57 protein-coding genes (2 of these 57 only partly in view) are annotated in these 56,387 nt (G+C 52.6%); 36 read left to right on the top strand and 21 right to left on the bottom strand.

The features are described from left to right. The 4 genes from smc to M0220_RS04005 form a co-directional block, all read left to right on the top strand. Window positions 1–2,296 carry the 3' portion of a chromosome segregation protein SMC gene (gene smc, locus M0220_RS04020; RefSeq protein ID WP_264018759.1) on the top strand. 1,196 nt of this gene lie to the left of the window's left edge, so the window shows 2,296 of its 3,492 coding nt (coding positions 1,197–3,492); its start codon lies off the left edge, out of view; the stop codon is at window positions 2,294–2,296. A 685-nt stretch (window positions 2,297–2,981) separates the two neighbouring features. Next, window positions 2,982–4,958, top strand: a complete 1,977-nt coding sequence (locus tag M0220_RS04015; RefSeq protein WP_264018758.1) for a cell division protein ZipA — start codon at window positions 2,982–2,984, stop codon at window positions 4,956–4,958. Window positions 4,959–5,045: 87 nt separating this feature from the next. After that, entirely contained in the window at window positions 5,046–7,109 is a 2,064-nt protein-coding gene (ligA, locus tag M0220_RS04010) for an NAD-dependent DNA ligase LigA (RefSeq protein ID WP_264018757.1), read from the top strand. A gap of 10 nt (window positions 7,110–7,119) precedes the next feature. Continuing rightward, window positions 7,120–7,392 carry a YheU family protein gene (locus tag M0220_RS04005; protein ID WP_030069715.1) on the top strand — a complete coding sequence of 91 codons (273 nt, stop codon included), beginning with the start codon at window positions 7,120–7,122 and terminating at the stop codon, window positions 7,390–7,392. Here M0220_RS04005 and mnmC read toward each other — a convergent pair. Further along, window positions 7,386–9,398: a bifunctional tRNA (5-methylaminomethyl-2-thiouridine)(34)-methyltransferase MnmD/FAD-dependent 5-carboxymethylaminomethyl-2-thiouridine(34) oxidoreductase MnmC gene (gene mnmC / locus M0220_RS04000; protein WP_264018756.1), complete on the bottom strand. Its 2,013-nt coding sequence runs from the start codon at window positions 9,396–9,398 to the stop codon at window positions 7,386–7,388. The two genes, M0220_RS04005 and mnmC, sit on opposite strands and share 7 nt — an antisense overlap. 170 nt (window positions 9,399–9,568) lie before the next feature. Next, window positions 9,569–9,868: a YciI family protein gene (locus M0220_RS03995; protein ID WP_030069719.1), complete on the bottom strand. Its 300-nt coding sequence runs from the start codon at window positions 9,866–9,868 to the stop codon at window positions 9,569–9,571. Between the two features lie 178 nt (window positions 9,869–10,046). On the opposite strand from M0220_RS03995, the gene M0220_RS03990 reads away from it, so the two are divergent. Both M0220_RS03990 and M0220_RS03985 read left to right on the top strand, forming a co-directional pair. Further along, window positions 10,047–10,994 (top strand): PHP domain-containing protein, encoded by a 948-nt coding sequence (locus M0220_RS03990; RefSeq protein ID WP_264018755.1) that lies wholly within the window; start codon window positions 10,047–10,049, stop codon window positions 10,992–10,994. A 63-nt stretch (window positions 10,995–11,057) separates the two neighbouring features. After that, window positions 11,058–11,681, top strand: coding sequence for an L-threonylcarbamoyladenylate synthase (locus M0220_RS03985; protein WP_030069723.1), 624 nt, complete (start codon window positions 11,058–11,060; stop codon window positions 11,679–11,681). A gap of 147 nt (window positions 11,682–11,828) precedes the next feature. On the opposite strand, the gene M0220_RS03980 is transcribed toward M0220_RS03985, so the two are convergent. Both M0220_RS03980 and M0220_RS03975 read right to left on the bottom strand, forming a co-directional pair. Beyond that, window positions 11,829–12,725 (bottom strand): ion transporter, encoded by an 897-nt coding sequence (locus tag M0220_RS03980; protein ID WP_030069725.1) that lies wholly within the window; start codon window positions 12,723–12,725, stop codon window positions 11,829–11,831. A 29-nt stretch (window positions 12,726–12,754) separates the two neighbouring features. Continuing rightward, on the bottom strand, window positions 12,755–13,663 hold the full coding sequence (locus tag M0220_RS03975) for a CYTH domain-containing protein (RefSeq protein ID WP_264018754.1): 909 nt from the start codon (window positions 13,661–13,663) through the stop codon (window positions 12,755–12,757). A 136-nt stretch (window positions 13,664–13,799) separates the two neighbouring features. Between M0220_RS03975 and M0220_RS03970 the strand changes: the two genes are divergently transcribed. The 3 genes from M0220_RS03970 to argA all read left to right on the top strand — a co-directional run bounded on the left by M0220_RS03970 (window position 13,800) and on the right by argA (window position 17,255). Next, the gene (locus M0220_RS03970) at window positions 13,800–14,480 is read left to right on the top strand and encodes a TIGR00153 family protein (protein ID WP_030069729.1); all 681 of its coding nucleotides are present in this window, start codon (window positions 13,800–13,802) and stop codon (window positions 14,478–14,480) included. A gap of 9 nt (window positions 14,481–14,489) precedes the next feature. Next, a complete protein-coding gene (locus M0220_RS03965) occupies window positions 14,490–15,755 on the top strand; it encodes an inorganic phosphate transporter (protein WP_264018753.1) in 1,266 nt (421 codons plus the stop codon). A gap of 183 nt (window positions 15,756–15,938) precedes the next feature. Then, window positions 15,939–17,255: an amino-acid N-acetyltransferase gene (gene argA, locus M0220_RS03960; RefSeq protein ID WP_030069732.1), complete on the top strand. Its 1,317-nt coding sequence runs from the start codon at window positions 15,939–15,941 to the stop codon at window positions 17,253–17,255. Window positions 17,256–17,388: 133 nt separating this feature from the next. Here the strand turns inward: argA and M0220_RS03955 are convergent, their stop codons facing one another. Next, the gene (locus M0220_RS03955; protein WP_264018752.1) at window positions 17,389–18,243 is read right to left on the bottom strand and encodes an SDR family oxidoreductase; all 855 of its coding nucleotides are present in this window, start codon (window positions 18,241–18,243) and stop codon (window positions 17,389–17,391) included. 504 nt (window positions 18,244–18,747) lie between these two features. Between M0220_RS03955 and M0220_RS03950 the strand changes: the two genes are divergently transcribed. From M0220_RS03950 to M0220_RS03935, 4 genes are all read left to right on the top strand, one after another. Continuing rightward, the gene (locus M0220_RS03950; protein ID WP_198023685.1) at window positions 18,748–18,885 is read left to right on the top strand and encodes a hypothetical protein; all 138 of its coding nucleotides are present in this window, start codon (window positions 18,748–18,750) and stop codon (window positions 18,883–18,885) included. 255 nt (window positions 18,886–19,140) lie between these two features. After that, window positions 19,141–19,629 carry a hypothetical protein gene (locus tag M0220_RS03945; protein WP_264018751.1) on the top strand — a complete coding sequence of 163 codons (489 nt, stop codon included), beginning with the start codon at window positions 19,141–19,143 and terminating at the stop codon, window positions 19,627–19,629. A gap of 41 nt (window positions 19,630–19,670) precedes the next feature. Beyond that, complete coding sequence (locus M0220_RS03940) at window positions 19,671–20,099, top strand: phage holin family protein (protein ID WP_264018750.1); 429 nt, start codon at window positions 19,671–19,673, stop codon at window positions 20,097–20,099. Beyond that, the gene (locus M0220_RS03935; protein WP_264018749.1) at window positions 20,096–21,247 is read left to right on the top strand and encodes a DUF3618 domain-containing protein; all 1,152 of its coding nucleotides are present in this window, start codon (window positions 20,096–20,098) and stop codon (window positions 21,245–21,247) included. The genes M0220_RS03940 and M0220_RS03935 overlap by 4 nt, the downstream gene beginning before the upstream one ends. 43 nt (window positions 21,248–21,290) lie before the next feature. On the opposite strand, the gene xseA is transcribed toward M0220_RS03935, so the two are convergent. After that, window positions 21,291–22,634 carry an exodeoxyribonuclease VII large subunit gene (gene xseA, locus M0220_RS03930; protein ID WP_264018748.1) on the bottom strand — a complete coding sequence of 448 codons (1,344 nt, stop codon included), beginning with the start codon at window positions 22,632–22,634 and terminating at the stop codon, window positions 21,291–21,293. 250 nt (window positions 22,635–22,884) lie between these two features. On the opposite strand from xseA, the gene M0220_RS03925 reads away from it, so the two are divergent. The 6 genes from M0220_RS03925 (at window position 22,885) to traJ (ending at window position 28,624) form a co-directional block, all read left to right on the top strand. After that, window positions 22,885–24,084 carry a Na/Pi symporter gene (locus M0220_RS03925; RefSeq protein WP_030069744.1) on the top strand — a complete coding sequence of 400 codons (1,200 nt, stop codon included), beginning with the start codon at window positions 22,885–22,887 and terminating at the stop codon, window positions 24,082–24,084. Between the two features lie 24 nt (window positions 24,085–24,108). Beyond that, window positions 24,109–24,795 carry a PhoU domain-containing protein gene (locus tag M0220_RS03920; RefSeq protein WP_030069746.1) on the top strand — a complete coding sequence of 229 codons (687 nt, stop codon included), beginning with the start codon at window positions 24,109–24,111 and terminating at the stop codon, window positions 24,793–24,795. A 154-nt stretch (window positions 24,796–24,949) separates the two neighbouring features. Next, window positions 24,950–26,419 carry an IMP dehydrogenase gene (guaB, locus tag M0220_RS03915; RefSeq protein ID WP_030069748.1) on the top strand — a complete coding sequence of 490 codons (1,470 nt, stop codon included), beginning with the start codon at window positions 24,950–24,952 and terminating at the stop codon, window positions 26,417–26,419. A gap of 97 nt (window positions 26,420–26,516) precedes the next feature. Next, window positions 26,517–28,094, top strand: coding sequence for a glutamine-hydrolyzing GMP synthase (gene guaA / locus M0220_RS03910; protein WP_264018747.1), 1,578 nt, complete (start codon window positions 26,517–26,519; stop codon window positions 28,092–28,094). A 61-nt stretch (window positions 28,095–28,155) separates the two neighbouring features. Further along, window positions 28,156–28,209: a hypothetical protein gene (locus M0220_RS17395; RefSeq protein WP_404813853.1), complete on the top strand. Its 54-nt coding sequence runs from the start codon at window positions 28,156–28,158 to the stop codon at window positions 28,207–28,209. A gap of 91 nt (window positions 28,210–28,300) precedes the next feature. After that, window positions 28,301–28,624: a conjugal transfer transcriptional regulator TraJ gene (gene traJ, locus M0220_RS03905; RefSeq protein ID WP_449768895.1), complete on the top strand. Its 324-nt coding sequence runs from the start codon at window positions 28,301–28,303 to the stop codon at window positions 28,622–28,624. Window positions 28,625–28,679: 55 nt separating this feature from the next. Here the strand turns inward: traJ and M0220_RS03900 are convergent, their stop codons facing one another. From M0220_RS03900 to M0220_RS03885, 4 genes are all read right to left on the bottom strand, one after another. Then, the gene (locus M0220_RS03900; RefSeq protein ID WP_264018746.1) at window positions 28,680–30,374 is read right to left on the bottom strand and encodes an LA2681 family HEPN domain-containing protein; all 1,695 of its coding nucleotides are present in this window, start codon (window positions 30,372–30,374) and stop codon (window positions 28,680–28,682) included. A gap of 295 nt (window positions 30,375–30,669) precedes the next feature. Continuing rightward, on the bottom strand, window positions 30,670–30,834 hold the full coding sequence (locus M0220_RS03895) for a hypothetical protein (protein ID WP_264018745.1): 165 nt from the start codon (window positions 30,832–30,834) through the stop codon (window positions 30,670–30,672). A gap of 189 nt (window positions 30,835–31,023) precedes the next feature. Continuing rightward, window positions 31,024–31,323, bottom strand: a complete 300-nt coding sequence (locus tag M0220_RS03890; RefSeq protein ID WP_264018744.1) for a type II toxin-antitoxin system RelE/ParE family toxin — start codon at window positions 31,321–31,323, stop codon at window positions 31,024–31,026. Then, the gene (locus M0220_RS03885) at window positions 31,323–31,571 is read right to left on the bottom strand and encodes a type II toxin-antitoxin system ParD family antitoxin (protein ID WP_264018743.1); all 249 of its coding nucleotides are present in this window, start codon (window positions 31,569–31,571) and stop codon (window positions 31,323–31,325) included. The genes M0220_RS03890 and M0220_RS03885 overlap by 1 nt, the downstream gene beginning before the upstream one ends. Before the next feature lie 267 nt (window positions 31,572–31,838). Here M0220_RS03885 and M0220_RS03880 point away from each other — a divergent pair, with 267 nt between their 5' ends. Both M0220_RS03880 and M0220_RS03875 read left to right on the top strand, forming a co-directional pair. Then, window positions 31,839–32,180: a virulence RhuM family protein gene (locus M0220_RS03880; RefSeq protein ID WP_264018742.1), complete on the top strand. Its 342-nt coding sequence runs from the start codon at window positions 31,839–31,841 to the stop codon at window positions 32,178–32,180. A 66-nt stretch (window positions 32,181–32,246) separates the two neighbouring features. Then, window positions 32,247–32,723, top strand: a complete 477-nt coding sequence (locus tag M0220_RS03875; RefSeq protein WP_030069799.1) for an NYN domain-containing protein — start codon at window positions 32,247–32,249, stop codon at window positions 32,721–32,723. Between the two features lie 25 nt (window positions 32,724–32,748). Here the strand turns inward: M0220_RS03875 and M0220_RS03870 are convergent, their stop codons facing one another. After that, a complete protein-coding gene (locus M0220_RS03870; RefSeq protein ID WP_030069802.1) occupies window positions 32,749–33,045 on the bottom strand; it encodes a DUF1330 domain-containing protein in 297 nt (98 codons plus the stop codon). A 221-nt stretch (window positions 33,046–33,266) separates the two neighbouring features. On the opposite strand from M0220_RS03870, the gene M0220_RS03865 reads away from it, so the two are divergent. After that, window positions 33,267–34,466, top strand: a complete 1,200-nt coding sequence (locus M0220_RS03865) for a multidrug effflux MFS transporter (protein ID WP_264018741.1) — start codon at window positions 33,267–33,269, stop codon at window positions 34,464–34,466. Window positions 34,467–34,544: 78 nt separating this feature from the next. Beyond that, window positions 34,545–35,336 (top strand): PhzF family phenazine biosynthesis protein, encoded by a 792-nt coding sequence (locus M0220_RS03860; protein WP_264018740.1) that lies wholly within the window; start codon window positions 34,545–34,547, stop codon window positions 35,334–35,336. Window positions 35,337–35,366: 30 nt separating this feature from the next. Here the strand turns inward: M0220_RS03860 and M0220_RS03855 are convergent, their stop codons facing one another. Beyond that, on the bottom strand, window positions 35,367–35,894 hold the full coding sequence (locus M0220_RS03855) for a hypothetical protein (protein ID WP_030069808.1): 528 nt from the start codon (window positions 35,892–35,894) through the stop codon (window positions 35,367–35,369). An 88-nt stretch (window positions 35,895–35,982) separates the two neighbouring features. Then, on the bottom strand, window positions 35,983–36,426 hold the full coding sequence (locus M0220_RS03850) for a MerR family transcriptional regulator (protein WP_030069810.1): 444 nt from the start codon (window positions 36,424–36,426) through the stop codon (window positions 35,983–35,985). Window positions 36,427–36,499: 73 nt separating this feature from the next. Between M0220_RS03850 and M0220_RS03845 the strand changes: the two genes are divergently transcribed. After that, on the top strand, window positions 36,500–37,180 hold the full coding sequence (locus M0220_RS03845) for a permease (protein ID WP_264018739.1): 681 nt from the start codon (window positions 36,500–36,502) through the stop codon (window positions 37,178–37,180). A 165-nt stretch (window positions 37,181–37,345) separates the two neighbouring features. On the opposite strand, the gene M0220_RS03840 is transcribed toward M0220_RS03845, so the two are convergent. Beyond that, window positions 37,346–37,789, bottom strand: coding sequence for a MerR family transcriptional regulator (locus M0220_RS03840; protein WP_030069810.1), 444 nt, complete (start codon window positions 37,787–37,789; stop codon window positions 37,346–37,348). Between the two features lie 73 nt (window positions 37,790–37,862). On the opposite strand from M0220_RS03840, the gene M0220_RS03835 reads away from it, so the two are divergent. Together M0220_RS03835 and M0220_RS03830 are read left to right on the top strand one after the other, a co-directional pair. Further along, entirely contained in the window at window positions 37,863–38,891 is a 1,029-nt protein-coding gene (locus M0220_RS03835; RefSeq protein ID WP_264018738.1) for an SO_0444 family Cu/Zn efflux transporter, read from the top strand. A 96-nt stretch (window positions 38,892–38,987) separates the two neighbouring features. After that, the gene (locus tag M0220_RS03830; RefSeq protein ID WP_264018737.1) at window positions 38,988–39,677 is read left to right on the top strand and encodes a potassium channel family protein; all 690 of its coding nucleotides are present in this window, start codon (window positions 38,988–38,990) and stop codon (window positions 39,675–39,677) included. 82 nt (window positions 39,678–39,759) lie between these two features. Here M0220_RS03830 and M0220_RS03825 read toward each other — a convergent pair whose 3' ends face one another. From M0220_RS03825 to M0220_RS03805, 5 genes are all read right to left on the bottom strand, one after another. Then, window positions 39,760–40,500, bottom strand: a complete 741-nt coding sequence (locus M0220_RS03825) for a hypothetical protein (protein ID WP_030069817.1) — start codon at window positions 40,498–40,500, stop codon at window positions 39,760–39,762. Between the two features lie 106 nt (window positions 40,501–40,606). Next, window positions 40,607–41,224 (bottom strand): protein-methionine-sulfoxide reductase heme-binding subunit MsrQ, encoded by a 618-nt coding sequence (gene msrQ, locus M0220_RS03820; protein WP_030069818.1) that lies wholly within the window; start codon window positions 41,222–41,224, stop codon window positions 40,607–40,609. Next, window positions 41,224–42,240 (bottom strand): protein-methionine-sulfoxide reductase catalytic subunit MsrP, encoded by a 1,017-nt coding sequence (gene msrP / locus M0220_RS03815; protein WP_264018736.1) that lies wholly within the window; start codon window positions 42,238–42,240, stop codon window positions 41,224–41,226. The genes msrQ and msrP overlap by 1 nt, the downstream gene beginning before the upstream one ends. A gap of 93 nt (window positions 42,241–42,333) precedes the next feature. Continuing rightward, window positions 42,334–43,824, bottom strand: coding sequence for a sensor histidine kinase (locus M0220_RS03810; RefSeq protein WP_264018735.1), 1,491 nt, complete (start codon window positions 43,822–43,824; stop codon window positions 42,334–42,336). A gap of 3 nt (window positions 43,825–43,827) precedes the next feature. Next, window positions 43,828–44,529: a response regulator transcription factor gene (locus M0220_RS03805; RefSeq protein WP_264018734.1), complete on the bottom strand. Its 702-nt coding sequence runs from the start codon at window positions 44,527–44,529 to the stop codon at window positions 43,828–43,830. Window positions 44,530–44,784: 255 nt separating this feature from the next. Between M0220_RS03805 and M0220_RS03800 the strand changes: the two genes are divergently transcribed. From M0220_RS03800 to M0220_RS03770, 7 genes are read left to right on the top strand one after another with little or no spacing between them, the layout of a single operon-like run. Further along, entirely contained in the window at window positions 44,785–45,759 is a 975-nt protein-coding gene (locus M0220_RS03800; RefSeq protein WP_264018733.1) for a DUF2157 domain-containing protein, read from the top strand. After that, on the top strand, window positions 45,756–46,646 hold the full coding sequence (locus tag M0220_RS03795; RefSeq protein WP_264018732.1) for a DUF4401 domain-containing protein: 891 nt from the start codon (window positions 45,756–45,758) through the stop codon (window positions 46,644–46,646). Before M0220_RS03800 ends, M0220_RS03795 begins: the two co-directional genes overlap by 4 nt. Beyond that, a complete protein-coding gene (locus M0220_RS03790) occupies window positions 46,622–46,864 on the top strand; it encodes a DUF4401 domain-containing protein (protein WP_264018731.1) in 243 nt (80 codons plus the stop codon). Before M0220_RS03795 ends, M0220_RS03790 begins: the two co-directional genes overlap by 25 nt. Further along, window positions 46,854–47,135 (top strand): GDYXXLXY domain-containing protein, encoded by a 282-nt coding sequence (locus M0220_RS03785; protein ID WP_264018729.1) that lies wholly within the window; start codon window positions 46,854–46,856, stop codon window positions 47,133–47,135. The genes M0220_RS03790 and M0220_RS03785 overlap by 11 nt, the downstream gene beginning before the upstream one ends. Then, window positions 47,090–47,923, top strand: coding sequence for a DUF4401 domain-containing protein (locus tag M0220_RS03780; RefSeq protein ID WP_264018730.1), 834 nt, complete (start codon window positions 47,090–47,092; stop codon window positions 47,921–47,923). Before M0220_RS03785 ends, M0220_RS03780 begins: the two co-directional genes overlap by 46 nt. Further along, entirely contained in the window at window positions 47,913–48,194 is a 282-nt protein-coding gene (locus M0220_RS03775; RefSeq protein WP_264018729.1) for a GDYXXLXY domain-containing protein, read from the top strand. The genes M0220_RS03780 and M0220_RS03775 overlap by 11 nt, the downstream gene beginning before the upstream one ends. Before the next feature lie 5 nt (window positions 48,195–48,199). Further along, complete coding sequence (locus tag M0220_RS03770) at window positions 48,200–48,457, top strand: GDYXXLXY domain-containing protein (protein WP_264018728.1); 258 nt, start codon at window positions 48,200–48,202, stop codon at window positions 48,455–48,457. 70 nt (window positions 48,458–48,527) lie between these two features. Here M0220_RS03770 and M0220_RS03765 read toward each other — a convergent pair whose 3' ends face one another. Beyond that, a complete protein-coding gene (locus tag M0220_RS03765) occupies window positions 48,528–49,409 on the bottom strand; it encodes a pirin family protein (protein ID WP_030069833.1) in 882 nt (293 codons plus the stop codon). A 265-nt stretch (window positions 49,410–49,674) separates the two neighbouring features. On the opposite strand from M0220_RS03765, the gene M0220_RS03760 reads away from it, so the two are divergent. Continuing rightward, on the top strand, window positions 49,675–51,405 hold the full coding sequence (locus M0220_RS03760; RefSeq protein ID WP_030069835.1) for a mechanosensitive ion channel family protein: 1,731 nt from the start codon (window positions 49,675–49,677) through the stop codon (window positions 51,403–51,405). 55 nt (window positions 51,406–51,460) lie between these two features. Here the strand turns inward: M0220_RS03760 and M0220_RS03755 are convergent, their stop codons facing one another. Further along, entirely contained in the window at window positions 51,461–54,649 is a 3,189-nt protein-coding gene (locus M0220_RS03755) for an acyl-[ACP]--phospholipid O-acyltransferase (protein ID WP_264018727.1), read from the bottom strand. A gap of 134 nt (window positions 54,650–54,783) precedes the next feature. On the opposite strand from M0220_RS03755, the gene M0220_RS03750 reads away from it, so the two are divergent. Continuing rightward, window positions 54,784–55,542 (top strand): helix-turn-helix domain-containing protein, encoded by a 759-nt coding sequence (locus M0220_RS03750; RefSeq protein WP_264018726.1) that lies wholly within the window; start codon window positions 54,784–54,786, stop codon window positions 55,540–55,542. 57 nt (window positions 55,543–55,599) lie between these two features. After that, window positions 55,600–56,387, top strand: the 5' portion of a protein-coding gene (locus M0220_RS03745; protein ID WP_264018725.1) for a putative RNA methyltransferase. It continues 73 nt past the right edge of the window; only the first 788 of its 861 coding nucleotides appear in the window; the start codon lies at window positions 55,600–55,602; its stop codon lies off the right edge, out of view.

Here is a 56,387-nt window from a genome sequence, read left to right as displayed (position 1 = left end):
CCGTAGCCAAGACCAGTTGCGCGATTTAGAGCAACGCATAGCGCGTATGCAGGCAGAAAATCAGCGTCGACGCCAGCAGCGCGGTGAATTAGCAGATATCACTGACCTTCGCAACGAACACGCTGAATGCCAAGCCCTGCGTGAAGAAGCCGAACAGCGCGCTAAAGCGTTTCAAACCGAGCGAGACCAATGGCAGCATCGCTATAGCGATGCCAAAGCCGCTTATCAGCAGGCCACCCATGCTCGTGATCAACAGCGTGCCGTGCTCAGCCAACATCAAGGCGAACTCGCGTCATTAAAGGCGTTAATTGATGCCGCCCTGACAGATCACGACCCTGATCTAGGCGTTGCGTTAGCGGCGCACGGCTTAGCTGATGCGCCACGGCTTGGCGAGGCGATCAGTGTGGCATCTGGCTGGGAGCGAGTAATCTCCTGGTTGCTTGCGCCATGGCTAAACGCCCGCTTAGTACCTGAGAATCAATTAACTGCACTACCTAACGCTCTTGCTACCGACTGGTGCTTAATTGATCAAACTGAGCGGCCTATTTCATCAACACAGCGCTTGAATTCACTGGTGACGGGAGCAGGTGCATTAAGCGAATGGTTAGCAAGTATTCACTTCGTAGAAATGAGCGAAGATGCTGAGGCGCTGTTAGCTAATTTAGCGCTCGGAGAGAGTGTTGTCAGCCGAGAAGGTGTATGGCGTGGGCGGGGCTGGCTGCATCAACAGGCCAATGGTGACGGCGTTGATGCATTGTTGGTTACACGCCGTCGTTTTGATGAATTAGACGCCCGCCTTACACAGGATGAAGACGCGTTAACGTTGCTGGATGAGCAGTGTGAGGCTGCCAGTGAAGCCATTGAAGCGCTAGAGCAAGCCCGCGAACAGCAGGCCGAGCAAGAGCGAGCCCACGCGGCTTCGCTTCAACAGCTGGCGGTAAAAGAGCAGCGACTAGCTCAACGCTTGGAGCATTTAGAGAGTCGTGCCACTGAGCTGGATGATGAGCTCGCCCAGCTACAAGAGGATGAGGCGGAGTTAACACTCACCTTAGAAGAACAGCGTGCCCGTTGGCATACCGCCATGGAGCAGTTGGAAGCCGCTGCCGAAGCCCGTGAAACTAGCGCCGAACATCGCAACTACCAGCGAGAGCAGCGCGACCGGCTAAATCAACAGCACGCTCCTATGAAGGTGCGGCAACAGTCGTTAGCGCTAGAGAGAGAGCGGTTAAAGGCTGAACGGGATAGCCTACGTGCCCAGCAAAATCGCAGTAGCGATAGTGAAGAACGTCTATCGCTACGTATTGCTGAGTTAGAAGAAGCACGGGAAATGCTAGTAGAACCAGACGAATTGGCTGCTGAAGAGTTAGAAGAGTTGCTACACCAGCGCGAGCAGCAGGAGCGGCGTCTTAATGATACCCGTCAGCAGGCTCAGACATTAGCTGAGCAGCTGCGCAACGACGAGCTGGCTCGCCAGCAGCATGAGCGCAACTTAGAACAGAGTCGTGAGCAGTTGCAGCAGCGTCGAATGGATGTTCAAGCGCTGGCGCTTAAAGCGGCTACCCAGGATGAGCAATTGGCAGAGCTAGGCCATGATCCTAATGTGTTGGCCGAGCACTTGCCTAGCGATGCCAGCGAAACTGCTTGGCAAGAGCGATTGGAAAACACGTCAGATAAGATTCGCCGTTTAGGCGCCATTAACCTTGCGGCGATCGAAGAGTACGACCAACAGGCGGAGCGGCGTAATTATTTGGAAGCGCAGCATGCTGAGCTTACGGAAGCATTAGAAACCTTAGAGCGGGCGATTAAGCGTATTGACCAGGAAACGCGAGTGCGCTTCCGTGAAACCTTCGAACAAGTTAATACCGGTTTGCAAACGCTTTTCCCTCGGGTATTTGGCGGGGGAGCAGCCTGGTTAACGCTAACCGGGGATGATTTGCTGGAAACCGGTGTAGCCATTATGGCAAGGCCGCCAGGCAAGAAAAATAGCACCATCCACCTGCTGTCGGGCGGTGAAAAGGCGCTAACGGCACTGTCGTTGGTTTTCGCCATTTTTCAGCTCAACCCTGCACCTTTTTGTATGTTGGATGAGGTAGACGCACCGCTAGACGATGCTAACGTTGGCCGCTACGCCAAACTTGTTAAAGAAATGTCGGAAAGCGTTCAGTTTATCTATATCACCCATAACAAAATTGCTATGGAAGCAGCCGAGCGCTTAATGGGGGTTACTATGCAGGAGCCTGGTGTGTCGAGGCTTGTGTCAGTGGGTATAGATGAGGCTGCAGCACTAGTTGATTAAGCGCAGGTCTTGAATGAAGCTTGCTTCTGCTCCTGTTTTTGAAACCTATCCTTGAAAACGGGTGTAGTAACCGCTCCTCTTACAAAATATGAACTTATATTACCTTTAGCCCATGGCTTGTTAAGAATTAAAAGCAATATGCTATAGTCTATTGGTTATTAAATGCTTTTATGATGTTCCACGCTTTTTAGAAATCGATCTTTAGAAATCGTGTTTTAGGAAGCATCATGAAGAGAGTTGTCAGCAGAAATGTTTCGTTTTATTGCGGAAAGTTAAAAAAATAGCCTGCTCTGTATCTGTCGCCTTCATACGCGTAGGTTAAGGGAGGCGTATGCATCGAAAGCACGTGTTAAAAAGTGCACGCAATAAGAAGAATAGCCCTCAGCGAAACGTAAATGAAAAAGTGCACGCAATAAGAAGAATAGCCCTCAGCGAAACGTAAATGATGGCATGATAATGCAGATATCGGGACAAATTAGCGTTAAAATGGCACTTTTTACAGGTAATCCAGTCCAAAATTACGCTTGAAGCCAACCAAACGGCATGAATGCGTGAAAATCCACAAAAAGTGGCCCCTTTTGTAGCAACCGCGCTATGCTTGATAGTAGTTAGCTAACATTGGACATGTTACGCCGTCAGGCATCGCACTTTTGCAACCGGTATATTGACCCATGGAATGCTCGACATGGAACTAAGAGAGTGGTTAATCATTCTAGGACTGGCACTGGTATCGCTAATTGTGGTTGATGGTGTGCGCAGGCTCCAGCGCCAACGTCGTGTGCCCCGTCTGGATCAAGCAGTCAACGATTTACCAGCAGCTAAGATCGAAGAATTTAATGATGAGATCAAAGAAGCTGAAATAAACTGGGAGCTGCCCAACGGCGGAGCCCGAGTTATTAAGCCTGCTGATTATAGTAATCTTGGTCAAAAACCCAAGCTAGAGCGCCAGGAGCATCCAGGGCCATCCAGGGTGCTGTCTGATTTCCGCCGTTCTTTTTCAAATTCTGCCAGCTCAGCTAAGTCAAAAGCTAATGCACATTTCTCTTGGTCTCGTAAAAACGAGCCGCGCAAAAATGAGCCTCTCAAACACGAGCAGCCGTCTACTGTCGGGCACTCCACGTCGGCGAAACATTCATCTGTTCAGTTAGATAACGCTTCGGTCGAGCACACGCTGGGCTTGTCTGCTGTTGCTGAACCTGAACGCCGGGAGCCGAGCGTATTTATGGCCGACGAAACCCCTAATGTTAATGCCGAGCCTCAGAAAGCACACACATCAGCTTTCACGGACGCTTCTAATTCTGATAGCTCTGGCTCGGGTATCTCTAGCGCCGATAATGTCTCTAGCGCTGATAATAGTGAAACGCAGCCAACATCTGAACGGGCCGAGAATTCGCCGCTGGATGCCGGTGACCAAGTGGCTAATGCTGAGAAAAAACAGGCAGCATCCCCACAAGAAACAGTAACTACTGATCCTCAAATGTCTGAAGAGACGGTGTCAGAGGAAGTAAACAACTCCTCGATGAGTTCGATGAGTGCTGAAGAAACAGCAGTAAAAACCGCGCCAACGGCGGAGCTAAGCGAAGAGCAAGCAGAGCCAACGCTAAGAGTCGAACCGGAAGATGCAGCACATCATGCGTCTGGCGTGCCTAAGCGACGCCAGCTCCGTTCAGACACTGCCGGTGAAGAGAGAGAGTTAGACGATGATGAGGTTGATGAATACCGCTTAGTCGACTTCGAAGGCATTGGACGCTCCTTTAAACGTCGCTTAATTGAGCGCCGTAAAGAAAAAGCGCGTAAGAAAGCCGAAAAAGCTAAACGTGCGGAAGCTCTCGCTAAGCAAAAAGCTGAACGCAAAGCGCTTGAAGCTGAACGTAAGGCGCTTGAAGCGCAACAGCGTCGTGAAGCCAAAGAAGCGGCAGACGCCGAAAAAGCCCGTATTGCCCAAGAGCAAGCAGAAGCGCGAGAGGCGGCTGCGATCGCTGCCGCTGCGGAACGTGAAGCGGCACAACATAGTGAACCGACAGTCTCTACTCGCGACGTTTACGACGATAGTTACGATGATAGTTACCACGATGGTGATAACTATGAAGTTGGCTACGACGATGACGCACCTGAAATAGGGTATCGGGATAATGTTGTTCGTACGCATCCCACATTAGAAAAAGCGTTACGTCACGATGTTAATAGCGAGCGAGCCCGAGATACGCTAACTGACGCTGCTGAAATGGTCGTAATTAGTGTGCTTTCGCGGGAACCTGAAGGGTTTGATGGCGGAAAGCTGCTTGAGCTAATCATGGCCTGTGGCCTTCGTTATAGCCGTGAAATGGGGGTTTTCCATCGTTTTGAAACTGAAAGTTTCGACAGCGAACTACAGTTTTCAATGGTGAATGTCCTTAAACCAGGTACGTTCCCGATTGAAGAAATGGATGAGTTTGTAACCCCTGGTATTACGTTCCTGATGCCACTGCCGGGTGCTGAAGATAGCTCAGCAGCGTTTGAAGCCATGGTTGAAACGGCGATGGTGGTCGTACGCCATATGGGTGGCGAGCTTAAAGATGAGAACCGTAGCGTAATGACGGCACAAACCATTGAATTCGCAAGACAGCGTGTTCATGAGTTTGAGCGTCGTCATCGTCTGCATCGTCAACTTCAAGCGCGTTAAGCAGCACATTACGTTAACACCCGCCTTCCCTAAGAAGGCGGGTGTTTTTGTTACTAAACACCTGTTTTTGTATGCCGGAACAATTGAATGAGTCAGCCTGAAACCATACTGCTAGAAGAGATTAGTCAGCTGCGCGCTGACCTGGATGATGCAAACTACCGCTACTACGTGTTGGACGAGCCAAAGCTGACCGATGCAGACTATGACCGCAAGCTGCAGCGGTTGAAGCAGCTGGAATCTGAATACCCTGAGGTAGTGTCACCTGATTCCCCTACTCAGCGGGTAGGGGCCGCGCCAGCAGAAGGGTTTCCTGAAGTTGCTCATGCGATTCCGATGCTGTCGTTAGATAACGCTTTTAGCCGTGACGACATTACGGCGTTTGCCGAGCGTGTTGCTGAACGCTTGGAGTGTGAGGCTGGGGAGATTGAATTTAGCTGTGAGCCGAAGCTCGACGGTGCTGCAGTCTCGCTAGTGTACGAGCAGGGCGTACTGGTTAGTGGCGCGACCCGTGGCGATGGCCGTACGGGGGAAGGTATTACATCGAATTTGCGAACCTTACGGTCTGTTCCGTTAAAGCTAATGGGTGACAGCATTCCAGCGCTGTTAGAAGTACGTGGCGAAGTCATTATGCGCCACGCGGGTTTTGAAGCGCTCAATGATCGAGCCAGGGAAGAAGGCAGCAAAGTATTCGCTAACCCGCGTAATGCGGCGGCTGGCAGCCTACGTCAGCTTGATCCGCGAATTACCGCAACTCGCCCATTAGAGTTTCATGCTTATCAAGTTGCCCGCATCGATATGATGCATTTGGGTGACGGCGCGCTTAGCAATGACGCAATGACAACCCATAGCCAGCAAATGGAAAAGCTCAAAGCGTGGGGCTTTCGCGCAAGCGCCGAACTTCGGACTGTCAATGGCCCTGAGTTGGTAGCCGATTACTGCGAGCGGCTGGGTGAAAAGCGCGACCAGTTGGGTTACGACATTGATGGCGTCGTGATTAAAGTAAACGACCTACGCCAGCAGCGAGAACTTGGCTTTGTCGCGCGCGCGCCACGCTGGGCGGTAGCGTTTAAGTTTCCTGCCCAGGAAGAAGTCACAACGCTAAACGATGTGGAATTTCAGGTAGGCCGTACCGGTGCAATTACCCCGGTTGCTAGGCTAGCGCCGGTCACTGTTGCCGGTGTGACGGTATCGAACGCTACGCTGCATAATGCCGATGAGATCACTCGCTTAGGTGTGATGATTGGCGATACGGTGGCCATCCGGCGTGCAGGTGACGTGATTCCGCAGGTGGTGCGGGTAGATATCGAAAAGCGTCCGGCCGAGGCGCGAGAAATTATTTTTCCCGACCACTGTCCGGTGTGCGGTTCAGATATTGAACGGCTGGCAGGTGAGGCGGTCGCTCGCTGCTCGGGTGGGCTTTATTGTGCCGCACAGCGCAAAGAGGCCCTGAAGCATTTCGCCAGTCGTAAAGCGTTAGATGTGGATGGATTGGGTGAAAAGCTGATTGAACAGCTGGTGGACCTGGACTGGGTGAAAACACCGGCGGACTTATTTCACCTATCCGCTGAGCAGCTTCAGGAGTTGCCACGCATGGGTGAAAAGTCCTCGGCCAACTTAGTAAATGCCTTGGATAAGGCCAAGCACACCACGCTGGCACGCTTCATTTACGCCTTGGGTATTCGGGAAGTAGGCGAAGCCACAGCGGCAAACTTAGCCAGCCACTTTGGTACTCTGCAGACCCTGCAAGAAGCTGATCAAACAGCGCTGGAAGCGGTTAATGATGTTGGCCCGATTGTCGCCGCTCATGTTCACACCTTTTTTCGTCAGCCCCATAACCTAGAAACGCTGAAAGCCTTACTTGATGCAGGTATCACTTGGCAGGAGAGTGAAGTAACGCAAGGCCCAACGCCCTTAGCAGGTCAAACCTGGGTGCTCACTGGTACGATGGACAGTATGACCCGCGATGAAGGAAAAGCGCGGTTACAAGCACTAGGCGCTAAAGTGGCAGGCAGTGTTTCCAAGAAAACCACCTGTCTTGTGGCAGGCGAGGCCGCAGGCAGTAAGTTAACCAAAGCAGAGCAACTGGGCGTTGAAGTGATCGATGAAGCCACCTTTATCGAGCGTCTAGCTGCCTGGGAGCAGAGTGAATGAGCCGTTTTATATGAGCCGTTTTATAGAAGTGCCCGCGCGACTACTACCGCCGGAAACGCTGGATGCGTTGCTTGAAGCATTTGTGACTCGTCAGGGGTATGACACCACTGATACTGGCGCAGGTATGAATGGCTGGGTAGCCGAGCTTAAACAGCAGCTTGAGCGTCACGAGTTGATTATTGCTCACGACCTAGAATTGGAAATGACCGAAGTGATGACCCTCGCCCAGTGGCGCTCCTTTGGGCGAGATCTTGCCGACGATGAGGAAGAGGGCGATTACTGAGCGCGTATTAGTGCACTGATAATTCGTCTTCCTGGATGTAAATGGTCCACTAACGTTAGCTCTAGCGGCATAGGGTCATCACATAGTCGTGAGGCAATGACTTCGGCGCAGAGCGGAGCACTGGAAAGTCCCCGAGAGCCGTGAGCGGTCGATATCCACAGCCCTGAATGGTGCTCACCTTGGGTATCAGGCACGTTAGAAGCATCTTTTTGCAGCGCCACGTAATCCTGTTGCCATGCGTCGGCATGGGGTACTGGCCCGGCGTAGGGGCTTTTGTCAGGGCTGGCTGCCCTTACTGCAGCACGACCTGCTAGCGTGTCAGGGCTCAGCGCCACGCCCGCAGTCTCAAGTGTTGCGACCCATTCAGGCAGTGTTTGGCGTAATTCATCAATATTGCGCTGATGATCTGCTGTTGTAACGTCGCTTGTGGCGTTATTAGGCATAAAGCTGGCCCCAAACGTCAGCACGCCTTCCACTGGCGGCGACACATAGCCGCCCGCGCATACCACACGTTGCGGGCCTTGAACTCCCTCAGGAAGCTTCATTTCGCTTACCTGGCCGCGAACTTGTTGTAACGGAAGCGCTGCCGTTTGTTCAAAGCGGTTAGCTAACGACGCATTGGCCACCACAACGTGATCAGCGGTCAGCGTTTCACCGCTGGCCAATTCAACCTGCCATGCGCTGTCGTGGGGCTGTAGATTGGCTACTTCCTCGTGGTGCAAGGTGATATTCGCATGCTGTAGCAGGTGTTTGCAGAGTAGTTTGGGGCGCACCCAGCCTGCCTGGGGATAAAACAGTCCATGACCCGCAGTGATGGGAAGACCCACCAGCTCACTAAGTGTCTCGCTTTGCGCAGATACCACCGCTTCTGGCAGTGGGTGGCGTGCCATAAAGCGCTGCTGGCGAGTAGCCTCCTTGTCACTTAACGCCAGTTGTACCACGCCACACGGCTGCCACAGCGGCGTTTCCTGTGGTGAGGTGAACGCCTGCTGGCTAAGCCAGCGCTGGCTGTAGAGAAGCCCTGATAAATAGAACCGACTCTGGTGATTCGTTTCCGCTGCTAGCTTTACATACAGCGCTCCCTGGCGATTACCGGAGCCACCTGCGCCAGGAGCATCGCGTTCAATGACCGTTACCTTAATCCCGCGCTTGGCCAACGCCGCTGCTACGCTGCAACCGGCCATGCCCGCCCCAATAACGACCACATGGTTAGCAGGCTTGACCGTAGGTGGCATAAACCAAGGCGTTGATTGGCGGCGAGTGTCTTTAGGCGGTGTGTCGATATAGCCTGCTAACATTTCCCGCTTCCGCCCAAATCCAGGCACCTTTTGCCAGCTAAACCCCGCTGCTTTTAATCCTCGTTTAACGACACCTGCGCAGGTAAATGTGGCAAAGGTGGCCCCAGGGCGAGAGCGCGCGGCCATAGCGTCGAATAGTTCAGGCTGCCACATTGCTGGGTTTTTAGCAGGCGCGAAGCCATCTAAAAACCAGGCGTCGACTTGGCCGTCTAGCAGGTTCAACCGTTCGGTTGTATCGCCAAAGTGCAGGTCGAGGGTTACTCGGTCGCTGAGATGAAGACGATGAATACCGCTGACTGGTTCTGGCCACTGGGCGCACAGCACCTGTGCGTAGTGCGCCAAAGAAGGCCAGGCGCTTAACGCGCGCTCAAGAGACGTCCGATCAAGAGGGAATTTCTCGGTGGATAACAAATGCAGACGCGCAGTACTCTGTGCGTGCTGTTCAAAACAGTCCCATGCGCACAGCATATTAAGCCCGGTGCCAAAGCCTGTTTCGCCAATCACAAACGCGCGGTGGTGTTGCCAATTCGCAAAGCGCTCGGGGAGGTGATTCGCCCCCAGGAAAACGTGCTCGGTTTCAGCCCGGCCATCTTCCCTAGAAAAATACACATCGTCGAAAGCGTCTGAATGGGGCGACGTCTCGTCCCAAGTGAGTGAAGGGGCGCTTAATGCCAAGAGCGGAGGCAGGTCAGTGGAGCGTTGGGTCACGCGGATATCCCATGGTGTGAAAATGAGTGATATAAATTGGTTAAAAAATGATCAACTTGTTGATGCGGGCATTATCTCTGGCCTAGAGAAAAGCGTCCGCCGAGTTTTCACAGAGTTTTCCACAGGCTCTGTGAAAAAGAAGGCGGACTCTTCACACTCGCCTCAATCGGTCAAGGCATAACTTTTTTAAACGGCTTAACAATTACCTTGGCATAGACCCCTGCAATGATGTATGGATCCGCGTCTGCCCATGCTTGCGCGGCATCAAGGCTTTCAAATTCGGCAACGACCAAGCTGCCGCTAAAGCCCGCATCGCCTGGGTTATCGGTATCTATAGCCGGGTGAGGCCCTGCCAGAACCAAGCGGCCTTCATCACGCAGCTTTTCCAGACGAGCAAGGTGATCCGGGCGTGCCGCCAATCGGCGCTCCAAGCTGTTGGATACATCTTCACTGATAATAGCGTAAAGCATGGGGATAACTCCTTGAGTGCTGGGGCGGTTGTCCAGTGTCGAATTGACCGCGCTCTTGTAAGCGCGCACCATGGCGAGCGCCTGTAGACCGTGAAAGGGAAACAGGATGCCTGTTTGTTCACACCATTTTTATTCACACCTTCCTATTCTGACAAACTCGCCACATGGCGTCATGCTTATGCCCTTACTTCCTGCGAACTATCTTCCTGCAAACGCTCTGCCTCCGGTGTTTGATGTCGACCAGCGATACTCGGTGGATTTACACATGCACTCTAACGCGTCAGACGGCGCGCTAACCCCTACTGAGCTAGTAAAGCTATGTGCTGAGCGTGGCCTTACCCACATGTCGCTGACTGATCATGACACTATGGACGGTGTTGACGAGGCAAGCGCTGCGGCACAGCAGGCAGGCTTATGCTTGATACCTGGCTGCGAGTTATCTACGCGTTGGCAAGGGATCAATATTCACGTTGTGGCGCTTATGCCCGGCGGCTTGCAAGGGCCTCTGGTAGAGGGGCTTAAGCAGCAGCGCGAAGCACGTATCCAACGCGCTGAGGTGATCGCTGAGCGATTAGAAAAAATGGGCTTACCAAACGCGCTAGAAAAGGCACGCGCCCAGGCAGGCAGCGACCGCCCCTTAGGCAGACCCGATTTTGCCCGCGCGCTGGTCGCCGAAGGTGTGGTTGCTGACTGGGCTGGCGCGTTTAAGCGCTATTTAGGCAGTGGTAAAAAAGGCGACGTAAAAGCCCACTGGCCAGAAATCAGTGAAGCAGTGGCTTGGGTGGTTGCCTCTGGCGGCGTGGCGGTGCTGGCGCACCCGTTGCGCTATGGGCTTACCCGGCGCAAGCGAGGTTTGCTGATGGATGCCTTTCAAGCTGCAGGCGGGCAAAGCGCTGAGCTGGTGAGCGGACAGCAAAACCCTGATAGCACCCGTGATCTGGCTCGGCAATTGGTCGAACGCAACTTATACGCCTCTATGGGCAGCGATTTTCATTTTCCTGGCAGCCATGCCGCCCCCGGCAGTATGAGTGTCATACCACGCACTGCTGCGCCGCCAATTTGGCAGCATTCGCGCTTAATTCATTTACGCGATGCACCCAGTGGCATGTTAAGCCCTGGGTCTTAAAGCGCATATCGGCTAACCTTGAAACTAAATGGACAACGATGTGCCCACGGGCAGGAGCAAGTGATGAGTCAATATTTTCAGATTCACCCCGAAAACCCACAGAAACGCTTGATTGATCAAGCCATCGATATCATCCGCAAAGGTGGAGTGGTCGCGTACCCAACGGATTCAGGCTATGCGCTGGGCTGTCACTTGGGTGAAAAAAAGGCCATTGAAAAGATCAAGTGGCTGCGCTCGTTAGACGATAAACACAACTTCACACTGATGTGTTCGGATCTTTCCGAGATTGGCACTTACGCTAAAGTGGATAACGCCGTGTTTAGGTTGCTCAAGGCTCACACCCCAGGGCCTTATACCTTTATTTTAGATGCCACCACCGAAGTGCCGCGGCTGTTACTGCACCCGAAGCGCCGTTCTATTGGCGTACGCGTGCCCGACCACCGCATTACCCATGCGTTGCTTGCTGCGCTGGGTGAGCCACTGATGAGCGTGACGTTGATTCCAGTAGGCGATACCTTGCCAATGAGCGACCCTGAAGAGATCCGCGACCGCTTTGGGGCACATCTTGATGCCATTATCGATGGCGGAGCCTGTCACCTTGATCCCACCAGTGTAATTGATCTACGCGAACTGCCACCCAAAATCATACGGGAAGGGCGTGGCGATATTTCGCCGTTTGAGTCTTAACGCTGTTTAGAACCCCGGTCATGAAAGTGGCTTCAACATGCATAAAGAAATCGCTTTAGCCAGTTAATAGACGTTTTCTAGCTAAAGCGATGTTTGCTTCGTGTAAGTGCTTTGTTGTTTGTAAGCGCTTTGCAGCTTGTAAGTGCTTTACTGTTTTAGGCTTTCGTCGTCTTCCCCCGTTTTCGCTGATTTCTTGCGTGGGTCTTCTGTTTCTTCATCCAGCCATGTGCCACAGCGTAGACAATAGCGGGCGCGTTTTTCATGGTGGTCGTGGCCACAGCCGGGGCAAGCTTCTTCTGAGTAGCGGTCTTCGCGGATAGAGCGGATAACCTGGGCGGAAAATACTCCGGTCGGCACTGCGATAATCGAGTACCCGAGCAGCATCAAGATCACCGTGATGGTCTTGCCGACTGAGGTGGCAGGCACAATGTCGCCATAGCCTACCGTGGTCATGCTGACGATTGCCCAGTACATTGACATCGGTATGCTGGTAAAGCCTGCTTCCGGCGACTCGATGGTGTACATCAGCGCCGCAAATAGCATCACCACCATCATGATACTGCTAAAAAACAACAAAATTTGGCGTAGGCTGCGTTTGAGTGCACTGATGAGCAGATGTGCTTCCCCAACAAACTCCATTAAACGCAGAATACGAAAGATGCGTAAGACACGCAGAATACGAACAATGACGAGCCCGTGAGCGCCGGGTACAAGCAGTACGAGCCAAGTAGGCAAAATGGCTAGCAGGTCAACAATGCCGTAAAAGCTTTTCAAGTATAAGAAAGGGCGCTCTAGGCAGTAAATCCTCACCGCTAGTTCAATCGTAAATAGCAGCGTAAATACCCACTCTACATAGAGAAAAATGTGTCCGTAACGCTCGGAATAACTGTCTACGCTGTCTAGCAAAATGACAGCTACGCTCATTAAGATGGCGATAATTAGCGCAATATCAAAGGCTTTGGCCCCCGGCGTATCGGACTCAAAAATAATATGAAAAAGTCGCGTGCGAAGTCCTTCTGCACCGGGAGTTAATTGAAAACTCATCGCGTCATCCTGAAGTGGGCTAAATGTTTCTAGCGTAGCGTGGTTTGATAGGCGAAGCGATGCGCCAACGTTAACGCAGCAACGCCGTAAGCGGGCGTTGGTTGCCCATTGTCATTCAGTGCCGTGGTCAGGGTATGAGCATCGCTGCGGGCGTTTTCATTCAGCTGTGGGTGGGCGGCCAGCGTGGCTAGCGCCTGTTGTGTGATGGTTAGATGCTGTGCAAGCCCACTGTCGTGATAGGCATCCAGCGCCATCGTGGCCCTGTGCAGCCACTGAGCCGGTGTGTCAGCCTCAGGTAGTAACCACTGCTGCGCGCCTAACGCATTTCCACGCGCCGCTTTGCTGGTATCCGAAGGACGCAGCGGCACACTTTCTGCAAGCACCAAGGCCAGCGACCAAAGCGCCTCTGGATCCCCCGCTTTTAATTCCAGCTCAACCTCACAAATAGTGGCTTGAGCGCCACCGCTGACAATCTCCCCTTCGTCTAGCACTAGCTCGATGTGGCTGTCTAGCCAGTCGATTTGCCAGCTGCGCCGAGTAAAGTCGGTGCGCAGCGCAGGGCGTAGCGCTGATATCGCTGTGCTTAATGAACCTTCAAAAGGCGGCAGGGCAGCCAAACCACGTTGGTCAAGCTGCGCACCAGGGACTTGCCACTCCCACTCTTGTCGGGTGGAAAGGCCACCGCCACCTTTACCAGCGGTTTTTACCGTTTGTAGCACGCGATCATCTATTTGGCGTAGGCGCACAGCAATTCGTGCTTTTGCCATATCCCCTGCTGGTGTATCGAAATAGGTGTTCGCAAGGTGCTGCTGTTGGGGTGATGTGGCTAGCACGTAGTGACTCAGCAACGCGTTCCGCTGGGCGGGGGCAAGGGCAAGTTTAAGCTCGATTTCTGTTGGTTCAGAAATAGGCGATGAAAAAGCAGTTGAATTTTTCATGACATTAGCCACCTTTTTATCGTGACGTTTCAGTTAAATTTTGATGACATTATGAACTTTTCATGACGGCGGCTGGCGCACTCTTTATACTGGCGCCCGCCATTTCCAGGCTCCCCGAAAACAGGCTAAAGGCTATATGGTTACCCCCAATCCTTTTTCTGCGATGTTTGGCCGCTCGCCATTCCAGCCATTGCTGGCCCACATCGTCAAGGCCAATGAATGTGCCGACCAATTGTTGCCGTTTTTTGAAGCATCGCTTGCTGGCGACTGGGACACTGCATCTGAACTGCGTGAAAACGTCACTCGCTTAGAGCATGACGCCGACACGCTAAAAACAGAGCTACGGCTTAATCTGCCTAACACGATGTTCCTTCCCGTCTCGCGTTCTGATTTGCTCGACCTTATCAGTGTGCAAGACAAGATCGCCAATAAGGTGCGCGACATTACTGGCATTATGCTTGGCCGTAAAATGCGCGTGCCCGATGAGCTGGCTGACCCCATGCGCGATTATATGCGAACCAGCGTAGCTTGCGTGGCTCAGGCGCGTCAGGCGTTAGAAGAGCTGAAAGACCTACTTGAGTCCGGTTTTGGGCGCAATGTGTCTGATGTCATGCAAAAGATGATCCGCGAGCTGCACACCCTTGAACACCAAGCTGACGATCAACAGATCACCATTCGGCGACAGTTGTTTGCGCTTGAGAATCAGCTTCCACCGGTCGACGTGATCTTTCTTTACAAGATTATCGATTGGGTTGGTGAGCTATCCGATCGCGCCGAACGCGTGGGCAGCCGCCTACAGATTTTGACCGCCCGCTAAGGAAATTCCATGCAGATTATTGTCCAGAACAGTGAAATCTTCATTATCCTGGCCTGTGTGTTTGGCTTTTTTATGGCTTGGGGCGTTGGTGCTAACGATGTAGCCAATGCGATGGGGACTTCGGTAGGGTCGAAGGCTATCACCATCAAACAAGCCATTATTATTGCGGTTGTCTTTGAGTTTTTAGGTGCTTGGTTAGCGGGTGGCGAAGTGACCGCAACCATTCGAGGCGGGATGCTTGACCCCGTATTGTTAGCAGATAACCCTCAGCTATTGGTTTACGGCATGCTTTCCGCGCTGCTGGCAGCTGCTATCTGGCTAATGATTGCATCGGCGCGTGGCTGGCCAGTGTCTACTACCCACTCTATCGTAGGCGCTATTGTTGGTTTTGGCGCGGTAGGCCTTGGTGTAGAAGCGGTTGCCTGGGGCAAGGTAGGTCAAATTGCATCTAGCTGGCTTATTTCACCGCTGCTTGCAGGTACGATCGGCTTTGTACTGTTTAAGTCGGTGCATCATCTTATTTTTGAAAATAAAGACCCCTTCAGCGCTGCAAAGCGTTATGTACCAGGGTATATCTTTTTGGTCGGCTTTATCGTTGCGATGGTCACCCTGACTAAGGGCTTAAAGCACATTGGTTTGGACCTAAGCTTTGGTCAAAGCCTGCTGCTTTCTGTTGTCATTGGTATCATCATTATGGCGCTCGGTGTGATGATGGAACGCCGTGTTAAATACGTACAGAACACCAGCGATCACTTTGGCTACGCCAACGTTGAACGGGTGTTCGGCGTACTAATGATCTTTACGGCCTGTGCGATGGCGTTCGCCCATGGTTCTAACGATGTTGCCAACGCTGTAGGCCCACTGGCAGCAGTCATTAGCGTTGTGCGTAGTGAAGGCGTTATTGATAGCGCGGCGCTTGTGCCTTGGTGGGTGCTGGTGCTGGGTGGCGGCGGCATTGTGGTCGGCCTTGTTACTTACGGCCATAAAGTGATTGCCACCGTAGGTACTGGCATTACTGAGCTTACGCCAAGCCGTGGCTTTGCCGCTACACTGGCTGCCGCGACTACGGTAGTACTGGCATCGGGTACTGGCTTGCCGATTTCAACCACCCATACGCTGGTAGGGGCGATCTTGGGTGTGGGGCTAGCACGCGGTATGGCGGCACTTAATCTGCGTGTTATCGGTACGATTGCGATGTCATGGTTGATCACTTTGCCTGCAGGCGCTGGCTTGGCTATCCTGTTCTTCTTTATGTTTAAAGGCATGTTTGGTTAATGCGGAAGTAAATCCGCCATAGTACGCCCTTGCTCGATGCTAGTTTAGGTCGATAACGCAGCGGCACCTTCACGCAAATTAGCCTGTTTCCGGGTTGATTTGCACAAGAAGGTGCCGCTGTTTTTTGCGCTCTGTTAAAGTAAACGCGGATATTTTCATTTACCTGCTGCCGGAGAGCGGCCCTTGGACACACGCTTCCCTTTTGTTGATTGGTTTCGTAACGCTTCCCCTTACATTAATGCCCACCGGGGACGAACCTTTGTCATCTTAATTGAGGGCGAAGCCATGGCGTCTGGCCGAGGAGAGCAGCTGATACAGGACTTAGCGCTGCTACACACCTTGGGCGTGCGGTTAGTCGTGGTGTTTGGTATTCGACCGCAGGTACACGAAGCGTTGACGACTGCTGGTGTCGAGCCAACACGGGTGGATGGTCGCTGGGTAGCTGACCGAGCGGTGATGGCTCATGTGGAACAGGTGGCAGCACATCAGCGGCTATGGTTAGAAGCACGGCTTTCTTTAGGCCTGCCTAGTACGCCGCTGCACGGGGTGGAGCTAAGCGTAATTTCTGGCAACTTGGTGACCGCCAAGCCCCTTGGTGTACGTGAAGGCGTCGATTTTGACCACAGCGGTGAAGTGCGTCGTGTGCGCGCGAGTGCCATTGAAGGGCTGCTGGAAAAAGGCTCTCTGGTGTTGCTGCCACCGCTTGGCTTTTCCAGTACGGGTGAAGTGTTTGATTTAGATGCCTCAGAAGTGGCGCAACATGCTGCTGTCGCGTTGAAAGCGGATAAGCTCATTCTATTAGGCGAATCAGAAGGGCTTGAAGACGAGCAGGGCGCACTATTACGCCAGCTTTCTCCGGCAGAAGCCGAACCGCGACTGCAACAGGCGTTGCCGGGTAGTGAGCTGGCCCGCCACTTGAACGCCGCCTGCACCGCGGCCCGAGAAGGGGTGGCGCGCACCCACCTGCTTTCTTGGCGTAACCACGATGCCCTGTTAGGGGAGTTATTCACTCGCGACGGCGTTGGGACCATGATCACCCAGCACCGCTACGAGCAGCTGCGCCCGGCCACATTAAACGATGTCGCTGGTTTGCTAGAGCTGCTGGAGCCGCTTGAGCGACGGGGCATGTTGGTAGCTCGTTCGCGGGAGCGGTTAGAGCACGAAATTGACGATTACATGGTCATTGAACGTGACGGCATGGTGATTGGCTGTGCCGCGCTGCATGTTTTCCCTGACACCACGGTGGGGGAAATGGCCTGTGTCGCCGTGCACGGCAACTATCGCGGCGGTGAGCGCGGCGAGCGCTTGGTGGAAGCATTAGAGCGACGCGCCCGCCAGCGTGGGCTGACCGAAATGTTTGTACTGACGACGCACACGGCCCATTGGTTTGTCGAACATGGTTTCCACTCGGCAAGCTTAGATGACCTACCGCCGTTAAAACGTGAAGCCTATAACCACGCCCGAAAATCCAAGGTGCTGGTCAAGACGCTAACGCGATAGAAAAATGCGGATAGTAGTGTAGTTGTCGCACATGGTTATTACTTAAGTAGAAAACTGAGGATTAAGTAGAAAGCTGAGGATTAAGTAGAAAGCTAAGAAGGGCGGCTTGGCCGCCCTTTTGATAACTAATGTCTCAGGTATTCAAAATAACGCCGCCGTTTAAGTGCAGCGTTTGACCGCTCATATAAGACGACTCTTCACTGGCAAGATACACATACGCTGGGCCAATTTCACTCGGTTGGCCGGGGCGCTTCATAGGCACTTGCCCGCCAAAATTGGCGACCTTCTCTTCATCAAAGCTGGCGGGAATTAGCGGTGTCCAGATAGGCCCAGGAGCCACGGCATTAACTCGAATACCTCTATCCATTAACGACATCGCCATGGACCGCACAAATCCCTGAATGGCGCCCTTCGTGGCGGTGTAATCAATCAGCGTGTCGTTGCCTTTAAAAGCGTTGATTGAGGAGGTGGAGATAATGGTATCGCCATTGTTTAGGTGAGGCAGCGCCGCTTTAGTGAGGTAAAAATGACTGAACACGTTGGTTTGAAACGTGCGCAGTAGCTGGTCATCAGGAATATCCGTGACATCGTTCCAGTCATACTGCTCAGCGGCGTTATGAACCACCACATTGAACTTGCCAAATGCTTGTAGGGTGCGTTCAACAATGTCGCGACAAAAAGCCGGTTCTGCCACATCACCTTGCAGTACCAGGCAGCGTCGTCCTTCTGCTTCTACTAAGCGTTTGGTGTCTTCGGCATCTTTAGGTTCTTTAAGGTGCACGATAACACTATCAGCACCTTCACGGGCGTAATGCACCGCTACAGCTCTACCAATACCGCTGTCGCCACCAGTAATAATGGCAATTTTATCTAACAACTTATCGGCACCGCGATAGCTTTCGCGAATATACTCCGGCGTTGGTTGCATCGCATGTTCATCGCCAGGCTGTTGATTCTGATGCTGCGGGGGTTGCTGTTGATCGCTCATGTGCGTCCACTCCTTTGTTGGCACAGATGGGTTGGTATTGCTTTTAAAGCTAGCCTATTAAAAAGCTGCGAAATTGAAAGAGCATAAGGGAGTACTTCTATGTATTTACATTTGCGTGTTTACATTTTTAAGAGTTTGATGGCTCACCTATAAGGGCTTAATCACACCATTACTAACGTAGACCAATGACGCAAGGATGGGCAAATGATAGCCAAGAGGTTAGGTAATTAGGTGGTTGGATCGCTAGATAAAAATGCGGATAGTAAACGTTAATAAACTCAGTTTAAATTTTAAATCAGGCATTGTTAATGATGCGCTGCTGTTACAAGTGGCTGTTTTGACGGTTTTATAAACTGAGGCGTGGCGAGATCGGTTGGGGAGAGTAGTACTGGGCTGTGGCAAGTAAACGACAAGCGACTATAGTGTATAAACCTATTCACATCCCTTGGCACGCAAGGCTGTAGGGCGACTACCAAGCAGGGCTGCCAAGTAGTAGGAGGTAATATGCAACAACCTGATAAAGACGATCAGAAGAAAGATCAGCGCGACGATCACCACGATGATGCCAACCCAATGCCCGACACGCACCATGTCAATCCTGATGGCGATGATAAGCCGTCTCCCAAGAAGTCTACTTCCTAATCGATTGTTTTTACCTATAAAAAGGGTGCTACTAACAAGTGGCACCCTTTTTTATAGGGATAGGTTGTTAATTAATGCCTGTATTTTTAAAAAGTTTTTATTTTAATTTAAGTTGCAGGGTTGGTTGATATTTGTTTGGTTTTTCAGGTTTATTTGATAATCCGACTGCTTTAAATTGAAAGCTAAAGGTAGCCCGCTATAGTTTTGGAGGATAGATCATTTTCGAAGAGAGTAAACGACACGGAGGATGTCATTATGACCGAACAAGGAAAGCACCACCCTTCACATGATTACGATTCGCTTAAACAAAAAGGCCAAGAGAGCGCTGCAGAGATAAAAGATGCCGCAGAGCAACAGGCAGAAAACGCGTTTGCTCAACAGCGCGAGAGCGCAGCTGAACAAACCAAAATAGTAAGTGCTGTGTTCCAGAAGGCTGCGGACGAATTTGATCGCCAGAAACAGCCATTTTGCTCACAGCAGACAAGAAGGCTTGCCCAAAAAGTAGACCGCTTTTCGCAAACGATGCGCGACAAGGATCTGCATGGGCTATGTAAAGAAGCAGAAAACTACGGAAGAAAAGAGCCAGCCCTATTTATCGGTGGCGCTATTGCCGCGGGTTTTTTGGTCACGCGTTTTCTGCGCAGCTCTTCAACCCATTCTGATACAGCTAATTCACATGCTGCTAATAACGGCTCTCAGCATCAAGTCGGCGAACACAATGCTGTGCAGTCAAACCGCGTTTAACGCAGAGCCATAGGCTAAAAATTGTATGCGGGAGATACAGAATGGATTCAGATAGCAAAACGACCGGTTCAGTCGGTTCGCTACTCTCAACGCTACTCAATGAGATAACCGCTTTAGTGCGTGGCGAAGCGGAACTAGCCAAAGCCGAAATGTCCGAAAAGACCCATCAAGCCATGGCGGGTGTTGCGGCAATAGCACTCGCTGGTGCAGTGCTACTTGGTGGTTTTTTAACCCTGCTGGCGGCGGTAGTGCTGCTTTTAAATGAGGTACTGCCTCCGGAAACCAGCCCGTGGATTTCTGCCGTTATTGTAGGTGCTGTTGTTACGCTGATCGGTGCATTAATGCTGAAGGCGGGGCTAAGCAAGGTGAGTGCCCAAGGGCTAATGCCTAATCGCACCATTAATAGTCTGCGTAATGATAAAGCGCTTTCTAAAGAACATCAGCGTCACGTCAAGGAGGAGGTGAAATGAGCGACCATAATCAGCATCGACATCCCGATGATATTGAAAAAGATATTCATCAATCGCGCGAACGGCTTGATTCTACGCTGCATAAAATTGAAGAGCGATTTTCGCCCGATCAACTGCTACACACCACTTATGACTATCTCCGCCAAGGCGGTGCCAACGAGTTTTTTTCCAACCTGGGAACGACCATTAAGCAAAACCCTGTGCCGGTACTGCTCACCGGAGCTGGGCTTGGCTGGTTAATGTTGCGCCAAAGTAACCCACAGGCTGAAACACCGCGCTACGCAACTAATGTTCATGCTACCTCGGAGTCTTTAGGGCAGCCTGCTGCAGTGGCTCAACACTCGTATTCTTCTCAGCCCCCTTATTCTCAGAATCCTTACCCTCAAGGCCCTGAGACTAATCAGGGAGTGGGACACAATCATAATAATGGTGAGCAGGATAATGGCAGCCGACTGCAGCAGGCGAAAGAGAGCGCCCAGCATATCGGCCATAGTGCTAAAGGCGCAGCGCACCATCTAAGCGAAAAAGCCCAACAGAAGGGAGGTCGTATGCACGATTCCATCTCTCATGCCCAACAAGGGGCTCATGAACGTTTTGACCATATAAAGGAGCGTGCCCATCAAGCTAGCAACACCTCATCGGACTTTATTCAAGAGCACCCGGTGGTAGTGGCAGCGCTAGGGTTTGCACTGGGGGCAGCGTTGGCAGGCATTTGCCCATCCACCCGTAAAGAAGATGAATACTTAGGTAAGTATCGCGACCAAGTGGTGAAAAAAGCAGCTGATGCAGGCGAAGAGCAAGTGGATAACGCCCAGCAAGCGATTCATGAAAAAACCGAATCAATAAAGCAGCCTGCCGAAAAGCAAGAGTCGCCATATAGCACGCCTACTGCTGATGAAAGTGCTTCAACCATCAGTGCCTCAAGTACAGGTGCTTTAAATAGCAGTCCTTCAACGGCGAACCCTTCAACGACGAACCCTTCAACGACAGATGTTACTAGTGGACATACGCCTAGCAAACCTTCTGTGAATGAAGGCGTGGCTACCAATAGGCCAAAGGTGCCAAGCACGCAGCCGGGGCTAGCAGGTTCTAATACGCCTTCTGGGAATACCCAAGGTAATGACACTAACCTACCACCGCGGCCATAACGAAACGCCGCAGACGCGGTAAGCGTGCTGGTTAGAAGCGGCGCTACTTTTTGTAGCGCCGTTTTACTTCCACGTTTAGCCTGCCTTCACCCAGCCGTAGCGAGAGCTTCTGGCCTGGCACGGTGTCTTCTGCCCGACGGATAACATGGCCCTTTTCATCCTGGGCAATGGCATAGCCGCGCCCCAATACTGCAAGCGGGCTGATGGCATTTAGCTCACGGGCAGCACTACTCAAGCGTGCCTGACGTACTTCCAACGCCCGCTGCATAGCGCTGGCTAAACGGCGCTGTAGCTGGCTAATACGCTCTTGCTCTGCGCGGTGCAGGCGTGCCATGTCTTGGCTGGCTAAGCGCTTGCTTAACTGCGTGACCCGCGTTTGCTGCTGCTGAACGCTTTGCTGCATTGCGCGCTGCAGCCGTTGATAAAGGGCGGTAACGTGTTGTCGCTGGCGGTCAAGCTGCTCGCCAGGGTGGCGAAGCCGGGCGCGCAAGGTATCCAGCCGTTGGCTATCGCGTTCTAAGCGTGCCTGCATGGCACGACGTAAGCGGTTTTCTAGCTGTGACAATTGCTGCTTTAGCGCTTGCTGGTCAGGCACTAAACGCTCAGCCGCCGCTGACGGGGTAGGGGCACGCATATCCGCAGCGAAATCCGCTAGGGTGACATCCACTTCGTGACCCACCGCTGACATCACCGGCAAGCGTGAGTGAAAAATCGCCCGTGCCAGATGCTCGTTATTAAATGCCCACAAATCCTCTAAGCTACCGCCGCCACGGGTAATTAGCACCACGTCCTGGTCAGGGTCTAAGCGTGCCTGTCGGTTTAATAACCCCAGTGCAGAAATCATTGCAGGGGCGGCCTCGGCACCTTGTACGGGCACCGGAATCAACGTGACATCAGCCAGAGGCCAGCGCGCTGCCAGCACCGCCAATACATCGCGAATGGCCGCGCCGCTGGCAGAGCTTAAAATCAAAATCTTGCGGGGTGGAAAGGGCAGTGAACGAGCATTGGCAAACATGCCTTCGCTTTCCAATTGCACTTTTAGGCGCTCATATGCCGCCAGTAGCTCCCCTAAGCCTGCCGCCTGCACGGCCTCGGCAATCAGCTGATAGTCGCCGCGCGGTTCGAACAGCGAGACGCGCCCGCGTAGTTTTACCTGATCGCCATCGCGCATGGGTGCGGCAACAAACCTTGCCCGCTGGCGAAATAGCGCACAGCGAATTTGCGCGCGGTCATCCTTCAACGTGAAGTAAATATGCCCAGAGGCCGGGCGGGAAACGTTCGAAAGCTCGCCTTCCACCCATACCTCACCCATGTTTCGCTCTAGCGCTTTGCGGGCCTTGAGATTGAGTTCGCTGACTGAGAAGATGGCGGTGTTTGAGGCGGTCATGGAGGCAGGTGTCGTCCAACGCTTGCGGTGCGATAGTCAGTGTTAGGGTGCAACCATTAGACAATACGCTAACCTGTCTCAGCAAACGTATTCGCCAGGGTGCTTAGGTTTGCAGCCGTGAGGCGAATGTTCACCGTTTTGTTTTGTATTCGTCATCAAAGTGTCACATAACCGTGCTAAGTTGCTCGCCGACACAAAACTGTCATCAAAACGTCATACATAGATTGTCCACCAACACGGCAGACCACTTATGTCGAATCTCGGACCTTCCACCGATCGTCCTGCTCTTGCTCGCGAGGTGCCGCGTGAGGTGCCCGCGTGGTTACGCGGTATTTATGCCGGCCTGTGCCTGTACCTGTTCCTGGCCGCACTTAACGTGCTGGGCGCGGGCCTGGGTACCTTTGGTAGCGACAGCGACCTTCTGACCCGCGCCTTCGCTTTTGGCGCGAACCCCTTTATTGCCTTGATGGCAGGGGTGTTGGTTACCATGGTCGTGCAGAGCTCGTCGTTCACCTCGGCGCTGATCGTCACCCTGGTGGCTAGCGGCGAGATGACCCTGGGCACTGCTGTTTTTGCCATTATGGGCGCCAATATCGGCACCGCCGTTACCGGTGTCATCGTGGCCCTGGCGAACGTGCGGATCAAGCGCAACTTCCGCCGCTCGTTCACCGCGGCGCTGATGCACGACTTATTCAATATTCTCACGGTTCTGCTGATCTTCCCGGTGGAGTGGCTGACGGGAATGTTCCATGAGAATGGTTACGGCATCTTTACACGGCTAGCCGGTTGGGTAGCGGAGCTGATTGGCTTGGAGGAAGTTGCCAAGCCCAGTAGTCCGATTAAGGTAATCACTGCTCCCATTGTTGATGTCGCTAATTGGCTGGGGGCCTCCCTGATGCCCAGCGTGGCGGCTGCTGGCCTGTTCGTCGCGGGCTTAGGCCTGCTGCTGATGTTCGCAGCGCTGGTCTTTATGGTGAAGAATCTGCGCGGTGCGCTGCTGCGCCATATGGATGGCCTCTTCCGCACCTATTTCTTCCGTACCGATGCGCGGGCCTACGGGGTTGGGGTGGTGTCTACGGTGCTGGTGCAATCGAGTTCTATTACCAGCAGCCTGATGGTGCCCTTGGCGGGAGCGGGCGTAGTGCGCCTACGCCGAGTGCTACCCTTTATGATGGGGGCCAACCTGGGTACCACGATTACCAGCGTACTGGCGGCTACTGCTAATCCTATCGCTGCGGCGATGACGGTGGCGCTGTTTCACGTTATTTTTAACTTAACCGGTACCGCCATCTGGTGGCCGCTACGGGTGATTCCACTGCGCATTGCCACCTGGTATGGCCGCTTGGCTGGTAAGCAGATCCGCTACGCTTTTATGTTCCTGATTGGCGTATTCCTGGTGGTGCCGGTGGTCGGCATTACATTGACCGAATTATTCATGCGCCTGCGCTAAGCGCGGCCAACCGAGGGGTTTCCCATGTTTAAACAGCTTTATAGTGCGCTTACCTCGGAAACCAGCATCGATCAGGCCTACGCAGACCTGACCAAGATGCTGGAGCATGGTGCTTGGATGTTCGCACGTGCCAACGAGGTGCTTTACAGCACAGTGCCTGCCGAAGACGTGCGGCAGCCGCTTTATCAGCGTGATGTGGCGGTCAACGAGCTTGAGCGCTCTATCCGCCGCAAGGTGTTGCGCCATCTGACCGTTAATCCCGGCCACGATGTGGCTATCTGCTTAGCGCTGATGAGCGTTGCAAAAGATGCCGAGCGCATTGGCGATTACTGTAAAAATGTCTTTGAAGTTGGCGCTTTTTACAGTGAAGGCTTTCACGTAGATCATTATCAAAAGCCCTTGGATAAGATCTCCGAGCGTTTATCTGGGCTGTTTAAAGAGCTCATCGCGGCTACACGAGACTCAAACGAAGCCCAAGCTCACCGTATTATCACAGCTACCCGCGACATCGGCGGAATCTGCGATGACCTCATCGAAGCGCTGCTGGGTGAAGAAGAGGCGGTTGAGTTTCATGAGGCCGTGGCGTATTCGCTGTTGGCGCGCCACTACAAGCGGGTTTCTTCCCACTTGGCCAATATTGCCACAGCGGTGACCGGGCGTTTGGAGGATCTGGACTTTCCCAGCGAGGCCGATGACCGCGCGCTAGATTAACGTCGCCTAGGTTGAAAAAGACAAGCAGCTCCCTTTAGTGGTGCTGCTTGTTTTGTATATGCTCCCATCGCATTGCTGGCACACCCCTCCAAACGTTATAATAGCGGATTAACTTTCCACGCCCCACTTCCTCTTCAATCAGGGTGTTGCCGCTATGCTACGTATGGCCCAAGAAGCACTTACGTTCGATGACGTACTCCTCGTTCCCGGCTTCTCCGATGTTCTGCCTAAGGATGTCAGCCTCAAAACCCGCCTGACCCGCAATATTTCACTCAATATCCCGCTGCTTTCCGCTGCAATGGATACCGTTACTGAAGCGCGTCTAGCAATTGCGATGGCTCAGGAAGGCGGCATCGGCATTATCCATAAGAGCATGACCATGAGCCAGCAAGCCGCTGAAGTGCGCAAGGTTAAAAAGCACGAAAGCGTGATTGTAAAAGACCCGGTCACCGTTAGCCCTAAGGCGAAGCTGGATGACCTGCTGGCGATGGCGCGCGAGAACGGCTTCTCTGGCTTCCCCGTCGTAGAAGGCGAAACCCTGGTGGGTATTGTGACCGAGCGTGATATGCGCTTCCAGCCCAACCACGGCGACAGCGTTGCGGACATCATGACTCCCCGCGAGCGGTTGGTGACCGTTAAAGAAGGCACCGACCTTGAAACCAGCAAAGCCAAAATGCGCGAACACCGCATTGAGAAAATGCTGATCGTCGATGACGAGTTCCACCTGCGCGGTTTGGTTACCTTCCAGGATATCGAAAAAGCCCGTACTTACCCGATGGCTGCCAAAGATAGCGATGGCCGCCTGTTGGTGGGTGCTGCCGTTGGTACTGGCCCCGAAACGCCTGATCGCGTTGCTGCCCTGGCCGAAGCCGGTGTGGATGTGATCATTGTTGATACCGCCCACGGTCACTCTAAAGGCGTTATCGATCGCGTGCGCTGGATCAAAGAACACTTCCCGAACATCCAAGTCATTGGCGGCAATATCGCCACCGCCGCTGCCGCCAAAGCGCTGGCCGAAGCGGGCGCAGACGCCGTTAAAGTCGGCATTGGCCCCGGTTCTATCTGCACCACGCGTATTGTGGCAGGCGTTGGCGTTCCGCAAATCACCGCGGTGTCTAACGTGGCAGAAGCGCTGAAAGAGTTTGATATTCCGCTGATCGCCGATGGTGGCATTCGCTTCTCTGGCGACTTAGCCAAAGCCATCGCTGCTGGCGCAAGCGCCGTGATGGTCGGTGGCCTGCTAGCCGGTACCGAAGAAGCGCCGGGTGAAGTCGAGCTTTATCAAGGCCGTACCTATAAAGCCTACCGTGGTATGGGCTCCATGGGTGCCATGTCTCAGAACCAGGGCAGCGCCGACCGCTACTTCCAAGATAAAGCCGAAGGTGCCGAGAAGCTGGTGCCGGAAGGCATTGAAGGCCGCGTACCCTATAAAGGCATGATGGGCGCTATTGTTCACCAGCTGATGGGTGGCCTGCGCGCTTCCATGGGCTACACCGGCTGCCGCGATATTCAAGAAATGCGCACCAAGCCGGAATTTGTACAAATTACCAGCGCTGGCTTTAACGAATCCCACGTTCACAACGTGCAGATCACCAAAGAAGCTCCCAACTACCGGGTGAGCTAACCAGCACGTTTAGTAAAATGGCGCGGCGAGCATTGCAGCTCGCCGCTTGCTTTTTGGCCTTACCAGCGGCCCCACACCGCTTAACCGAGACCCCGCCATGAGTGACATTCACGCCCATAAGATCCTGATTCTTGACTTCGGCTCACAGTACACCCAGCTGATCGCCCGCCGTGTACGTGAGATCGGTGTATTCTCCGAAATCCGCGCCTTCGATATCACCGAAGAAGAAATTCGCGAATACAACCCTAACGGCATCATCCTGGCCGGTGGCCCGGAATCCGTGACCGAGTTGGATTCCCCGCGAGCACCGGCGTGCGTGTTCGAAATGGGCCTGCCGGTGTTTGGTATCTGCTACGGCATGCAGACCATGGCCGAGCAGCTTGGCGGCAAAGTGGAAGGTTCCAACCAGCGCGAATTTGGCTACGCCCAGATTCAAATAGATGCTGAAAACGCGCTGTTCAAAGACATTAAAGACCACGTCGACGCCAGCACTGGCAAAGCATTACTTGATGTGTGGATGAGCCACGGCGATAAAGTAGCCCAAGTGCCTGACACCTTCACCGTGACCGCTTCCACGCCAAGCTGCCCAATTGCCGCCATGGCCTGGGAAGAGAAACAGTTCTACGGCGTACAGTTCCACCCAGAAGTGACCCACACCCTGCAAGGCCAGCGTATTCTTGAGCACTTCGTGCTGGATATTTGCGGTGCCGAAAAACTGTGGACGCCTGCACAAATCATCGAAGACCAAGTAAGCCGCGTACGCGAGCAAGTGGGCGACCGCCATGTATTGCTTGGCCTTTCCGGTGGTGTTGATTCTTCGGTTGTGGCGGCGCTGCTGCACAAAGCCATTGGCGACCAGCTGACCTGTGTATTCGTCGATAACGGCCTGCTACGCAAAAACGAAGGCGACCAAGTCATGGAAACCTTCGCCAAGCACATGGGCGTTAAGGTGATTCGTGTCGACGCCGAAGAGCTGTTCCTCGGCAAGCTTGCGGGCGAGAAAGACCCGGAAGCCAAGCGCAAAATTATCGGCAACACTTTTATTGACGTGTTCGATGAAGAAGCCAGCAAAATCGACGGCGTCGACTTCCTGGCCCAGGGCACTATCTACCCGGACGTGATCGAATCCGCGGCCTCTAAAACCGGCAAAGCCCACGTGATCAAATCCCACCACAACGTTGGTGGCCTGCCGGAAACCATGAAGCTCAAGCTGGTCGAGCCGCTGCGCGAACTGTTTAAAGACGAAGTGCGCAAACTCGGCCTCGAACTCGGCCTGCCTTACGATATGGTCTACCGCCACCCGTTCCCTGGCCCCGGCCTGGGCGTGCGCATTCTGGGTGAAGTGAAGAAAGAGTACGCCGACATCCTGCGCGATGCCGACGCTATCTACATCGAAGAACTACGCGCCGCCGGTTGGTACGAAAAAACCAGCCAGGCCTTCGCCGTGTTCCTACCGGTGAAATCGGTTGGCGTCGTTGGCGACGGCCGCCGCTACGAATGGGTCATCGCGCTGCGCGCCGTTGAAACCATCGACTTCATGACCGCCCGCTGGGCGCACCTGCCCTACGAGCTGCTGGAGAAGGTTTCCAACCGGATTATCAATGAGTTGGAAGGGGTTTCGCGGGTGACTTATGACGTGAGCAGCAAGCCGCCTGCGACGATTGAGTGGGAGTGAGTGTTTACTTACTGATATTGTTCGCTAAAACCCGCCGAAAGGCGGGTTTTTCGCTATTTTTATGATCCTGTACTACCAAGCCGAGACTGGCCGAGCGACACCGGAGGACTTTTAGAAGGCGTTCACCACTATCCGCCAGGTGACAAGGAACTAAGGCAAAAGATAAGACAGAACGAATAACGAGGAAGAGCAGTACACCTATCAAAGTGTACTGCCTGCCTGATGAGAAGGAGCTGATTGAAGCGCAAGCAAATAGAGCAGGTATGAGTGCTGCACGGTACTTACGCGAAGTCGGTCAGGGTTATCACATCTCTGGTGTGGTGGATTATCAGCAGGTACGAGAACTGGCCCGGATCAACGGCGACCTTGGCCGCTTGGGTGGCCTATTGAAGCTATGGCTTACCGATGACGTGCGCACGGCTCAGTTCGGCCAGTCAACAGTCCTTGCTGTTCTCAGCAAGATTGAAACGACGCAGGAGGAAATGGGCAAGATCATGACCAGGGTCGTTATGCCGAGGTCTGAATTATGAAGCTGAGAACGGACTCAATACTAAGATAAGGCGGTGCAGCCCGCCTTATCTTTGATTAATCTTTTAATGGGACGCCCATTGGCAAGTATATCTTATTATTAGGGCGCTTTTTTTCTTCGAAGTGGATGGATAGCGATAGATAAATGATTGAGTTTCTTGCCAGTTTTATTAGCGTCATTAGCCGGGACTCAAATTGACTCATAGGTATTAATAGAGAATGTGAGCTTAATTTTTTCTTTTCATAAAGATCCGATTCGAGCTTTTTCAGGTCGGATTCTAGTGTTTTGGATTCTTCAGGGGGCAAGGGGGGGTGTAACTGCTCTCTTGTTTTTTTAATTTCTAGATTAAGCTTTTCTAATTCACTATCATGATAACTGTTATGTGGGGTCGTTAGCTCATAGCCGAAATCATCTACTATTTTAAGTGACCTATGCTCCATGGCATTCCTAATTTCAGAAAATGCCTTAGCGTCTGGGTCTATCCACTTTGAAACAGATGAAGTGTCTTTAACGTCGCGAATATCTTTTAATATATAAAATAAAGCATGAATGAAATGATTGTCGCTAGTCCCTAGCTTTTTATTTGGCTTCCAATTTTTTCTCCAGTTACTTGACTTGAAGTCTCTAAATAGGTTGTCAATACTTATCATGTTGTCATCTTTTATATCGTTGAGATCAAAAAATCGACTTAATAAATAAGCGATTTTGTCGAATAATGAATAAAGTATCCGGAATGACGTTTTATAATGACTGATTTTTAGGTTGTTTATCGAGTGAGACATGTCGTCAACATGTCGATATGTTGAGTTATAGAAGTGATGTTCTTCATCAGGTATGCTGTGGGCAGTAAAAAACAAGTAGCGTGCGTAGCAGTAGTCATTTTTTATTTCATCAAAGTTGCCATGATACGCTAGCTCTTCATGCATAGTGAGTGTTGAGTTTATGGATTGAGAGAAAGAAGGAAGAGCAAGAACATCCTGATGGGATATTTCAAAATCGCAGACATCATTTAGGTCGTTAATAAATAGCTTATTCTTTGCACACCATTGCAGGTATTGTTTTTCCTTTCTCGTTTTTGAGCTGTTATATTCTTCTGAAAAGTAATCGAAGGAAGATTCCTCAAAGTTCTTCTCGAACCATTCCTTGAATTTAATTAAGTACCCATTCCCCTCTAAATCGACTCTGTGTTCAGGATATAGTTCTTCGATATTATCTGCGGCCTCTTTGGTAAGCCTGTAGGCTATAAAATAGTGATACTCTTTGTGCCCGTTGTCATAAAGAGATTCGCCAAGAAATAGCTGGTTTCTAGCCTTTGATGCAATCGCTTCTATTTTTCTATTTATAGCTATGGCTTCATCATAAAAAGGTATGCAACATAAAACCCTTCCTTGAGAAGAAAGGTGGTTAGCCAAGTTAGTTAGAACCATCGACTTAAGGTTATTAAATGCCTGAATATTTTCAGACATGTTATTCCAATCAGGTTTTGGTATTCTGTGAAGAGATTTTCTGTAATAGATTATGGCTTTCATTAGGTCGTCTGAGTACCATTCAACCCTCCGAGTCTCGTAAAGTACGGAATAGCAGTTTGCTATTGTGTAAAGGTAATGAGCCTCATAAAGAGAGTGTTCAAAATCAAAGTCTTTTGATGTCAATCTCTCAATAAGACTTTCCAGAGCTTCATAGTCTCTGTTTAGTATATGTAAATCAGCCTCTTCACTTAAATCGTTAATCTCATCTATTGTCATGACCATGAAGAACTCCTTTTTTCATTTAATATCGAAAATTTACTAGTTATCATAAATCGACAGAAATTTTTTCTTTTGCTAAAAAATATACACTGAGCAATTTATTCTTAGTATAAGTTTGAGAGGCGGTATGAGCGAACAAGAGTGCCGAGCGTCACAGGCATGGTGCGCAAAAAGCTCAAACCGGAGCTTATGAGGCGTGGAAGCTTGTTACTGGATGTAATAACTATCAAAGCGGGTGCTTAGCCACTCGATTTAATTTGAGACTTTTTGGAAATACAGTGAGAACGAACGGATAGTCTCAGAGAGCTAGGGTTAACTGAGTAAAACGACGCGTATGAGATTTCAGACGCTTCTCAATCACTGCCGTGCGCTCGCCTGTTTCAATTGCGCTTGAGCTGGCCACTGCGCGCAAAATACGCTCGCGGGAAACAGTGACTTTATCAGTTGGAGTTTTACGAACCATCACAATACTCCTAGAGCAGATCGTTAGGTGTCATTATAGCAGTAACCCCGCAGGGCTAGCGTGCTTGTTGCCTCGTCTGTGTTTGCTGAAAAGCCTACTCGTTAGTGGGATTTGCAGCAAAACACTCAAGGCTATTCAGGACGTACGTTTGGCAAACATTTAAGCAGGCAGTCGTTAAACTAATTTGGCTCATTCAGGCAGAAAATAAGAAACGGTATCCATCTCTTTGTGAGGAATGCCAATGATTTCAATACATTCCTGGCCGATTAGATAAAAGATAACGTGCTGGCCCTGAGGGTAGCTGTAATAACCCTCGCTAACATCCGAGCGGTGCTTTCCCAACTGGGGATTTTCTGCGAGCCAGTGAAACCGTTTTTCAAAATTCTTCAAATAGGTATTTCGTTGGTTCTTGCCCCATTGCCACTCTGTATAGCGGCCGATATTTTTTAAATCGTCTCTTGCTCTCAGCGTGATATGGAAAGTGGGCATCAAGCCTCGCTATCCAAGTCGTTGATTAGGGCATCCATCGAAAAATCATCCACGAATTCACCTGCTCTCGCTTGCTCTGCACCTTGGGCTAAGTGAGTGCGAAGCGCTTCTAGTTTGCTTTTGCGCTCTTCCATTGCACGTAACGCATCACGCACAACCTCACTTGCCGAGCCGTAGCGCCCGCTAGAGACTTCGTTTCTGATAAAGACTTCCCAGTGTTCCCCTAAGCTAAGACTGGTTGTCGCCATGATTTGCTTCCTATATTCAAAAGTAACAAATATGAATATAGGTACGGTTGACAAGGTTAGCAAGAGAGGTAATCTCTGTCTGGCAGGCTTGCTGTTCATTTTTACACTGTGGCTTGCTTTGCATTGTTAGCCCATGAGCCGAATATAAACCGTAATCGGCTCATAATATGATCTGAATAGGCAGGACAATCGGCTCATGTACCTATGGGAGCAGCAATATTGACCGCTTTTGGCGTAGGGAGTACACAAGCCGCTATGCGATGACTGATGCCCGAGGTTATCGCCATGGAATATGGTTGGTTGATGGCTTTTAGGGTGCCAGCCTATAGCGACAAAGCTTTAACTATCCGGAAATTCCGGATAGTTCGCCAAGAGGGGAAGTGGCAGGCTCAGCGGGAGATTGATCACTACAATCTGGACATGATTATCTCGGTTGGTTATCGGGTGAAACCTCAGCGTGGCGTCCAATTTCGCAAATGGGCCACCTGGGCTCTCAAAGACCATCTGGTGCAGGGCTATCCCCTCAATCAACGCCGTCTAACCGAATGTGGTAGATGCGCGGTAGCTCATTTACTTCTAGAAGGCGTATTCCCAATCGCTGCGCGGTAACATGTAGACACTTCCACGCCCGTCTTGCGAGGCTGGCGTTTCACACCCTGCTTAGGCCTATTTGTCATGACACGTGTTGCTATTTTTGTGGATACCCAGAACGTCTACTACACCGTGCGCGAAGCCTACGGCAAGCACTTTGATTATCGCCGGTTTTGGGCGAAGGTGACGGCGGACCGTGAAGTACTCACCGCTCGCTGCTATGCCATTGATAAGGGCGATGCCAAGCAGCGTGAGTTCCAGAATATCCTCCGCTCGATTGGGTTTGAGGTCAGGCTCAAGCCGTTCATCCAGCGCTCGGATGGTTCTGCCAAGGGCGACTGGGACGTGGGGATCACGCTGGATGCTATCGAGTACGCGGCGAAAGCGGATGTGGTGGTGCTGGTCTCCGGCGATGGCGATTTCGATCTTCTGGCCCAGAAAATCCGTGAAGTACATGGCAAGCGTGTCGAGGTCTATGGCGTGCCCCAGCTCAGCGCAGCCTCTCTCATCAATGCCGCGAGCGAGTTTATTCCCATCGAGCGGGGATTGCTGTTGGGGTGAATGAGAGGGCTGAGCCGAATAAACTTCACGCCTTTTCGATACCATCTACCAAAAAGACGCGGTAATCGGCACCCTGGAAACGGTGCTTACGGGCTTCCTGATAGGCGGGGCTTTCGTACCAGGCGCGGGCGGCGGCCATATCGGGGAAGCGTAGAATCACCGCACCTTCCATGGCGCTACCTTCGAGCACCTCAAACTCACCATAGAAGGCGAGCGGCTGTGGGTCGTGGCCTTCACGGGCGGCTTTGGCCTTTTCGCTGTAGCGTTTCATTTCTTCGTTATCGTGGGTGTGCTCACGGGTCAGTACGATGTAGGCGGGCATGCGGTTCTCCTCGTTGGTATAAAATGCGCTATGCAATCATACCTTTTATTGGTCAGGGGCTGTCCACTTGCTCTCAAAACCTTGCTCTCAAAGCCTTACTCCCGCTCTTACTCCCAAAGCCCCATTAGCAAGCCACCTACCTATTCGATTGCCTTGATAGCATCTGTCGGTATGATGCTTTGGATGTTGTCCATCATTATGCCCCTTTACCATGAGCTTCTATGACTCAATCTAAAACACCTTTCATTGTGGTGCTGAGCTTGGCAATGACCATGATGCTGGGCCCGTTTTCCATGGATACGTACCTGCCAGCCTTTCCGATTATCGGTGAATCACTGGAGGTTTCTCAGCAGGCGGTGTCACTGAGTGTTTCGGTGTATGTCTTCGCGATGGCGTTTGGTCAGTTAATCGGCGGTGCGCTTTCAGACCGTTTCGGGCGCCAGCGGGTGCTGATGAGTGGGCTGGCGATTTTTGCGCTCTCAAGCATTGTGATTGGTATGGCGGATTCCTTAAATACGCTGCTCTGGGGGCGTGCAGTGCAGGCCCTTGGTGCTGGTTTTACCCTTGTATCTGTACCGGCGCTGGTGCGTGACCGGGTAGCGGGCCGTGATGCCGCGAAACTGTTTTCGATGATGGGCTTTATCATGGTACTGGCGCCAGGTATTGCGCCAAGCGTAGGCAGCGTGATTCTGACGCTAGGCTCCTGGCACACTATCTTTTTCGCCTTGGCGGTCTACGCGTTGCTGCTGGTGCCATTGCTGGTACGGGTACTCTTTACCGGTACGGGCAAGGTGTCTCGCATGAAAAGCCCTAAGATGAGCTTGCTGGCGCGTTATAAATTGGTTCTGTCGACAAAGCCGGCTCTGCCGTTCATCGTTTGGCAGGCTGCCTCATTTTCTACTCTGATGATGTTTATCACCTATGCCTCATTTATTTATCAGGGGCATTTCGGCCAGTCGCCTTCGGCGTTTTCGATGCTGTTTGCAGCGAATATCGTCGCGATGCTTATCTTCAATATTCTCAATCGAATCCTGCTTTCCAGGTTGACGTCGCTGCGTATTTTGCAGTTGGCAACGGGCTGTCAGGGTATCGGCATACTGCTGCTGGTGATGGCTGCCTTTATGGAGTGGCCGCTGTACGCTTTCCTACCCGCCATGATGTTGACCATCGGCTCGATAGGGGCGATCTCGCCGAATATCCAGGCCTGCTTTTTGGAGTTCTTTCCCACCAGTGGCGGGACGGCCGCAGCACTTTTGGGTGCTGCCCAGTTCGGGGTCGCCGGGCTGCTCAGCGCACTGTCCGCTATGTTGCCGCATACGCTTGAAGCGGTCATTCTAGCCATGGCCGCCTGTGGGCTGGTGGCGTATGTGATGCTTGCCCGTTCTATTATTAAAGGGCGTGCCACTGCTGAGGCGCCCTAGGTCAGGCGGCGCGCCCTTGGCAAACGCCTCGTGTTATCCAAAACATAATGACCATGACGTTAGAAAAGGCTGGCTGTAATGAATATAGATCTTTACCAAGTCGATGCGTTTGCCTCTAAACCGTTTGAAGGTAACCCTGCGGCGGTTTGTCCGTTGGAAACGTGGCTAGATGATGGGTTATTGCAGGCGATAGCCACAGAAAACAATCTCTCTGAAACCGCCTTTTTTGTGCCGACTGAATCTGGCTATCAGCTGCGCTGGTTTACCCCTGCGGTAGAAGTGGATTTGTGTGGTCATGCCACGCTGGCGGCGGCGTGGGTGATTTTTAATATGCTGGGCGATAGTGCTGAACTGCTGCAGTTCGAGACCCGCAGCGGCCAGCTTTTAGTGCAGCGTGACGGCGATGAACTGGCAATGAATTTTCCCGCAAAGGTCGTCGAACCCTTCACGATGGAAGCTGAGGTAAAGGCAGCGCTAGGGATTAACGAGATCGAAGAACTGCTGATATCTGACGATATCGTGGTGGTGGTTAACGATGCGCAGTTGATTGAATCGCTAACGCCGGATATGCAGCAATTGAAGCGCCTTCCAGGCCGCGGCATTGTCGTTACTGCGAAAGGCAGCGATGTAGACGTTGTCTCCCGCTGGTTCGGCCCCAACGTAGGTGTGGAAGAAGATCCTGTTACTGGCTCGGCGCATACCTCGCTTGCGCCTTATTGGGCGAAACGGCTGGGTAAGCAGCAGCTTACCGCACGCCAGGGTGGTGCCCGCAAAGGTGCGCTGAGCTGCGAGATAGAAGGCGACCGCGTCATTATCAAAGGCCGCGTTGCGCCTTACTTGAAAGGGGTGATTACGCTGCCACCACAGTGACGTGGCAGGGTAGGCGTCGTCGGTCATTTGCTAATGGGGATTAGCGGGGTCGTCGGCTGGTATAAAGGTCGCAGGCTCAGCCACGGGAGGTAGCTGCTTGTTTTCCAGGGTAGCCAAGGCAATCTTGTAACAATCCTCAATATGGCTGTTGCCCATGTACTTCATGGCAGTAAAGCTAATAGTGCCAGCCACAGCGCTGCCAATGAAGGGAACAAACTTAGTAACCCCTTTGGCGGCGACCTTAACGCCCATCTTGTTCAGCAGCGTTATAATTAGTTTCTTGGTGATGTATTTTCCGGCTAACTTGCTTCCCGTATTGGAAATGGCGGTCATCACAAAGAGTTTGGTTTCGGTATCCAGGCTTTCGATTTGTTCAGGCGACAACCCAAACTGAGCGTTAATTTTGGGAATTATGCGCATTAAGATAGCTACGTCTGAACCGATATCTAGCCCAGGTATAGGAATGACAGCGGTGCCCGCCGAGATTCCTGCGCTTTTGGTCACCATCGAATAGCATGACTTTTTAATAGCGTCGAGTTCTTCCCTTGTCTCAATCATGCGGCATTCCTTTTTTACGATGCTGATATAACCGTAGCCGACGGCTGCGCGAAATTCGATGTTGTGGGGGATGCTGCCAGGTGAGCCCTTATGCTTTCACTGCCCCACATCCCCGTTCAGTGCAGGCGGGTTGGTGGTCATATAGCGTTTGAATGATCTGGCAGTTGGCAGTTTTTCCGCCTCGGCATTGGTGAACCACTTGGCGCAGTTCGCCTGCCAGGGCTTGTAAAGCGGCGATACGCTCTTCTAAGTGTTCTAGGTGGCGGCTGGCGATATCATCGGCGGCGGTGCAGTCGGTATCAGGGTTGTCGGAAAGCGCCAGCAGTTCCTGAATGCTGTGCAGGTCTAACCCTAGGCTACGACCATGGCGAATGAAGCCAATGCGTTCTAGCGCGGCCTGATCATACAATCGATAGCCTTGTTCTCCCCGCTGTGGCGGTGCCAGTAATCCCAACTTTTCATAATGGCGAATGCTTTCCGGCGAGCATCCGGTTCGGCTGGCAACTTCCCCAATACGATAGTGGCGTTTCATCGGCTTGACCCTGTAACGATGACAGGGTTTAGGCTAGTCGTTACTTTGATAGTTAACAAGCAGGTAACTGACGATGAAGCTGATCAACGAGCTGTTGAGTATTGCCTTAACCGCTGCCCCTTGGCTGTTACTGGGGTTGGTGATTGCGGGGCTGATTAAGGCGTTGATGCCAGAGCATTTGCTACAGCGTTGGATGGGTGGGCGTGGGCTGGGAAGTATTACCCGAGCGGCGGTGATTGGGATTGGGATGCCGTTGCCGCTGTGTTCGTGTGGGGCGATTCCTACCGCGCTGGCGCTGCATCGGGGCGGGGCGGGCCGTGGGCCAACCACGTCTTTTTTGATCAGCACCCCAGGCGTGGGGGTAGATTCAATGCTCATCACCAGTGTGCTGTTAGGCCCCCTAATGGCGCTTGCTCGGGTGCTGGGAGCGTTGGTAACCGCGATAGTGACGGGTATTTTAGTGGGCTTTACCGGCCAAACAGCGCTGCCGAAAAACACCCCTGTTAGCAGCTGCTGTGCATCAAAAGGCTGTGACGCTGACAGCGCCAACGCACATGCCTCTGATTCGACGGGGGTGATCGCAGGGTTGAAGTATGCCTTCAGTGATTTATTGGATGATATCAGTCGCTGGATGTTTGCCGGTTTATTGCTAGCAGGGGTGCTGGTGACCTTTGTGCCGCCAGAAACCCTGGTGGGATTTTCAGGTGGTTTGTGGGCGCTACTCCTTATGGCGGTCATCGGCATTCCTTTGTAGGCGACAACCCATCGAGCGTATATCTAGCCCAGGTATAGGAATGACAGCGGTTTCTGCGCTTTTGGTCACCATCGAATAGCATGACTTTTTAATAGCGTGCTGATATAACCGTAGCCGACGGCTGCGCGAAATTCGATGTTGTGGGGGATGCTGCCAGGTGAGCCCTTATGCTTTCACTGCCCCACATCCCCGTTCAGTGCAGGCGGGTTGGTGGTCATATAGCGTTTGAATGATCTGGCAGTTGGCAGTTTTTCCGCCTCGGCATTGGTGAACCACTTGGCGCAGTTCGCCTGCCAGGGCTTGTAAAGCGGCGATACGCTCTTCTAAGTGTTCTAGGTGGCGGCTGGCGATATCATCGGCGGCGGTGCAGTCGGTATCAGGGTTGTCGGAAAGCGCCAGCAGTTCCTGAATGCTGTGCAGGTCTAACCCTAGGCTACGACCATGGCGAATGAAGCCAATGCGTTCTAGCGCGGCCTGATCATACAATCGATAGCCTTGTTCTCCCCGCTGTGGCGGTGCCAGTAATCCCAACTTTTCATAATGGCGAATGCTTTCCGGCGAGCATCCGGTTCGGCTGGCAACTTCCCCAATACGATAGTGGCGTTTCATCGGCTTGACCCTGTAACGATGACAGGGTTTAGGCTAGTCGTTACTTTGATAGTTAACAAGCAGGTAACTGACGATGAAGCTGATCAACGAGCTGTTGAGTATTGCCTTAACCGCTGCCCCTTGGCTGTTACTGGGGTTGGTGATTGCGGGGCTGATTAAGGCGTTGATGCCAGAGCATTTGCTACAGCGTTGGATGGGTGGGCGTGGGCTGGGAAGTATTACCCGAGCGGCGGTGATTGGGATGCCGTTGCCGCTGTGTTCGTGTGGGGCGATTCCTACCGCGCTGGCGCTGCATCGGGGCGGGGCGGGCCGTGGGCCAACCACGTCTTTTTTGATCAGCACCCCAGGCGTGGGGGTAGATTCAATGCTCATCACCAGTGTGCTGTTAGGCCCCCTAATGGCGCTTGCTCGGGTGCTGGGAGCGTTGGTAACCGCGATAGTGACGGGTATTTTAGTGGGCTTTACCGGCCAAACAGCGCTGCCGAAAAACACCCCTGTTAGCAGCTGCTGTGCATCAAAAGGCTGTGACGCTGACAGCGCCAACGCACATGCCTCTGATTCGACGGGGGTGATCGCAGGGTTGAAGTATGCCTTCAGTGATTTATTGGATGATATCAGTCGCTGGATGTTTGCCGGTTTATTGCTAGCAGGGGTGCTGGTGACCTTTGTGCCGCCAGAAACCCTGGTGGGATTTTCAGGTGGTTTGTGGGCGCTACTCCTTATGGCGGTCATCGGCATTCCTTTGTATATCTGTGCTACCGCAGCCACCCCCGTTGCTGCAGGTTTACTATTGGCGGGCATTTCACCAGGAATGGCGTTAGTCTTTCTGCTTGCTGGCCCTGTAACGAGCCTAGCCACCCTGGCTATTCTGCGGCGTGAGTTTGGCAGCCAAGCGTTAGCGGTTTATCTCGTTAGCATTCTGCTGGTGACGGTGTTGATCGGTTGGGTGTTTGATCAAGGACTGGCGATGACAGGGTGGGACCCCGTTCAACAGGCGAGCCAAGTTCAGGAGCTGCTGCCGGTGTGGCTAGAATGGCTGGCTTTAGCAGCACTGGTAGTATTTGCTATTCGCCCTGTTCGTAAGCGGTTGTTCGGGTTTTAGATCGCTGCATTCACTAATAAGTTTTTTGAAGAAATGATCATAAATAGAGCTGAGCTTTACCGGTAGTTAGCCTTAGAAACGCACCTGCGGCAGGGGTTGTCGACCATTAATAGAGTCGTCTGCGTACTGATTTTGCTGGCATCGCTGGTGGCTATTTTGGAAACGGAGCCAATGCTGCGGGCGCTTTCACCTCGCCTTTTTCCTACCCTAGAAACCGTGTTTGTGGTGATCTTTATCGGCGAGTATTTACTGCGTCTGTATGTTGTCGGTGAAGATCCTCGTTACCGCGGGATAAAAGGCCGGTTGCGCTATGTATTTTCGTTTTGGGCCATGGTGGATTTACTGGCGATTTTGCCGTATTTCCTGGGGTTTATGGTTCAAAACAACGGCTTCTTACTACGTATGTTGCGTTTGGCGCTAATGTTGCGACTAACCCGTTTAGGCCGATTCAGCCAGGCTTGGGTAGCGCTGGCAGAGGCGCTGAAATCTCGTTCTCATGAGCTGTGGTTGAGTGCGGGTCTAGCGATGCTATTGCTGTTACTTTCCTCTTTCTGCCTGTATTTAGCAGAAGCCCCTGCCCAACCGGAAGTGTTTGGCAGCTTGCCCCGTGTGCTGTGGTGGAGTGTTACTACGCTGACGACGGTGGGGTATGGCGATATGGTTCCTATCACTGGGTTAGGTAAGTTTTTTGCGGGATTAACGGCGGTGGCGGGCATCGGGATTATCGCGATGCCCACGGGGATTTTGGCGGCGGTATTAAGTGATGCGTTTCAGAAAAATCGCTAGTCTCCGGTGGGAAGTCATCCGCTGAGGCTTTTAGGTGCTATTCCCACGACGAGCGGGGCGTCATGTCGTGGAAAACGTGTTACTAAAACATCCAGGTTGCGCCTAGTAGTGGGCCACTCATCGACACATCAACGCGGGTGCCGTTTTCATCGCGGTCTACTGCTAAGTGCCGAAAGCCTGCTGAAAGGTGAAAAGCATCATTTACCTGGTAGTTCGCCGTGGCGACCGCTTGCCATGTGCTACTGGCATCTATGCCGAAGCCGCCCCCATCAACATGCACTAACGTTGACCACTTAGGTGTCCACGTTGAGCGCAGCCGGGCGGCTAAAAGTGGATCGACCCAGCGTTCCGTGTGACTGGCGCTAATGCCTAAGGCGGGCACGCTCACATCAGCTTCTATTCGCCAAGCCCGTGCACCCGCTAATAGATCTAGGTATTGGGTCGGGGTGTTGAGCACTTGATAGCCTGCTGCTGCGGTTATCGAACGCTGACGTAGGTTGCCTTCTATCGCAACGCCGGGCTGCAACGTGCTCTCATGGCTCAGTGATGCCCAGGTAATATCTCCAAACAAAACCCAGCGGTCTTTACGGGCGCTACCGGCCATAAAAAAAGCACCTTCTAGGTCACTCAATACATCACTAAAAGAGCGTGAGGTGCTGATGGTTGGGGCGTTGGAGAGTGGCCGGACATCGCCAGCCAGCGCTGTCATCCACACATAGGGGGTTAGCTGGAAACGCCAAGAGTCGTCTTGTGCGTGGGTGTTGGCGGCGAAGCCAGCAGCCATAAAGCCAACTGAGGCAATAAGTAAGCGGGCGTTGGGCATCGTCATTGTCCTAATGAGAGTGTCCTAATGAGAGTGTCCTAATGAGAGTGTCCTAATGAGAGTGTCTTAATGTTAGCCGTGCCGTTTAACTTTTACCGAGATATGTTCACCGACTCAATCGGTAGCGCAGTTTTGGTAGTGTGCGAGCGACGGGCGGCAGGCGGGTTGCCATGACTAATGCGGCAATGGCGGCATACATGGCCCACTCTTGCATGTCGGCACGTACTACCCAGAAAAAGTGCAGTAACACCAAGCCTAAAATGACATAAGAAAATTTGTGTAGCGGTTTCCAGCGTTTGCCTAAGCGGCGAATTGACCAGCGGTTAGAGGTAGCACCTAATACGGCAAGGCCGATCAGTGCGATCATGCCAACAATGATATAGGGCCGTTTGATCAACTCGCTACCTAGTAGTGCCCAGTTAAGCCCCAGAATAAACAGCGCGTAGCTGAGCATATGCAGGGTGGCATAGGCGAGTGTCCACAGACCAAGTTGACGGCGGATCAATGCAAAGCCTTTCCAGCGGGTGAACTTAGTGAGCGGCGTAAGACTCAGCGTGAGGAGCAGCATACATAGCCCGCCAATGCCGATGTTCAGCAGCAGGTAATTCCCTGGCTCGGGGCCAGCGGCGTTACTGGCTACCTGCCAGCCCCAGAACACCAGCGGCGCGAGCGCCGCCAGGAAAACGCCTATCCGCCACAGTAACCATACCCGTGGTGCTGCCATTAGTAGTGCTTCCTTAAATCCATGCCAGCATAGAGCTCGGCGACCTCGTCGGCATAGCCGTTAAACATCTGCGTATCAATGGTATTAGAATTAAACAGGCTGTTGGGTAGACGTCGCTCGGTGGCTTGGCTCCAACGCGGATGGTCAACTTCTGGGTTAACATTGGCATAAAAGCCGTACTCATCAGCGGCGATTTGCTGCCAGGAGTTGACCGGCTGCTCTTCCACCAGTGAGATACGCACAATGGATTTAATGCTCTTGAAGCCATATTTCCAAGGCACTACCAGCCGCAAGGGCGCGCCGTTCTGGTTGGGCAATTCACGGCCATACATGCCCATGGCGAGCAGTGTCAGCGGATTCATGGCCTCATCTAAGCGCAAACCTTCCACGTAAGGCCAATCGATGATCGAGAATGAAGAGCGTTGGCCACGCATTTGCTCTGGGTCGACTAGGGTTTCAAAGCGCACGTACTTGGCTTTGCTGGTGGGGTCGGCACGTCGAATTACCTCCGCAAGGGGGATGCCAAGCCAGGGAATCACCATTGACCACGCCTCTACGCAGCGCAAACGGTAAATACGCTCTTCAAACTGCGAAGGCTTAGCGAAGTCTTCTAGGGCAAAGCGCCCGCCGTTATTCACTTCACCGTCGACTACCACGCTCCATGGCTGGGTTTCCAGGCTGCCTGCATGGCGGGCAGGGTCGCGTTTATCGGTGCCAAACTCAAAAAAGTTGTTGTAGCCGCTGGCATCGTCAAAAGGGGCGATTTTATCTTTATCAGGGTCGTTTGGGGTGATAGCTCGCCACTGGGTGTCGCTAATTTTCTCCCTCAGCCAGACTGGAGCATCGCCTTCCGGCACATCAGAATAATCTTCGTTGGCGCGGACGTGGCCGGAGAGGGCAAGCCCCGCGCCTAGACCCGCCATGCCGCCCATAAAGCGCCGTCGGGAGAGGTAAATAGATTCCGGTGTTACATCGGATTCGTGTAAATCACTCGGTTTGGCAATCTTTATAAGCATGTGGTGTCTCCACTCGCTATGGGGAAGGGGTGTGATGACTCTAGCCAGTTTGCACCAGATTTATCACAACCAGCTCTCTAGGTTATTACGTATTTATAACGTTAGAGTGCGAGGGGCGGTGGGTAACCGTATGCAGAAGGATGCACCGCCAGTGTCCAGGTTCTCGACACTGATATCACCGCCCTGAAGCGTCATGATTCTGCGCGCAATGGCCAGCCCTAATCCTGCATGGCCAGCGCCATCAGAGGTCTCACCACGATAAAACGGGTCAAAGATATGCGGCAGGTCCTGTTCCGAGATGCCTGAGCCGCTGTCTTGTACGCAAACCTGTGGTTTGCCGTCCGTTTGACTAAGCACAACGTCGATGTTGCCGCCAGCGGGGCTGTAGGCAATGGCGTTGCTGATCAAGTTGTCGAGTACGCGTTCGGTCATAGCAAGATCGGCGTAGGCTCTGGGTAACGCTGGATTACCGCTCAACGTTAGCGCTAATTGGTTGTCTCGTGCAGTTTGATCGTGCTTCTGCACTACGTCATGTACCAGTTCTGCTAGCGGGAAGGGTTCAGGTACTGGCTGTTTCTCTCTTGCCTCAAGGGCGGCAAGCTCGAAGAGCTCATCCACTAAGCGGCTTAACCGACGGCCTTCTTTGAGGGCAATGTCGAGAAAGCGATCCTGTTCTTGGGGGCTGAGACGATCACGCCTTAATTTCAGGCTTTCGATATAGCCTTGCATGGAGGCAAGCGGGGTTCGCAGGTCGTGGGATACTTGGGCGATCAAGCGACGGCGTTGGGTATCCTTTTCTGTCAGCTGTTCGATCTGGGTGGCAATTCGATGGGCCATGTCGTCGAAGGTAGCGTCCAAATAATCGATCTCATCGCGCACCACGGACTGTTTGTCGTGCCATCTGCTATTGAGCCGGAGCTGGCTCATGTCGCTGTTCTCAAACGCTTCCACTCGGCGTGTTAATGATCTCAGGCGGCGAGTCAGCAGGCGGAAAATAGTCAGCCCTGCGAGCATCGTCACCGTTAGGCTGACTAGCAACGCCCAGGCGCTCATTTCCAGTAGTTTGCCACCACGGGCCATGGTTTCCGCCGTGTCGTACTCTTCACCCCGTAAAACGACATAGAGGTACCCTTCGGGGTTGTCTGCTGTTGGCACCGGGGTAACGGAAAAGACTTTCTGCCGATCGTGACTGCGGGGGTCATCACCAAGTATCGGATAAAGGCTCATGTCATCCACTAGACTGCGTATGGGAGCCATCGAGACTTGCTTGCGTTTAATCTTCGCTGGGTCTGCTGAATAAGACAGGATGGTGCCATCCAGCCCTAGCAGGTAGATCTCGATGCTGGGATTAATTGCCATGTACAGTGCGAATAGTTCTTCTAGAGCGCTACTATCAAGTTGCCCGTTGCTGACCAGATTTCTGTCTGATACTAGATTTTTGGCTAGATTCTGGTGTAACGCTTGATTGACCGAAGCATTGTATTCGCGCAGCGAATAGAGGCTGATGAAGGTATATAGCAGGCCGACGGCGAGCAATAACAGAAATAAGCCTAAGGCTAGCCGAGTATAGAGTGTTTTCAGCATAACTTATTCGCGGAAGCGATAGCCCACCCCCCAAACGGTTTGGATAAACGCCGGGGCAGCGGGGTCCGCTTCGATCTTGCCCCGTAAGCGATTGATATGGGTATTGACGGTATGTTCGTAACCTTCGTGGCTGTAGCCCCACACGGTATCAAGCAGTTGGGCACGGCTAAATACCCGCCCGGGATGCGTGGCAAAGTGCCATAACAGGTCAAATTCTCGGGCAGTGAGTTCAACAGGCTGGTCTTTTATAAATACCCGCCGACGCAGCGGGTCAATGCGCAGCCTATCGGTGATTAATTCTTGCTGGCTGGGTTCCACGGCTGAGGAAGATGCCATGGCATCTACGCGTCGGAACAAGGCTTTCACCCTTGCCGATAGTTCAGCCACACTGAAGGGCTTGGTGAGGTAATCATCCGCCCCCATTTCCAGGCCTAGAACCCGATCCAGCTCCGTACTTTTAGCGGTTAGCATCAGTACCGGAACGTAACCTGGGCCAGCGCGGATTTCGCGGCAAATTGACAGCCCGTCCAGGCCGGGCAGCATCAGGTCGAGAACCACAAGGTCGATTCCCCCTTCACGAAAACGCGCAAGCCCGGAATCACCGCGCTCGCAAAGAATAGGGTTCATGCCAAGCTCGGCCACATGCATGCGGACGAGCTCACCAATACCCGGGTTATCTTCAATAATCAATACGTTTCGTGTCATAGGTAGTCGCATTATCTTCTTTTGTGCTTTCGCCTTATGGCTCTAGGCGCTTGGGTACTCGTGATATTTTCCTACTCATTGTTCGGAAGATTCGAGACTATCTTCGATGTACACCATTACGGGGGTGTCACGGGGTGATATAGAGTGTATCGCGCAAAGTTCACAAATGTGTCACGGGGACTCTAACGATAGGGCGATGTCTGCATTAACGCCTCCCCTTATTTCAATAAGTGTGTTTCAGCAAGGAGAGCGCCCATGACGACTACACGCCGTAAACTCATGTCGTTGATTGGGCAGGGGGTGATACCTCCTGAACAAGTGCCGTTAGCGGTTAAAGTGGCAGAACTGCATCCGTCGCCCCACGCTTGGGCGCTATTGATTGATCGACTGCTGCTGTGGCTGGGTAGCTTGGCGCTGGCCTGCGCGGTGCTGTTCTTCGTGGCTTTCAATTGGTCGGACATGGGCCGCCTGCCACGCTTTGCATTAGTGCAGGCCGCATTGGTGTTGGCGGCAGGCGTCGCGGTGTGGGGCAGCACAAGCGTAATGCTTTTTCGCGTGGCGTTAACCGCGGCGTTTCTATTGATAGGAGTACTACTAGCGCTGGTGGGCCAGGTTTACCAAACCGGTGCTGACCCATGGCAGTTGTTTTTCATCTGGGCGCTGCTTACCTTGCCGCTGGTGTGGATAGCACGTTTTGATCCACTTTGGGTGGCGTGGCTAGGGCTTTTAAACCTATCAGTGTGGCTATATAGCAGCACCTGGGGCGGTATTTTAGGCAGTGTGTTCTTTACTGATAACGCCGGCTTATGGGGGCTGGCGCTTATCAACTTAGTGGCACAAACAGTGTGGGAGTGGGGCGTGCAGCGGCGTAAATGGTCAGGCCGCTGGGCGATTTGCTTGCTGGCGCTGGGTAGCGGCGTGCCGCTGACGTTATTGATGATGGCGTGGGTGAGCGGGGAAACGCATTCATTGACACCGATTGTGGCGATATACCCCGTTTGGTTGGCAGTGCTATATGGCGTTTATCGCCAGTGGCGGCTTGAACTTTTTATGTTGGCCGGTGGCTGCGTATCGGTGATTGCGGTAGTTACATGGCTGCTCGCACGTTACGTACTATGGGAAAGCCAGTGGAGTGAAGGCAGCTTTCTATTGCTGGCAGGCGCTGTCTTTGCCATGGGGGCGGCAGCGGTGGCGTGGTTAAAACGCTTAAACGCTGAGGAGGCGTTATGAGTCAGCCTAGGAGTACGTTAACGCAGCGATTAACTCGGGCTGGCATTTCACTAAATGAGACTTCATCAACAGCGCCGCTGGAGTCACCCTGGTTTGTGAGGGTTCTGCAGGCGTTTTCCGGCTGGTTAGCAGCGCTATTTCTGTTGGGCCTTATTGCCACGGCAGTAGTGTTTGTACTGGAAAGCACAGGGGCTTCCCTTATTGCAGGCAGCCTGTTGATTGGCGGGGCATTTGCACTACTGTGCTCAGCGCGAAGCGATGTGTTGGAACACATGGCGCTGGCGTTTAGTTTAGCTGGGCAATTATTAGTGGCTTGGCCAGCGGTCGAGATGTGGGGCGTTTCTGCAACTCTATGGTGGGGTTTGCTGGCGCTACAGTGCGCGATGGCGTTGATTATGCCTAGCCAAGTTCACCGCAGTATGTCGGCGTTTTTAGCAAGTTTAGCGTTGACGTTGGCGCTGGCGACCAATGGGTTGGCACCGGTGGCGATTGGCTTAGTGGTGCTGGTGCTGACACTGCTCTGGTTGAATGAGTATCGTTGGCCTAGGCACATAGGCGCTGTTCAGGCATGGGGGGCTGGCCTGTTAGTGGGACTGTTGGTGCTTCAGGGGTTGGCGTACGCTAACCAATTTAACTGGATCTACGATTCAGACGCTCTCTGGCTCGGCCCATGGCTCGGCCCATGGCTCGCCAGCTGGCTGGGCACTGCGTTGGTGGCGTTGGCCTTGGTGAGCGTTATTCATCAGGCATTTTGTCAGCATTCTCAGCCTGCCATTGCACAACGCCTGGCGATTTATGTCGCGGTTGCGCTAGTCGCGGTGGTGACTGTTTATGTGCCAGGGCTTGGCGCTGGAGTGGCGGTGTGCTACTGCTCGGGTTTGCGATAGGCCATCGACCGCTGATGGGAAGCGGTGTGTTGCTGTTACTGATGGCGATTAGCAGTTATTACTATTGGTTGGACGTGACGCTGTTGGTGAAATCACTCATGTTGCTGGCAATGGGGGCGTTTCTGTTAATCATCCGCTGGATATTGAAGCATTGGTTGCTAAACCGGTGGCTAACAGTGCATAAGCCTGCGCCGCTAGGAGATGCTAATGAGCAGTAGCGTTAAGCGAAACCGCTGGATAGTCATTGTTGCCACTGCTGTTGTGCTAGCAGTGGTTAACTGGGCCATTTGGCAAAAAGAGCATCACTTAGCTGAAGGTGAGATTGTTTATTTGGAGCTTGCCCCCGTTGATCCGCGCTCGTTAATGCAGGGCGACTACATGGCGCTCAGCTTTGCGTTGGCTAATCGTATTCGCGTGCAGGCGCAATTGACCGCCACAAAGAGGTGGCTGAAAATCCTATACAAACGGCAGCCAATGACAGCGTGGTAGTTCGTTTGGTCGAGATGTGGGGCGTTTCTGCAACTCTATGGTGGGGTTTGCTGGCGCTACAGTGCGCGATGGCGTTGATTATGCCTAGCCAAGTTCACCGCAGTATGTCGGCGTTTTTAGCAAGTTTAGCGTTGACGTTGGCGCTGGCGACCAATGGGTTGGCACCGGTGGCGATTGGCTTAGTGGTGCTGGTGCTGACACTGCTCTGGTTGAATGAGTATCGTTGGCCTAGGCACATAGGCGCTGTTCAGGCATGGGGGGCTGGCCTGTTAGTGGGACTGTTGGTGCTTCAGGGGTTGGCGTACGCTAACCAATTTAACTGGATCTACGATTCAGACGCTCTCTGGCTCGGCCCATGGCTCGGCCCATGGCTCGCCAGCTGGCTGGGCACTGCGTTGGTGGCGTTGGCCTTGGTGAGCGTTATTCATCAGGCATTTTGTCAGCATTCTCAGCCTGCCATTGCACAACGCCTGGCGATTTATGTCGCGGTTGCGCTAGTCGCGGTGGTGACTGTTTATGTGCCAGGGCTTGGCGCTGGAGTGGCGGTGCTACTGCTCGGGTTTGCGATAGGCCATCGACCGCTGATGGGAAGCGGTGTGTTGCTGTTACTGATGGCGATTAGCAGTTATTACTATTGGTTGGACGTGACGCTGTTGGTGAAATCACTCATGTTGCTGGCAATGGGGGCGTTTCTGTTAATCATCCGCTGGATATTGAAGCATTGGTTGCTAAACCGGTGGCTAACAGTGCATAAGCCTGCGCCGCTAGGAGATGCTAATGAGCAGTAGCGTTAAGCGAAACCGCTGGATAGTCATTGTTGCCACTGCTGTTGTGCTAGCAGTGGTTAACTGGGCCATTTGGCAAAAAGAGCATCACTTAGCTGAAGGTGAGATTGTTTATTTGGAGCTTGCCCCCGTTGATCCGCGCTCGTTAATGCAGGGCGACTACATGGCGCTCAGCTTTGCGTTGGCTAATCGTATTCGCGTGCAGGCGCAATTGACCGCCACAAAGAGGTGGCTGAAAATCCTATACAAACGGCAGCCAATGACAGCGTGGTAGTTCGTTTGGATGAATTCTCCATTGCCCACTTCCAGCGTTTGGATGATGGCTCGCCGCTAGGCGATGACGAAAGGCGTTTACGCTATCGATTGCGTCATGGAGATGTACGTTTTGCTACGGATGCGTTTTTTTTCCAAGAAGGGCACGCCGATCGTTTTGAGTCCGCCCGCTACGGTCAGTTCCGAGCCAACGATCACGGCGAGCTGCTGTTAGTAGCACTGTATGATGAGTCGCTAAATCGCTTAGGAGAGATGGAAAGGTGAGACCTGTATTGGCAAAACATCACCTTTCGCAATTAAAAACACCACCTTTCGCAATGAATAGCGAAGACGATCAGGCTGGCATCTGGCCAAAGCGGCCACGATTAACGTCTTCGATTGCTTCAATAATTTCACGTTCGCTGTTCATGACAAACGGGCCGTGACCAACCACTGGCTCATTAAGCGGTTCTCCGCTTAACAGCAATAGGGTGGCATCACTACTGGCGTCAAGCGTAAAGGTTTCACCATCGCGGGATAGTTGGGCTACTTGTGCTTCGCCCACTGCACCTTCGCCATTGATTTGCAGCGTGCCTTTTAGCACGACCAGCAGGGTTGTCCACCCACTTGGCTGTGTTAGCGTGGTTTTACTGCCCTCTTTTAACTGCACATCCCACACGTTCATCGGCGAAAACGTCTGTGCTGGCCCCGAATGGGCGGCGCGGTTGCCATCAATATAGTTACCGGCGATCACGCGCACGCTACCTGCGTGATCAGGTAATGCTGCTACAGGAATCTGGGCATTAAAAATTGCCTGATAGCCTGGCGTAGCCATTTTGTTTTTGGCAGGCAAGTTTACCCATAGCTGCACCATCTCAAGTGTGCCGCCTTGCTCTGTAAACGCGGGCGAATGAAACTCATCGTGCAGAATGCCCGCTCCCGCCGTCATCCACTGTACGTCGCCTGGGCCAATTACGCCGCCTTTGCCCGTCGAGTCTCGGTGCGCCACTTCCCCTTGGTAGACAATCGTGACCGTTTCAAACCCTCGGTGCGGGTGTTGCCCGACACCGCGTGGCCGCGTGGTGGGAGTAAAGTCGGCGGGGCCAGCATAGTCTAGTAGCAAAAAAGGACTTAACTGCTCGGAACGAGGGCCATAGGAGAACAGCGAACGCGCCGGAAAGCCGTCACCAACCCAATGAGGGTGCGGTGCGTTGGTAACACCTACTAACTTTTTCATTGTTTCTCCTCACAGAGTGCGTTGTTGGTTAATAAGGGTACGCGTTAAGGGAAGCAACTAATATTAGGGGAAGCAACTAATAGATAGTGAATCTGAGACGCAGAGTTGCAGTGCTGGAACACTAGGTGCTTGCTTGATTGAAGAACGTAGTCTGTACTTTGGTCAACCACTGACATGGAGGCACTGTGTTCAACGCAGGGCTGGCGGTTTTTGCGCCAGTTGGTGGCTGGTTGTTTGGCTCACTTATTTTAATGACAAGGTTGGTATGAAAAAAAACAGCTCGTGGCCTGTGTGGGCTGTGCTGGTTGTCACTTTGGTGCTTTCCAGCGTCTGCACAGCGCAAACTCAAGGAGATGAGAGCGAGGATAAGCGATGGTTCGCCATTGATTCGCTTAACACAGGGCTAGGCGATGTGCCTGAGGATGTTGGGCGGATGTCGCCACGGGAAATGGTTCGCAGCTTTTTAGCGTTCACCGAAAGCGAGGATTACGCCGCAGCCGCGCATTTGCTTAACCTCAACGATATTGATCCAGGCGAACAGCAGGCTCAGGGCGCCGAGCTTGCTAAACAATTGTCTGAGGTATTAAAACGTGGTGAGTGGTTGGATGCATCTAATATGTCCGGCCGTCAAGACGCGGTGATAGAAGACCCTTCCGGGCAGAACCCGCAGGCAGGAGAGCCGCAGCGCAATATTGAACTAGCAGCCCTAACCGCAGACGACCAAGCCTACGATGTTCGGCTGGGGCGCTACCGCGTGGGTGAAGAAGATCCAGTGTGGTTAGTCATGCCAGAGAGCGTGACGTTTATTCCGACTCTCTACGAAGAGTACGGACCTTCAATGCTGGAACGCTATATTCCCGAACGATTAAAAGCATCGTTTGGCATGCTAAAAATCTGGGAGTGGTTAGCAATCCCGATTTTTTTAATCGCCATTGGTACGGTGGGAGTGGTCACTTATTACTTCGTTGGGCTAGTAGCTCGCATCCTGCCTTCTGGCGTGTCTACTATTTTTGCCGATCAAATTGGCGTGCCCATGGCGATGATTGTTATGTCGCTGGTAACGCAGATGCTGCTGGACTACGTGGTGTCGTTTTCCGCTATTGCGACGACAACGTTCCGCGTGCTGTTGATCTCTATTATGGCCTGGGGTGCAGGTACTATTGCGTTGCGTTTTGTCGATACGATTATGCTGCGTTTAACGCGACGCTTGGTGGGGGAAATTGATGACACGAAGCCTAAAGATCAGCGACGGCTGCTAACCTCGCTATATGCATTGCGCCGCGCCATTATTCTGATCACTGTAACCGGTGTATCTATCTACATCCTAGGCCAAGTTCAGCTTTTCGAGACTCTTGGCTTGTCTATTCTAGCGTCTGCCAGCGTATTGGCAGTATTAGTGGGTGTGGCGGGGCAAACGGTTCTTGGCAATATTCTTTCCTCGTTTCAGTTATCGCTTGCCAAGCCTATCCGTATCGGCGACTTGGTGGTCTTTGAAGGAGAGTGGTGTTATGTCGAAGGGATCTTTTATACCTATATTCGACTGAGATCATGGGACGAACGACGCTTGATTGTGCCTGTCACCTACTTCACTTCTAAGCCTTTCGATAACTTGTCAGTGAAGAGCACCAAGCTGTACCGATCCTTGGTGCTGACGCTTCACCTAAGTGCTGATATAGGATTGCTAAGAGATAAATTCCTCGAATTTGCCAAAGAGGAGGAGAACGTTGTTGAACACCATAAGCTGCTCTGTTACGTGACGGCACAAACGGGAACGGCCCAAACCATCACCTGCTATTTAATGACATCTGACCCCATGGCAGGCTGGACCGCTGAGATGAACCTGCGCGAGAAGCTGCTAGCCTTTATCCGCGATAACCATCCAGAGTGGTGGCCAAGAGAAATCATGGTTATCAGCCATGAAGATATTGCACGCGGAGAAGGGCACGGTAAGCGTTCGCGGGAAGCGGATAGTTCTGCTGAAAAACCGTCTGAATAATAGACATTAAGCAGCGGCAAGTGCCGCTGCTTTTATCAGTTCTATCGCTCAGTGTTTAGTTACAAAGTGTCAAAAATCCATCTTCGTCGATAAACCCTTTATCGCCGGTGACGAACCAACGTTGACCGTCGAGTTCTTTAATGGCGGCGGCGGTGCGTTTCGAGTCTTTTAGGTAGCCCTGCGTCAATTGGGGGCCGCTGATCAAAATCATGCCAGCTTCTCCGGTAGGCTGTTCCGCAAAGCTTTCCGGCTCAACGATCTTAACGCTGGTGCCGGGGAGTGGCATGCCCACAGTGCCTGCTTTACTGCCTTGCTGTATTTTCTGGTAATGAGCGCCCAACGAATCCGGCAGGTTGACCGATGCCACCGGAGCGGTTTCAGTTGCCCCATAGCCTGTATAAATAGGCTTATGGAATTTATGCGTAAACTCCTTACATGCATTTTCATTTAGGGTATCAGCACTGATAACTACTGCTCGTAGGCTTTCCAGCATGAGTGGGTGCACGTTAGGGTTGTGATTTAAGCGCTGTAGAAAGTCTGATGTACCGAACATCAGGGTGGCTCTGTGCTTGGCGACAGCGCTGGCAATGCCAGGAGTGTCGTTCGGGTCAGCGTGGCAGACCAGCGGCAGGCCTTCGATAAGTGGCATCAACTGGGTAACGGTGAGCCCAAAGGCATGAAACAGAGGCAGCGAGCCCAACACCACATCATCATGTTGGGTGTTAAGCACATCGGAGGTCTGCTTGATATTGGCCATCAGGTTGCGGTGGCTCAGCATGACGCCTTTAGGTTGCCCTTCACTTTTGCCTGAAAACACAATGGCGGCGGTGGTATCGGCATCTCTACTACGGCAGTAAAGACGCTGAAGTAGCCACGCAGGCAGCAGGCGAACGGCAAGCCAAGTGCTGACGCGTTCATGGCGGTGGATACCGGCTTGCAGGTCTTCCAGGTAAATTGTCTGAGTATTTGCCAGCTGTGAACTGACGTTTAGCCCTTGCTGCTGGAGTTTTTCGACAAAGTGGCGCGAGGTAAACACGGTGTCGATGTTGGCTTGGGTGAGTGCCGCAGACAATAGAGTGTTGTTCGAGGCGTTATTGTGGCTGTCGTTAGGAGTGTCATTGAAACTGTCGTTAACATGATAGTTGAGGTTGATCAGCGTTTTTCCAGCGAGAAGGGTTGCCATAGTGGCCAGTGCACCCACGCTGCTATTGGGCAGCAGTAGGCCCACGTTTTGCTCTGGGGTTAGCGTGTGAATACGCTTTGCAATAAGCAGGCTGGCGGTAAGCGCTTGGCCTGCTGTTAGCGGAGGGCTAAGGGTGTCGGTGAGTGCTTGTGCGCCGAGGTTACGCTTCACGCTACGAATCCAGGCGTCGGGCAGCGAGGGCAGTTCATCAATAGCATGTTGCCACGAGTTGGTGGCTTGTTCGAAGATGCGCCGTTTAAGCACGTCCGCAGGGGTGTCTTTAGGCAGCGGCTTGCCAAATGCAACGACGACTGAGCGATGGAGAGGCGCGTTACGCAGCTCTTTGAGTTTGCTAGATGAGCGTGAAAACTGGCTGCCCCACAGCCCGCGCAGGTAAAACGGCACAATACGTACCTCTGGGTTTGCCAGCTTACAGGCACGTTCGTAGCCTCGGCGTAGCTCACCTAGCTGGCCGTTGCGACTAATCGCGCCTTCGGGGAACAGGCATACCACTTCACCGCTATTCAGCTGTTCGGCAACGGCGGCTAAGGCATTATCGGCACCAGCGCCCCGTTCGATAGGAATACAGCCCAGCGCCTTAAAAAACCAACGTAAGTACCAGCGCTGATAAATATCTTTCAGCATGACAAAGCGCACGGGGCGGGGGCTAGCAATTTGCACCATTGCCCAGTCTACCCAACTGATATGGTTGCCGAGCAGTAGCACGCCGCCTTGGGCGGGTAAATTTTCGAGCCCATGAACATCGACACGGTAGCGACGGGTTAGCAGAAAACTGAGTAGAAAGCGCACCAGGCTTTGGGGCAGTTTGAAAATGGTGTAACCACCGCCCACCATGGCAACGCTTGCCACGATCAGTAACAGGTAGTGGCTATCCACACCTGCTAAGGCGAACAGCGCAGTGAGCGCCAGAAAGCCCAGCATGGAGAGGTTCTGAATCCAGTTGTTGGCAGCCAGCACAGTGCCTAGCTCATGGTCTGCCGCGTGAAATTGAATCAGTGCATTGAGCGGTACAATGAATAGCCCGCCCATTATGCCAATCAACACAAAGTTCATCGCTTGGCTAATGGGTGTGGTGAGCAGTGGCAGACACCACAGACCAATCGCAACGCCGACAGCACCTAATGGAATTAAACCGGTTTCAATGCGGTTACGAGACAGCTTGCTGGCCAGCAATGACCCCAAGGCAATCCCAATACCGCTAGCGGCAAGAATCCCTTGTAGCACTAAGGTGTTATCAATGCTGAGTGCGTCTTTGGCATAGGCGGGAAATGCGGCGAGCAGCACTTGGCCCACCGACCAGAAGGTCGCAAGGCCGATGATTGACAGCCGCAGCACCGGCTGGCGGCCAAGAATGCTCAAGTTGTCTTTCAGTGCGGTGCCTTTGATATAGCGTTGCCAAGTGAGCGGGGTCGTCGAGGGCTGTGTGTTATCCAGCTTCAGGCGATAAAGTGCTGCCACTTGGATGATGCTGTTCAATACCAGCAGCCAGCCCAGCGGCGCAATGCTGCGCAATAGCTCGCCGGGTGTTTGGGCGCTGGGTAAAATCCAGCTTTCAAACAAGGCGGTAAAGGCCACGGTGCCCGCCAAAATGGCACCAATGGTGATGGCCTGGATAAGCCCATTAGCTTCTGCCAAGCGAGGCTTGCCAAACAGTCCTTTCACCAAGCCATATTTGGCAGGGGAGTAAAAGGCCGATTGAATCGCCAGCATCAGCGTCATGGCAAATGCCAGCCAAAACCAGCCTTGGTAGTAAGCGGCGGTGATGCCCAATGAAACGGCGACGGCGGCCCAGGCGGAAACCCATAGAATACGCACTTTGGGGTAGCTATCTGCCACATGGCCTGCCGGACTAAAGAGTAAAATAAACGGCAAAAGGATAAGCCCGTTGACCAGTGCTGTGAGTACCACCTGGGTTTCACCGTCGTAGCTTTTAAAAATCGTGTTTTGAATAACAATTTTATGCCCTAAATCCACAAAGGCATTTAAGAAAATGGCAATCAGATAGGGCCAGACGCCCGCGATGCGTAGTAAAGGTTGCATGAAATGACGCCTTGTAAACCAGAAGTTAGGGCACTTTCGGTAAATGGAGCTAATGTTGCAACTCTGGTGGTTAAAGTTGTGTTATTTGGGCTTTAAGGTATCGTTATACGCTACTTTATGTGTCTGGAGGTCATGTGTCTCAGACAAGTGCACTTATCGATACCTTAAAGCGTCAGCTGCGCTCCCAGGGTAAAACCTATGCGGATGTGGCGATATGGCTTGAGTTAAGCGAGGCCTCGGTCAAGCGGCTGTTCGCTGAACAGCACATCACCTTAGAGCGGTTAGAGTGCATTTGCGACCAGCTTAACCTGGAATTTTCCGAGCTGGTGCAAGCCATGCAAGAAGAAGCGCATCGTTTACAGGAGCTAACCCAGGCGCAAGAGCAGAGCATTGTCGATGACCGTGAGCTGTTTTTGGTCGCTGTGTGTGTGATTAACGGCTATCGGTTTGATGAAATTCATCATCAGTACCAGCTCAGCGAGGCGCAGTGTACTCGCCAGCTGCTGGCGCTAGAGCGACTAAAGTTGATTGACCTGTTGCCGGGTAATCGAATCCGGCGGCGTGTGGCCGCGAATTTTCGCTGGCGCCCTGGGGGGCCTATTCAACGTTTTTTCCAGCAATATATTGCCACGGAGTTTTTTCACTCCCATTTCGATAGTGACGGCGAAAAGCTGATGGTACTGAATGGCTTGCTTTCCCATGCGGGCAATGCGGAATGGCAGCAAACGATGCAGCGGCTGGCGAAAGAATTTCACGCCCTGTGTGAACGGGAAAGCGGGTTGCCCATTCATCAGCGCTTTGGCACTACCTCGGTACTGGCTGTTCGGCAATGGCAGTCAACGCTGTTTAAAGATGTTGCTCGCGGGTCGTACCAGCAAACTAAGAGTTTATAAAAACTGTTTTTATTACCGAATACCTTAAAAGTACACATCTTATGAGCTTACATTGTTATGAATAGCACTCCTTTTCAAGCGCTGGCCTGTCCGCTAGATGGTGAGCCGCTTCATCTGGCAGGCAGTGCTTGGCGCTGCGCTGCTGGGCACAGCTTTGATGTTGCCAAGCAAGGTTACGTCAACTTGCTTCCAGTGCAGCAAAAGCGTTCCACTGACCCCGGCGACAGTAAGCCGATGGTGGCGGCAAGGCAGCGTTTTCTTGAGGCTGGTTATTATCAGCCTATTGCTCAGGCCGTAAGCAAACATCTGTTAAGCCATGCTGAGGTTCGGTCTGCCAGCTCGTTTGGCTGCCTGGATGCTGGCTGCGGTGAAGGCTATTACTTGCGTGAGCTATCCCGTGCTGCATTGAATTCGCGGCCACTGTCACTGGTGGGATTAGATATTTCCAAATGGGCAGTGCTGGCGGCAGCCAAGCAAGACGATAAAAAAATGCCGCATTGTAGTTGGGTCGTTGGTAGTAATGCTCACTTGCCAGTGCAAACGGCAACGCTCGATAGTGTGCTATGTATGTTTGGCTTCCCAGTGCATCACGAATTTGCGCGGGTATTAAAGCCGGGTGGCCTGTTGGTACAGGTTGAAGCAGGGGCAGGGCACTTGCGTGAGCTGCGAGAGGTGATTTATCCCACGCTTAAGCCAGACGCGACAAGCGAACGGAAGGTGCCGGAGGGCTTTGTTCAGTTGCAGACGGAATCACTTAGCTATCAAATAGCGTTGGAAGGGCAAGATTCGATTGGTGATTTATTAGCGATGACGCCACATCTATACCGCGCCAGTCAGGAAGGCCG

The sequence above is a fragment of the Halomonas qinghailakensis genome, from assembly GCF_025820815.1.
Classification (GTDB): domain Bacteria; phylum Pseudomonadota; class Gammaproteobacteria; order Pseudomonadales; family Halomonadaceae; genus Vreelandella; species Vreelandella qaidamensis.
This window is presented reverse-complemented; position numbering and strand designations above follow the sequence as displayed.

Bases quoted from the DNA above. Each gene is read 5' to 3' on its own strand.
- M0220_RS04015 (WP_264018758.1), top strand. From the start codon at position 2,982: ATGGAACTAAGAGAGTGGTTAATCATTCTAGGACTGGCACTGGTATCG.
- ligA (WP_264018757.1), top strand. From the start codon at position 5,046: ATGAGTCAGCCTGAAACCATACTGCTAGAAGAGATTAGTCAGCTGCGC.
- M0220_RS04005 (WP_030069715.1), top strand. From the start codon at position 7,120: ATGAGCCGTTTTATAGAAGTGCCCGCGCGACTACTACCGCCGGAAACG.
- M0220_RS03995 (WP_030069719.1), bottom strand. From the start codon at position 9,868: ATGCTTTACGCTATTATCAGTGAAGATGTATCCAACAGCTTGGAGCGC.
- M0220_RS03990 (WP_264018755.1), top strand. From the start codon at position 10,047: ATGCCCTTACTTCCTGCGAACTATCTTCCTGCAAACGCTCTGCCTCCG.
- M0220_RS03985 (WP_030069723.1), top strand. From the start codon at position 11,058: ATGAGTCAATATTTTCAGATTCACCCCGAAAACCCACAGAAACGCTTG.
- M0220_RS03980 (WP_030069725.1), bottom strand. From the start codon at position 12,725: ATGAGTTTTCAATTAACTCCCGGTGCAGAAGGACTTCGCACGCGACTT.
- M0220_RS03975 (WP_264018754.1), bottom strand. From the start codon at position 13,663: ATGAAAAATTCAACTGCTTTTTCATCGCCTATTTCTGAACCAACAGAA.
- M0220_RS03970 (WP_030069729.1), top strand. From the start codon at position 13,800: ATGGTTACCCCCAATCCTTTTTCTGCGATGTTTGGCCGCTCGCCATTC.
- M0220_RS03965 (WP_264018753.1), top strand. From the start codon at position 14,490: ATGCAGATTATTGTCCAGAACAGTGAAATCTTCATTATCCTGGCCTGT.
- M0220_RS03955 (WP_264018752.1), bottom strand. From the start codon at position 18,243: ATGAGCGATCAACAGCAACCCCCGCAGCATCAGAATCAACAGCCTGGC.
- M0220_RS03950 (WP_198023685.1), top strand. From the start codon at position 18,748: ATGCAACAACCTGATAAAGACGATCAGAAGAAAGATCAGCGCGACGAT.
- M0220_RS03945 (WP_264018751.1), top strand. From the start codon at position 19,141: ATGACCGAACAAGGAAAGCACCACCCTTCACATGATTACGATTCGCTT.
- M0220_RS03940 (WP_264018750.1), top strand. From the start codon at position 19,671: ATGGATTCAGATAGCAAAACGACCGGTTCAGTCGGTTCGCTACTCTCA.
- M0220_RS03935 (WP_264018749.1), top strand. From the start codon at position 20,096: ATGAGCGACCATAATCAGCATCGACATCCCGATGATATTGAAAAAGAT.
- xseA (WP_264018748.1), bottom strand. From the start codon at position 22,634: ATGACCGCCTCAAACACCGCCATCTTCTCAGTCAGCGAACTCAATCTC.
- M0220_RS03925 (WP_030069744.1), top strand. From the start codon at position 22,885: ATGTCGAATCTCGGACCTTCCACCGATCGTCCTGCTCTTGCTCGCGAG.
- M0220_RS03920 (WP_030069746.1), top strand. From the start codon at position 24,109: ATGTTTAAACAGCTTTATAGTGCGCTTACCTCGGAAACCAGCATCGAT.
- guaB (WP_030069748.1), top strand. From the start codon at position 24,950: ATGCTACGTATGGCCCAAGAAGCACTTACGTTCGATGACGTACTCCTC.
- guaA (WP_264018747.1), top strand. From the start codon at position 26,517: ATGAGTGACATTCACGCCCATAAGATCCTGATTCTTGACTTCGGCTCA.
- M0220_RS03900 (WP_264018746.1), bottom strand. From the start codon at position 30,374: ATGGTCATGACAATAGATGAGATTAACGATTTAAGTGAAGAGGCTGAT.
- M0220_RS03895 (WP_264018745.1), bottom strand. From the start codon at position 30,834: ATGGTTCGTAAAACTCCAACTGATAAAGTCACTGTTTCCCGCGAGCGT.
- M0220_RS03890 (WP_264018744.1), bottom strand. From the start codon at position 31,323: ATGCCCACTTTCCATATCACGCTGAGAGCAAGAGACGATTTAAAAAAT.
- M0220_RS03885 (WP_264018743.1), bottom strand. From the start codon at position 31,571: ATGGCGACAACCAGTCTTAGCTTAGGGGAACACTGGGAAGTCTTTATC.
- M0220_RS03880 (WP_264018742.1), top strand. From the start codon at position 31,839: ATGCCCGAGGTTATCGCCATGGAATATGGTTGGTTGATGGCTTTTAGG.
- M0220_RS03875 (WP_030069799.1), top strand. From the start codon at position 32,247: ATGACACGTGTTGCTATTTTTGTGGATACCCAGAACGTCTACTACACC.
- M0220_RS03870 (WP_030069802.1), bottom strand. From the start codon at position 33,045: ATGCCCGCCTACATCGTACTGACCCGTGAGCACACCCACGATAACGAA.
- M0220_RS03865 (WP_264018741.1), top strand. From the start codon at position 33,267: ATGACTCAATCTAAAACACCTTTCATTGTGGTGCTGAGCTTGGCAATG.
- M0220_RS03860 (WP_264018740.1), top strand. From the start codon at position 34,545: ATGAATATAGATCTTTACCAAGTCGATGCGTTTGCCTCTAAACCGTTT.
- M0220_RS03855 (WP_030069808.1), bottom strand. From the start codon at position 35,894: ATGATTGAGACAAGGGAAGAACTCGACGCTATTAAAAAGTCATGCTAT.
- M0220_RS03850 (WP_030069810.1), bottom strand. From the start codon at position 36,426: ATGAAACGCCACTATCGTATTGGGGAAGTTGCCAGCCGAACCGGATGC.
- M0220_RS03845 (WP_264018739.1), top strand. From the start codon at position 36,500: ATGAAGCTGATCAACGAGCTGTTGAGTATTGCCTTAACCGCTGCCCCT.
- M0220_RS03840 (WP_030069810.1), bottom strand. From the start codon at position 37,789: ATGAAACGCCACTATCGTATTGGGGAAGTTGCCAGCCGAACCGGATGC.
- M0220_RS03835 (WP_264018738.1), top strand. From the start codon at position 37,863: ATGAAGCTGATCAACGAGCTGTTGAGTATTGCCTTAACCGCTGCCCCT.
- M0220_RS03825 (WP_030069817.1), bottom strand. From the start codon at position 40,500: ATGCCCAACGCCCGCTTACTTATTGCCTCAGTTGGCTTTATGGCTGCT.
- msrQ (WP_030069818.1), bottom strand. From the start codon at position 41,224: ATGGCAGCACCACGGGTATGGTTACTGTGGCGGATAGGCGTTTTCCTG.
- msrP (WP_264018736.1), bottom strand. From the start codon at position 42,240: ATGCTTATAAAGATTGCCAAACCGAGTGATTTACACGAATCCGATGTA.
- M0220_RS03810 (WP_264018735.1), bottom strand. From the start codon at position 43,824: ATGCTGAAAACACTCTATACTCGGCTAGCCTTAGGCTTATTTCTGTTA.
- M0220_RS03805 (WP_264018734.1), bottom strand. From the start codon at position 44,529: ATGACACGAAACGTATTGATTATTGAAGATAACCCGGGTATTGGTGAG.
- M0220_RS03800 (WP_264018733.1), top strand. From the start codon at position 44,785: ATGACGACTACACGCCGTAAACTCATGTCGTTGATTGGGCAGGGGGTG.
- M0220_RS03795 (WP_264018732.1), top strand. From the start codon at position 45,756: ATGAGTCAGCCTAGGAGTACGTTAACGCAGCGATTAACTCGGGCTGGC.
- M0220_RS03785 (WP_264018729.1), top strand. From the start codon at position 46,854: ATGAGCAGTAGCGTTAAGCGAAACCGCTGGATAGTCATTGTTGCCACT.
- M0220_RS03775 (WP_264018729.1), top strand. From the start codon at position 47,913: ATGAGCAGTAGCGTTAAGCGAAACCGCTGGATAGTCATTGTTGCCACT.
- M0220_RS03765 (WP_030069833.1), bottom strand. From the start codon at position 49,409: ATGAAAAAGTTAGTAGGTGTTACCAACGCACCGCACCCTCATTGGGTT.
- M0220_RS03760 (WP_030069835.1), top strand. From the start codon at position 49,675: ATGAAAAAAAACAGCTCGTGGCCTGTGTGGGCTGTGCTGGTTGTCACT.
- M0220_RS03755 (WP_264018727.1), bottom strand. From the start codon at position 54,649: ATGCAACCTTTACTACGCATCGCGGGCGTCTGGCCCTATCTGATTGCC.